Origin of the sequence: Aeromonas eucrenophila, assembly GCF_000819865.1 — a bacterium.
GTDB lineage: Bacteria > Pseudomonadota > Gammaproteobacteria > Enterobacterales > Aeromonadaceae > Aeromonas > Aeromonas eucrenophila.
The window spans coordinates 56,900-114,570 of the sequence record NZ_CDDF01000019.1; the positions used below are offsets into that span (position 1 = coordinate 56,900).

General features: G+C 62.4%; 48 protein-coding genes and 1 riboswitch (2 of these 49 running past the window's edge). Of the genes, 28 read left to right on the plus strand and 20 right to left on the minus strand.

Translation table 11 applies throughout. The features are described 5' to 3' along the window. The 8 genes from BN1124_RS19830 to BN1124_RS19865 all read left to right on the plus strand — a co-directional run. Window positions 1–752 carry the 3' end of an N-acetylmuramoyl-L-alanine amidase gene (locus tag BN1124_RS19830; protein WP_042644805.1) on the plus strand. 784 nt of this gene lie to the left of the window's left edge, so only the last 752 of its 1,536 coding nucleotides appear in the window; its start codon lies off the left edge, out of view; the stop codon is at window positions 750–752. Between the two features lie 16 nt (window positions 753–768). Next, a complete protein-coding gene (mutL, locus tag BN1124_RS19835; protein ID WP_042644807.1) occupies window positions 769–2,664 on the plus strand; it encodes a DNA mismatch repair endonuclease MutL in 1,896 nt (631 codons plus the stop codon). 31 nt (window positions 2,665–2,695) lie between these two features. After that, on the plus strand, window positions 2,696–3,646 hold the full coding sequence (miaA, locus tag BN1124_RS19840) for a tRNA (adenosine(37)-N6)-dimethylallyltransferase MiaA (RefSeq protein ID WP_082041673.1): 951 nt from the start codon (window positions 2,696–2,698) through the stop codon (window positions 3,644–3,646). Between the two features lie 72 nt (window positions 3,647–3,718). Further along, a complete protein-coding gene (gene hfq, locus BN1124_RS19845; protein ID WP_033128769.1) occupies window positions 3,719–3,982 on the plus strand; it encodes an RNA chaperone Hfq in 264 nt (87 codons plus the stop codon). Between the two features lie 63 nt (window positions 3,983–4,045). Beyond that, window positions 4,046–5,332 carry a ribosome rescue GTPase HflX gene (gene hflX / locus BN1124_RS19850; RefSeq protein WP_042644813.1) on the plus strand — a complete coding sequence of 429 codons (1,287 nt, stop codon included), beginning with the start codon at window positions 4,046–4,048 and terminating at the stop codon, window positions 5,330–5,332. A 92-nt stretch (window positions 5,333–5,424) separates the two neighbouring features. Then, window positions 5,425–6,576 carry an FtsH protease activity modulator HflK gene (gene hflK, locus BN1124_RS19855; RefSeq protein WP_042644815.1) on the plus strand — a complete coding sequence of 384 codons (1,152 nt, stop codon included), beginning with the start codon at window positions 5,425–5,427 and terminating at the stop codon, window positions 6,574–6,576. A gap of 3 nt (window positions 6,577–6,579) precedes the next feature. Next, window positions 6,580–7,464 (plus strand): protease modulator HflC, encoded by an 885-nt coding sequence (gene hflC / locus BN1124_RS19860; protein WP_042644817.1) that lies wholly within the window; start codon window positions 6,580–6,582, stop codon window positions 7,462–7,464. Between the two features lie 105 nt (window positions 7,465–7,569). Beyond that, on the plus strand, window positions 7,570–7,758 hold the full coding sequence (locus tag BN1124_RS19865; protein ID WP_042644819.1) for a DUF2065 domain-containing protein: 189 nt from the start codon (window positions 7,570–7,572) through the stop codon (window positions 7,756–7,758). An 89-nt stretch (window positions 7,759–7,847) separates the two neighbouring features. On the opposite strand, the gene ispB is transcribed toward BN1124_RS19865, so the two are convergent. Further along, window positions 7,848–8,819 carry an octaprenyl diphosphate synthase gene (gene ispB, locus BN1124_RS19870; RefSeq protein ID WP_042644821.1) on the minus strand — a complete coding sequence of 324 codons (972 nt, stop codon included), beginning with the start codon at window positions 8,817–8,819 and terminating at the stop codon, window positions 7,848–7,850. Between the two features lie 242 nt (window positions 8,820–9,061). Here ispB and rplU point away from each other — a divergent pair, with 242 nt between their 5' ends. The 3 genes from rplU to cgtA all read left to right on the plus strand — a co-directional run bounded on the left by rplU (window position 9,062) and on the right by cgtA (window position 11,045). Next, entirely contained in the window at window positions 9,062–9,373 is a 312-nt protein-coding gene (gene rplU, locus BN1124_RS21060) for a 50S ribosomal protein L21 (protein WP_033130528.1), read from the plus strand. Between the two features lie 19 nt (window positions 9,374–9,392). Continuing rightward, entirely contained in the window at window positions 9,393–9,650 is a 258-nt protein-coding gene (gene rpmA, locus BN1124_RS19880; RefSeq protein ID WP_005911261.1) for a 50S ribosomal protein L27, read from the plus strand. 189 nt (window positions 9,651–9,839) lie between these two features. Next, on the plus strand, window positions 9,840–11,045 hold the full coding sequence (gene cgtA / locus BN1124_RS19885) for an Obg family GTPase CgtA (protein ID WP_042644824.1): 1,206 nt from the start codon (window positions 9,840–9,842) through the stop codon (window positions 11,043–11,045). 241 nt (window positions 11,046–11,286) lie between these two features. Here cgtA and BN1124_RS19890 read toward each other — a convergent pair whose 3' ends face one another. Then, complete coding sequence (locus BN1124_RS19890) at window positions 11,287–14,196, minus strand: HD domain-containing phosphohydrolase (protein WP_042644825.1); 2,910 nt, start codon at window positions 14,194–14,196, stop codon at window positions 11,287–11,289. A 260-nt stretch (window positions 14,197–14,456) separates the two neighbouring features. On the opposite strand from BN1124_RS19890, the gene BN1124_RS19895 reads away from it, so the two are divergent. Beyond that, window positions 14,457–15,446 carry a luciferase-like monooxygenase gene (locus BN1124_RS19895; RefSeq protein ID WP_042644828.1) on the plus strand — a complete coding sequence of 330 codons (990 nt, stop codon included), beginning with the start codon at window positions 14,457–14,459 and terminating at the stop codon, window positions 15,444–15,446. Between the two features lie 129 nt (window positions 15,447–15,575). Then, entirely contained in the window at window positions 15,576–16,061 is a 486-nt protein-coding gene (locus BN1124_RS19900) for a 2TM domain-containing protein (protein ID WP_042644829.1), read from the plus strand. Between the two features lie 143 nt (window positions 16,062–16,204). Here BN1124_RS19900 and BN1124_RS19905 read toward each other — a convergent pair whose 3' ends face one another. Genes BN1124_RS19905 through lptD form a run of 6 tightly spaced genes read right to left on the minus strand, consistent with a single transcriptional unit; the run spans window position 16,205 to window position 22,961 of the window. After that, window positions 16,205–17,026, minus strand: a complete 822-nt coding sequence (locus BN1124_RS19905) for a symmetrical bis(5'-nucleosyl)-tetraphosphatase (protein WP_042644831.1) — start codon at window positions 17,024–17,026, stop codon at window positions 16,205–16,207. A 6-nt stretch (window positions 17,027–17,032) separates the two neighbouring features. After that, window positions 17,033–17,395, minus strand: coding sequence for a Co2+/Mg2+ efflux protein ApaG (gene apaG, locus BN1124_RS19910; protein ID WP_042644833.1), 363 nt, complete (start codon window positions 17,393–17,395; stop codon window positions 17,033–17,035). Window positions 17,396–17,399: 4 nt separating this feature from the next. Then, window positions 17,400–18,227, minus strand: a complete 828-nt coding sequence (gene rsmA, locus BN1124_RS19915) for a 16S rRNA (adenine(1518)-N(6)/adenine(1519)-N(6))-dimethyltransferase RsmA (RefSeq protein WP_042644835.1) — start codon at window positions 18,225–18,227, stop codon at window positions 17,400–17,402. Then, a complete protein-coding gene (pdxA, locus tag BN1124_RS19920) occupies window positions 18,217–19,212 on the minus strand; it encodes a 4-hydroxythreonine-4-phosphate dehydrogenase PdxA (protein WP_042645005.1) in 996 nt (331 codons plus the stop codon). Before pdxA ends, rsmA begins: the two co-directional genes overlap by 11 nt. A gap of 14 nt (window positions 19,213–19,226) precedes the next feature. Further along, entirely contained in the window at window positions 19,227–20,519 is a 1,293-nt protein-coding gene (gene surA / locus BN1124_RS19925; RefSeq protein WP_042644837.1) for a peptidylprolyl isomerase SurA, read from the minus strand. Between the two features lie 30 nt (window positions 20,520–20,549). Beyond that, window positions 20,550–22,961: an LPS assembly protein LptD gene (gene lptD / locus BN1124_RS19930; RefSeq protein WP_042644839.1), complete on the minus strand. Its 2,412-nt coding sequence runs from the start codon at window positions 22,959–22,961 to the stop codon at window positions 20,550–20,552. A 174-nt stretch (window positions 22,962–23,135) separates the two neighbouring features. Here lptD and BN1124_RS19935 point away from each other — a divergent pair, with 174 nt between their 5' ends. From BN1124_RS19935 to djlA, 3 genes are read left to right on the plus strand one after another with little or no spacing between them, the layout of a single operon-like run. Beyond that, window positions 23,136–24,149, plus strand: a complete 1,014-nt coding sequence (locus tag BN1124_RS19935; protein ID WP_042644841.1) for an aminoglycoside phosphotransferase family protein — start codon at window positions 23,136–23,138, stop codon at window positions 24,147–24,149. Beyond that, on the plus strand, window positions 24,146–24,868 hold the full coding sequence (gene murU, locus BN1124_RS19940) for an N-acetylmuramate alpha-1-phosphate uridylyltransferase MurU (RefSeq protein WP_042644843.1): 723 nt from the start codon (window positions 24,146–24,148) through the stop codon (window positions 24,866–24,868). Before BN1124_RS19935 ends, murU begins: the two co-directional genes overlap by 4 nt. A 19-nt stretch (window positions 24,869–24,887) precedes the next feature. Continuing rightward, window positions 24,888–25,703: a co-chaperone DjlA gene (djlA, locus tag BN1124_RS19945; protein ID WP_042644845.1), complete on the plus strand. Its 816-nt coding sequence runs from the start codon at window positions 24,888–24,890 to the stop codon at window positions 25,701–25,703. A 76-nt stretch (window positions 25,704–25,779) separates the two neighbouring features. On the opposite strand, the gene BN1124_RS19950 is transcribed toward djlA, so the two are convergent. The 4 genes from BN1124_RS19950 to BN1124_RS19965 all read right to left on the minus strand — a co-directional run bounded on the left by BN1124_RS19950 (window position 25,780) and on the right by BN1124_RS19965 (window position 30,640). Next, a complete protein-coding gene (locus BN1124_RS19950) occupies window positions 25,780–27,123 on the minus strand; it encodes an NCS2 family permease (protein WP_042644847.1) in 1,344 nt (447 codons plus the stop codon). Window positions 27,124–27,380: 257 nt separating this feature from the next. After that, a complete protein-coding gene (locus tag BN1124_RS19955) occupies window positions 27,381–27,716 on the minus strand; it encodes a hypothetical protein (protein WP_042644849.1) in 336 nt (111 codons plus the stop codon). A gap of 97 nt (window positions 27,717–27,813) precedes the next feature. Further along, window positions 27,814–29,481 (minus strand): energy-dependent translational throttle protein EttA, encoded by a 1,668-nt coding sequence (gene ettA, locus BN1124_RS19960; RefSeq protein ID WP_042644851.1) that lies wholly within the window; start codon window positions 29,479–29,481, stop codon window positions 27,814–27,816. 313 nt (window positions 29,482–29,794) lie between these two features. After that, on the minus strand, window positions 29,795–30,640 hold the full coding sequence (locus tag BN1124_RS19965; protein ID WP_042644853.1) for a lytic transglycosylase domain-containing protein: 846 nt from the start codon (window positions 30,638–30,640) through the stop codon (window positions 29,795–29,797). A 353-nt stretch (window positions 30,641–30,993) separates the two neighbouring features. Between BN1124_RS19965 and BN1124_RS19970 the strand changes: the two genes are divergently transcribed. From BN1124_RS19970 to BN1124_RS19980, 3 genes are all read left to right on the plus strand, one after another. Then, window positions 30,994–31,734 carry a glycosyltransferase family 2 protein gene (locus tag BN1124_RS19970; RefSeq protein WP_042644855.1) on the plus strand — a complete coding sequence of 247 codons (741 nt, stop codon included), beginning with the start codon at window positions 30,994–30,996 and terminating at the stop codon, window positions 31,732–31,734. Window positions 31,735–31,920: 186 nt separating this feature from the next. Further along, window positions 31,921–32,283: a lipid-A-disaccharide synthase N-terminal domain-containing protein gene (locus BN1124_RS19975; protein WP_042644858.1), complete on the plus strand. Its 363-nt coding sequence runs from the start codon at window positions 31,921–31,923 to the stop codon at window positions 32,281–32,283. Next, window positions 32,273–33,973, plus strand: a complete 1,701-nt coding sequence (locus BN1124_RS19980) for an ArnT family glycosyltransferase (RefSeq protein WP_042644860.1) — start codon at window positions 32,273–32,275, stop codon at window positions 33,971–33,973. The genes BN1124_RS19975 and BN1124_RS19980 overlap by 11 nt, the downstream gene beginning before the upstream one ends. A 70-nt stretch (window positions 33,974–34,043) precedes the next feature. Here the strand turns inward: BN1124_RS19980 and BN1124_RS19985 are convergent, their stop codons facing one another. Then, window positions 34,044–35,042, minus strand: a complete 999-nt coding sequence (locus BN1124_RS19985; RefSeq protein WP_042644862.1) for an NAD-dependent epimerase — start codon at window positions 35,040–35,042, stop codon at window positions 34,044–34,046. Then, window positions 35,039–36,382, minus strand: coding sequence for a UDP-glucose dehydrogenase family protein (locus BN1124_RS19990; protein WP_042644864.1), 1,344 nt, complete (start codon window positions 36,380–36,382; stop codon window positions 35,039–35,041). The genes BN1124_RS19985 and BN1124_RS19990 overlap by 4 nt, the downstream gene beginning before the upstream one ends. 296 nt (window positions 36,383–36,678) lie before the next feature. Between BN1124_RS19990 and BN1124_RS19995 the strand changes: the two genes are divergently transcribed. Beyond that, window positions 36,679–37,287 carry a YitT family protein gene (locus BN1124_RS19995; protein WP_042644866.1) on the plus strand — a complete coding sequence of 203 codons (609 nt, stop codon included), beginning with the start codon at window positions 36,679–36,681 and terminating at the stop codon, window positions 37,285–37,287. A gap of 77 nt (window positions 37,288–37,364) precedes the next feature. Here the strand turns inward: BN1124_RS19995 and BN1124_RS20000 are convergent, their stop codons facing one another. From BN1124_RS20000 to BN1124_RS20010, 3 genes are read right to left on the minus strand one after another with little or no spacing between them, the layout of a single operon-like run. After that, window positions 37,365–38,159: a heme ABC transporter ATP-binding protein gene (locus BN1124_RS20000; protein ID WP_042644868.1), complete on the minus strand. Its 795-nt coding sequence runs from the start codon at window positions 38,157–38,159 to the stop codon at window positions 37,365–37,367. A 14-nt stretch (window positions 38,160–38,173) separates the two neighbouring features. Next, window positions 38,174–39,205, minus strand: coding sequence for a FecCD family ABC transporter permease (locus BN1124_RS20005; RefSeq protein ID WP_042644870.1), 1,032 nt, complete (start codon window positions 39,203–39,205; stop codon window positions 38,174–38,176). Further along, the gene (locus BN1124_RS20010; RefSeq protein ID WP_042644872.1) at window positions 39,202–40,041 is read right to left on the minus strand and encodes a heme/hemin ABC transporter substrate-binding protein; all 840 of its coding nucleotides are present in this window, start codon (window positions 40,039–40,041) and stop codon (window positions 39,202–39,204) included. Before BN1124_RS20010 ends, BN1124_RS20005 begins: the two co-directional genes overlap by 4 nt. A gap of 170 nt (window positions 40,042–40,211) precedes the next feature. Here BN1124_RS20010 and hutX point away from each other — a divergent pair, with 170 nt between their 5' ends. Further along, the gene (gene hutX, locus BN1124_RS20015; protein WP_042644874.1) at window positions 40,212–40,724 is read left to right on the plus strand and encodes a heme utilization cystosolic carrier protein HutX; all 513 of its coding nucleotides are present in this window, start codon (window positions 40,212–40,214) and stop codon (window positions 40,722–40,724) included. Then, window positions 40,721–41,278: a heme utilization protein HutZ gene (hutZ, locus tag BN1124_RS20020; protein WP_033130597.1), complete on the plus strand. Its 558-nt coding sequence runs from the start codon at window positions 40,721–40,723 to the stop codon at window positions 41,276–41,278. Before hutX ends, hutZ begins: the two co-directional genes overlap by 4 nt. Window positions 41,279–41,349: 71 nt before the next feature. Here hutZ and BN1124_RS20025 read toward each other — a convergent pair whose 3' ends face one another. From BN1124_RS20025 to BN1124_RS20035, 3 genes are read right to left on the minus strand one after another with little or no spacing between them, the layout of a single operon-like run. Next, entirely contained in the window at window positions 41,350–41,742 is a 393-nt protein-coding gene (locus BN1124_RS20025; RefSeq protein ID WP_042644876.1) for a hypothetical protein, read from the minus strand. Between the two features lie 39 nt (window positions 41,743–41,781). After that, complete coding sequence (locus tag BN1124_RS20030) at window positions 41,782–42,333, minus strand: cysteine hydrolase family protein (protein ID WP_042644878.1); 552 nt, start codon at window positions 42,331–42,333, stop codon at window positions 41,782–41,784. A gap of 20 nt (window positions 42,334–42,353) precedes the next feature. After that, the gene (locus tag BN1124_RS20035; RefSeq protein ID WP_042644879.1) at window positions 42,354–43,331 is read right to left on the minus strand and encodes a ChaN family lipoprotein; all 978 of its coding nucleotides are present in this window, start codon (window positions 43,329–43,331) and stop codon (window positions 42,354–42,356) included. Window positions 43,332–43,532: 201 nt separating this feature from the next. Here BN1124_RS20035 and BN1124_RS20040 point away from each other — a divergent pair, with 201 nt between their 5' ends. The 6 genes from BN1124_RS20040 to BN1124_RS20065 all read left to right on the plus strand — a co-directional run. Next, window positions 43,533–45,626 (plus strand): TonB-dependent hemoglobin/transferrin/lactoferrin family receptor, encoded by a 2,094-nt coding sequence (locus tag BN1124_RS20040; protein ID WP_042644881.1) that lies wholly within the window; start codon window positions 43,533–43,535, stop codon window positions 45,624–45,626. 260 nt (window positions 45,627–45,886) lie between these two features. After that, window positions 45,887–47,029, plus strand: coding sequence for a 3-phenylpropionate MFS transporter (locus BN1124_RS20045; RefSeq protein ID WP_042644883.1), 1,143 nt, complete (start codon window positions 45,887–45,889; stop codon window positions 47,027–47,029). 78 nt (window positions 47,030–47,107) lie between these two features. Further along, window positions 47,108–50,599 carry a hybrid sensor histidine kinase/response regulator gene (locus tag BN1124_RS20050; RefSeq protein ID WP_042644885.1) on the plus strand — a complete coding sequence of 1,164 codons (3,492 nt, stop codon included), beginning with the start codon at window positions 47,108–47,110 and terminating at the stop codon, window positions 50,597–50,599. Between the two features lie 213 nt (window positions 50,600–50,812). Then, window positions 50,813–50,899, plus strand: a riboswitch (cyclic di-GMP riboswitch). A gap of 111 nt (window positions 50,900–51,010) precedes the next feature. Further along, window positions 51,011–53,611, plus strand: a complete 2,601-nt coding sequence (locus BN1124_RS20055; protein ID WP_042644887.1) for a glycosyl hydrolase family 18 protein — start codon at window positions 51,011–51,013, stop codon at window positions 53,609–53,611. 122 nt (window positions 53,612–53,733) lie between these two features. Then, window positions 53,734–55,497 (plus strand): hypothetical protein, encoded by a 1,764-nt coding sequence (locus BN1124_RS20060; protein ID WP_042644889.1) that lies wholly within the window; start codon window positions 53,734–53,736, stop codon window positions 55,495–55,497. A gap of 158 nt (window positions 55,498–55,655) precedes the next feature. After that, window positions 55,656–57,671 carry the 5' portion of a M66 family metalloprotease gene (locus BN1124_RS20065; protein WP_042644891.1) on the plus strand. 354 nt of this gene lie beyond the right edge of the window, so 2,016 of the gene's 2,370 nt are visible here — the first part of the coding sequence; the start codon lies at window positions 55,656–55,658; its stop codon lies beyond the right edge, outside the window.

Genomic DNA, 57,671 nt, shown 5'->3' on the forward strand with positions numbered 1-57,671 from the left:
TGCTCGGCGGGGTGGGCAAGGTATTGGCCGAATCCGATCCCAATCCCTATCTGGCGCAGACCTTCCTCGACCTTTCCATGGACAAGTCCCGAGCCGAGGGCTATGACGTCAGCCGCCAGATCCTGCGCTCCATGGGCAAGGTTGCCCGGCTGCACAAGAAGGCGCCGGAACACGCCAGCCTGGCGGTGCTCAAGGCGCCGGACATCCCCTCAGTGCTGGTGGAGACGGGGTTCATCTCCAACCATGCGGAAGAGAAGCTTTTGGCTACCGCCAGCTATCAGGATCAGCTGGCCCGCGCCATCTTCGAGGGGATCCGCAACTACTATCGCAGCCACCCGACCAAGGGCCCCATGATGACCGGCAAGGGTCAGCAGGTGGCCAGAACCAGTCAACCGGCGGCGAAGAAGGCGGTGGTCGCGGCCGCCCCCCAGCAGCAGGTGACCAATCGCATGCCGGCCACCGAGCCGACCCGCAGCAGTGACGGTGGAGCCCCGGTCAGCAGCGTGAACGGCGGCTCCGGCGCTGGGGTGATCAAGCCCTATTCTGTGGCGGCCAAGGAGCCGAGCGTGCCGGTCAGTAGCGTGCAGGCCAACGACAAGTCGAAGATGATCCGGCACGTGGTCACCCGTGGCCAGAGCCTCTCCCGCCTCGCCGAGAAGCACGGGGTGAGCCAGGCGCGGCTGGTGGAGATCAACAAACTGAAATCGCGGGACATCCAGATAGGGCAGGTGCTCTACATCCCGCAACAATAACAATCAGGAGTAACTGATGCCGATCCGTATATTGCCTCCTATCCTGGCGAACCAGATCGCCGCCGGCGAGGTAGTTGAGCGGCCCTCCTCCGTGGTGAAGGAGCTGGTGGAGAACAGCCTGGATGCGGGGGCGGATCGGATCGAGGTCGACATCGACAAGGGGGGCGCCAAGCTCATCCGCATCCGTGACAACGGCAGCGGCGTCGCCAAAGACGAGCTGGTGCTGGCACTGTCGCGCCATGCCACCTCCAAGGTGGCGACCCTGGACGATCTGGAAGGGATCAACAGCCTGGGCTTCAGGGGGGAGGCGCTCGCCTCCATCAGCTCCGTCTCCCGCCTCACCTTTACCTCCCGCACGGCGGAGCAAACCGAGGCCTGGCAGGCCGAGGCGCAGGGACGCGAGATGAGCGTCACCGTCAAGCCGGCGGCCCACCCGGTGGGCACGACAGTGGAGGTGGTGGATCTCTTCTTCAACACCCCGGCCCGGCGCAAGTTCATGCGCAGCGAGAAGACAGAGTTCGCCCACATCGACGAACTGATACGCCGCATCGCGCTCTCCCGCTTCGATATCACCCTGATCCTGCGCCACAACGGCAAGGTGGTGCGCCAGTACAAGGCTGCCAACACGGTGGCGGAGCAGGAGCGCCGCCTCGCCGCCGTCTGCGGTACTCCCTTCATGCACCACGCCCTGGCGGTGGAGAGCGAGCACAGCGACGTGCGGCTCTGGGGTTGGCTGGCAGCCCCCGCCGGTGCCAGGCCGCAGAACGATCTGCAATACACCTACGTCAACGGCCGCATGATGCGCGACAAGCTCATCAATCACGCCATTCGCCAGGCCTATGACGAGTTGCTGCCCGCTGACCGCTTCGCCGCCTATGTGCTCTACATCGAGCTGGATCCCCGTCAGGTAGACGTGAACGTGCATCCGGCCAAGCACGAGGTGCGCTTTCATCAGGCCCGCCTGATCCACGACTTCATCTTCCAGGCCCTGTTCAGTGCACTGCATCGCGAGAGCAGGGTAGCGGATGATATGGAAGAACCACTGGCTGGTAGTCAGATTGAACTGTCATCCGCGTCAAAAATAGAATATCCCGGTCAGGCGCCGCGTCCGGAGTGGTATGGCGCCGAGCACAGCTATCGCTCCCCGGCCCAGGTCAGGGAGAGCGGTGAGGCGCGGGAGGGCGGCACGACTCGTGGCGGCCATTATCAGCCCCCCGAGCCCCCGAGCCGGGAGGCGATGCGCGGCATGGGCGCCTTGCTGACCACCCTGCCCATCGCCGAGGCCGGATCCGCGGCCCCCGCCGCGCCGGTTGGCGCCGTCACGGCCACCCAGCCGCCGCAGGCCTATCGTGCCCTGACCCTGGTGGAGCAGTCCTACCTGCTGCTGGAGCGGCATGGCCAGCTGGCGCTGCTCTCCCTGGTGCGGGCCGAGCGCCTGCTGCTGCGCCACTGGCTGCTGGAGGCCTGGGGCCAAGGGTTGGCGGCTCAGCCACTGCTGCTGCCGGTCTCCTTCAAACTGCCCAAGCCCCTGGTCGCGCTGGTAGAAGAACAGGAACGTTTGCTTAAACGCATGGGGCTGGAGTTGAAAAGCGGTGGGCGCGACACCATGATCTTGACTCGGGTGCCCGCCTTGCTGCGTCAGACCGATCTGGTTCGACTCTTACCCGAATTGCTGCAGTTAATCGAGAGCGGATCTGACAGTGATGCTAACCAGCTGGCTGAAGTAGTATGCCAATGGCTGGTGGAGCAGGGCATAAGCACCGAAAAAGTATATGATTTTTCAACGGCCAGTCGTTTGCTGACGGAACTTGTGAGCAATTTCAGTGACCAACTGGCAGATATTCGCATGGTGCGCCCCCTGTCGTTGGCGGCCGTGCTGGAAGCATTTACGCAGGGCGGTCAGGCGCAATGAATCCCCTCCGGGTCGATTCCTTGCCTTCTATATGCCGTGCGAGAGGAAAGTGAACGTGGCTGAGTTGCCGAATGCAATTTTTCTGATGGGGCCGACGGCCTCCGGCAAGACGGATCTCGCCATCGCCCTGTGTCAGGCCCTGCCTTGCGACATCATCAGCGTGGACTCCGCGCTCATCTATCGCGGCATGGACATCGGCACCGCCAAACCGAGTGCCGCCGAGCTGGCGCAGGCGCCGCACCGACTGATCGACATTCTGGATCCCGCCATGAGCTATTCGGCGGCGGATTTCTGCCGCGATGCCCTGCGCGAGATGGACGAGATAGTGGCCCGTGGCCGCATCCCGCTGCTGGTGGGGGGCACCATGCTCTACTTCAAGGCGCTGCTGGAGGGGCTCTCTCCCCTGCCACCGGCGGATCCGGTCATTCGCGCCGGGCTGGAAGAAGAGGCAGCCCGCCTCGGTTGGCAGGCCCTGCACGATGAGCTGGTGCGCCTCGATCCCGTGGCCGGTGCGCGCATTCACCCCAACGACCCGCAGCGTCTGTGTCGGGCGCTGGAGGTCTATCGTATCAGCGGCAAGACGCTCACCGAGCTGACCCAGGTGCAGGGGGAAGGCTTGCCGTATCGGGTACACCAGTTTGCTATCGCACCGAGTGATCGCGCCGTGTTGCATCAACGCATCGAACAACGCTTCGATCTGATGCTGCAAAACGGCTTCGAGCAAGAGGTGCGAGCCTTGTTTGAACGGGGGGATCTCCACCCCGACCTGCCTGCAATTCGCTGCGTTGGCTACCGCCAAATGTGGGACTATCTGGCAGGGGAAGTGGGATATGATGAGATGCGTTATCGTGGCATCGTTGCCACCCGTCAGCTGGCCAAGCGCCAGATGACCTGGTTACGTGGCTGGTCCGATCTGACCTGGTTGGAATCTGGTGAGTCTGGCAATCTGGCAAGGGTGGTTGCCCGTGCTGGTGCGGCTTGACACTCCCTGTATAATCAGGTTGTTATAGCGATATCCGGTGTTTAAAAACAACAAACTATAAGGAAAAGAAAGATGGCTAAGGGGCAATCTCTCCAAGACCCGTTTTTGAATGCGCTGCGCCGTGAGCGTATTCCCGTTTCTATCTATTTGGTCAACGGCATCAAACTGCAGGGTCAGATCGAATCGTTTGACCAGTTTGTCATCTTGCTGAAGAACACCGTGAGCCAGATGGTTTACAAGCACGCCATTTCTACCGTGGTGCCGGCCCGTGCCGTCAATCATCACCAGCCTGCCCCGGGCGCGGCCGGTGAAGAGCAGGGTGAAGCCGAGGCGTGATATGTCGCGGCGAGCCGGCTCGCCAACCCGGATTCATCATGAGATCTGTTAAGGAGCAAGCGCTTGTTTGACCGTTACGAAGCTGGTGAACAGGCCGTTCTGGTACATGTCAACTTCAGCGATGAGGGTGAGCGGGAGGATCTGGAAGAGCTCAAGATGCTGGTGAGCTCGGCCGGGGTCAATGCGCTGGGGGTGATCACCACCAGTCGCAGTGCGCCCAGCGCCAAGTTTTTTGTCGGTAGCGGCAAGGCGGAGGAGATCGCGTCCCAGGTTCAGATGCTGAATGCGGACGTGGTCATCTTCAACCATGCCCTGACCCCCGCCCAGGAGCGTAACCTGGAGCGTCTGTTCCAGTGCCGGGTGGTGGACAGAACCGGCCTCATCCTCGATATCTTCGCTCAGCGTGCCCGTACTCACGAAGGCAAGTTGCAGGTCGAACTGGCCCAATTGCGCCATCTTTCTACTCGCCTGGTGCGAGGCTGGACCCACCTTGAGCGTCAGAAGGGCGGTATCGGTCTGCGCGGCCCGGGTGAGACTCAACTTGAGACCGACCGACGCCTGTTGCGGGAACGCATCAAGGCGATTCTGCGTCGACTCGACAAGGTGGCAAAGCAGCGGGAGCAAGGTCGTCGCGCCCGCAACCGCAACGAGGTGCCGACCGTTTCGCTGGTGGGCTATACCAACGCCGGAAAGTCCACTTTGTTCAACCAACTTACAGATGCCAGCGTGTATGCTGCCGACCAATTGTTCGCAACTTTGGATCCCACCCTGCGTAAATTGGTGATCCAGGATGTGGGTGATGTGATCCTGGCGGATACAGTTGGATTTATTCGGCACTTGCCCCATGATCTGGTCGCGGCCTTCAAGGCGACGCTGCAGGAGACCCGCGAGGCGGACTTGCTGCTGCACGTCGTGGACTGTGCCGATGAGCAGATGCAGGAGAATGTCGAGTCGGTACAGACAGTGCTGGCCGAGATCGAGGCGGATGACCGTCCTCAGCTGATGATCTGTAACAAGATAGACAAGCTGACCGATCGTCCGGCTGGCCTGGAGCGGGATGACGAGGGTCGCCCACTGCGGGTCTGGCTGTCGGCCCAGACCGGTGAGGGGAGCGAATACCTGTTCGCAGCCCTGACCGAATTGCTGGCTGGATCCATGGTCCATCACACCCTGCAACTGCCGCCCTCGGCCGCGAGATTGCGCAGTGCGCTCTATCGGCTGAAAGGCATCGAGCAGGAAGGTTTCAGTGAGGAGGGGGATTTTGTCCTGGAGGTGCGCTTGCAAGTGGCCGACTGGAACCGCCTCATGAAGCAAGAAGGTGAGAGTTTACAACGCTTTATCAGGCATTGACTGGTCGATGAAGATGAAGGCTTAGCGGCTTCATCAACGAGCGATAACCCGATAGAGATGATATCCATCCGCATGTATTAATGGAGACGCTGATGGCTTGGAATGAGCCTGGTAACAACGGCAAAGACCGTGACCCTTGGGGGAATAACGGCAAGAATCAGGGACCCCCTGATTTGGATGAAATGCTGCGTAAAGTGAGCCGCCGGTTCGGTGGTCTGTTCGGCGGTGGCAAATCCGGTGGTGGTGATGTGGGCAAGTTTGGCCTCTCCATCGCGCTGGTGGTGGCCGTGGTGGTGTGGGTCGTCAGCGGCTTCTACACCATTCGTGAAGCCGAACGCGGCGTGGTACTGCGCTTTGGGGAGTATTCCCACAACGTGGATCCTGGCCTGCGCTGGAAGCCGACCTTCATCGATCGGGTGATCCCGGTTGACGTCGAGTCCGTGCGCTCCCTGCCGGCCTCCGGCTTCATGTTGACCCAGGACGAGAACGTGGTCCGGGTCGAGATGGACGTGCAGTATCGCGTGGTCGATCCCGAGCAGTACCTGTTCAGCGTCACCAATGCGGATGAGAGTCTGAGCCAGGCCACCGACAGCGCCCTGCGCTACGTGGTGGGTCACACCCGGATGGATGATGTGCTGACCACGGGTCGTGAGAAGGTCCGTCAGGAAACCTGGCAGGTGATCGATGGCATCATCGAGCCCTACCAGATGGGTCTGCAGATCGTCGACGTCAACTTCCTGCCGGCGCGTCCGCCGGAAGAAGTGAAAGACGCCTTCGATGACGCCATCTCCGCTCAGGAAGATGAACAGCGTTTCATTCGTGAAGCGGAAGCCTATGCCCGTGAAGTTGAGCCAAAGGCCCGCGGCTCGGTCAAGCGTCTGGAACAGGAAGCCGAAGGCTACAAGTCCCAGATCGTGCTGAAGGCCAAGGGTGAAGTCGCTCGCTTCAACGAGCTGCTGCCCCAGTATCAGGCCGCGCCCGAGCTGACCCGTGAGCGTATCTACCTGGAAACCATGGAAGAGCTGTATCAGCAAGCTAACAAGGTGCTGGTCGACATGCCTGCTGGCAACAACAGCATGATCTACCTGCCACTGGACAAGCTGTCTGGCAAGGCGAATGCGGTGCAACCGGCACGTCCGGCGGGCACACCTGCGGTGGAGCCGGCCCAGCCGTCCAACGAAGGGGCTAATTCCACTCCGACGCCGCTGCGTGGCGGTGACCGTTTCAGCACAGGGAGAAACTAATAGATGAAAAAAATAGCTATTGGTGTCATCGCTGTGGCCGCCATGGTCTGCTTCTCCTCCGTCTTCATCGTCGATGAAGGTCAGAAGGGCATAGTCGTGCAATTCGGCAAGGTGAAGCGGGTTGACTCCGGTGAACCCCGCCTCTACGAGCCGGGCCTGCACTTCAAGGTGCCGGTGATCGATCAGGTTCGCAAGATGGATGCCCGCATCCAGACCCTGGAAGGTCAGGCTGATCGCTTCGTCACCTCGGAGAAGAAAGACCTCATCATCGACTCCTACGTGAAGTGGAAGATCGAGGACTTCTCCAAGTACTACCTGGCAACGGGTGGTGGCAACAAGATCCAGGCCGAAGACCTGCTCAAGCGCAAGATAAACAACGGCCTGCGTTCCGAGATCGGTAACCGCACCATCAAGGACATCGTCTCCGGTGAGCGCAGTACCGTGATGGAAGATGCGCTGATGAAGATGGCGCGCTCCTCCGAGCTCGGCATCAAGGTGGTGGATGTGCGGATCAAGCAGATCAACCTGCCGGTGGAAGTTTCCAGCTCCATCTATCAGCGGATGCGTGCCGAGCGGACCGCCGTGGCCCGTGAGCACCGCTCCCAGGGTCGTGAGCAGGCCGAAATCCTGCGTGCCGACATCGACCGCAAGGTCACCGTCATGATCGCCGACGCCGAGAGTAATGCGCGTCAGCTGCGTGGTGAAGGGGATGCCGAAGCCGCCAAGATCTATGCCGACAGCTACAAGAAGGACCCCGAGTTCTTCAGCTTCGTGCGTAGCATGGAGGCCTACCGCAAGAGCTTCGCCGGTGGCAACGACCTCATGGTCCTGAAGCCGGACAGCGAGTTCTTCCGTTACCTCAAGTCTCCTCACGGCGACAAGCAGTAACAAGCCAAACGGTAAGAGCGAAGGGCCTGAATATTCAGGCCCTTCTTGCATTAGAACATAGGGCCACCTGCCGAGGCGGGTGGCTTTTTCATGGGAGGAGACAGGATGCTGACATCCATCTTGATGGGATTGGGGCTGTTGCTGTTGTTTGAAGGCTTGGGACCCTTGCTGGCGCCAAAGGCCTGGCAGCAGATGCTGCGGCTGATGAGCGATCAGCCCCCTGAATCGTTGCGTCGCATCGGTGGCTGCCTAGTAGTGGCGGGAGCCGTGATCCTCTGGGCGCTGGCTCACTGAGTCGCGTGGGTTGCCGAGCGACGGTGCGTTCAGCGCAGATCAAAAAAGAGGCCCGTGGGCCTCTTTTTCATGGATAGCAGACTGCCCAGTCAGGCGCTGCGTTGTACCGCCATCTCGGCCAGGGTGGCCAGTGCCTGCTTGTGCTCGGAGTCGGGCAAGATGGCGAGGGCGGCAATCGCCTTGTCGGCCTCTTCCCGGGCGCGCTGGCGGGAGTACTCGAGGGCACCGGTGCTGTCCAGAATGCTCAGGATACGGTCGAGGTGGTCCATGCCGTTGCGATGCTCGATGGCATCACGGATGAGTTGACGCTCTTCCGGGGAGCCCACCGCCATGGCACGCAGCAGCGGCAGAGTAGGTTTGCCTTCGGCCAGATCGTCACCGACGTTCTTGCCCATCTCATCGCTCTGGGAGCAGTAGTCCATGACGTCATCGATGATCTGGAAGGCGGTGCCCAGATACTTGCCGTAATCCGTCATGGCCTGCTCGATGGATGCGGGCTGATGGGTCAGCACGGCGGCGAGACGGGTGGCGGCTTCGAACAGCTTGGCGGTCTTGCAGTAGATGACCGTCATGTAGCTCTCTTCCGTGGTATCCGGATCGTTGCAGTTCATCAGCTGCAACACTTCCCCCTCGGCGATGGTGTTGGTGGCATCCGACAGGATTTCCATCACCTTGAGGTTGGAGAGCTCGCTCATCATCTGGAAGGAGCGGCTGTAGAGGTAGTCACCGACCAAGACGCTTGCGGCATTGCCAAACAGCGCATTGGCGGTCTCCCGGCCACGGCGCAGGTCGGATTCGTCGACCACATCGTCGTGCAGCAGGGTGGAGGTGTGAATGAATTCGATGATGGCGGCCAGTTTCAGGTGATCTTCACCTTCATAACCCAGTGCGCGGGCGGCCATGACTGTCAGCATGGGGCGCATCCGTTTTCCGCCTGCACTGACAATGTAGAAACCCAGTTGGTTGATCAGGCTGACATCGGACTGGAGTCTCGCCAGGATCAGTTCATTGACCGCCGTCATGTCGGCGGCACAGAGCGCACGGATAGTCTGTTGGTCCATAAGTCTCGTAACGTGACGGCAGCAATTACTGCGTTTTTAGCAATGGCGGGGATTCTACACGATTTCACAATGGGTTACAGTTAAGCGTTTATTCACGGCGGCGGATATGCGCACAAAGTAAACTTTTTGCTAATTTGGCCTTGCCTGAGCAGATCGATTTGCGTAGAATGCCGGCCCATTGTTATAGGTTTTTGCGCGTGTCTGGCCTTGAGCAAAAGACACGCCTTTACGGAGTTAATCAAATGTACGCGGTATTCCAAAGCGGCGGAAAACAACACCGTGTGGCCGAAGGTCAAATCGTTCGTCTGGAAAAGCTGAACGTTGAGACTGGCGCTACTATCGACTTCAACGAAGTTCTGATGGTTGCTGCAGGCGACACTTTTAAAGTAGGTGCTCCTTTCGTTGAAGGTGGCAAGGTTATTGCTGAAGTTGTGGCTCACGGCCGTGGCGAGAAAGTGACTATCGTCAAGTTCCGTCGTCGTAAGCACCATCGCAAGCAAGCTGGCCACCGTCAGTGGTTCACTGAAGTCAAAATCACTGGCATCAGCGCTTAATTCGAGAGGAATCTGAAAAATGGCACATAAGAAAGCTGGCGGTTCATCCCGCAACGGTCGCGACTCAGAAGCCAAACGCCTCGGCGTCAAGCGCTTCGGCGGCGAAACTGTACTGGCAGGCAGCATCATCGTTCGTCAGCGTGGCACCAAGTTCCACCCTGGCACCAACGTTGGCTTGGGTACCGACCACACTCTGTTCGCTACCGCGACCGGTAAAGTGTTGTTCGAAGTTAAAGGTCCGCAGAATCGTAAGTACGTCAGCATCGTTGCTGAGTAATTACGGACCGCAAGGATCCGAAGCCCCGCCAACCTGGCGGGGCTTTTGTTTTTCTGATGAGTTTGACGAAAAAACGGCACGCGGATGAGCCGGCGTAGACGGGCCCATCGGCCAGATGCGTCTCGCCCGCAGGGGTCTGTACCACTATAATTGCGTATCGGTTTTTCGAATTAAGGGTGACGGTTACCTATGAAGTTTGTTGATGAAGTCCAGATTCGAGTCGATGCCGGTGACGGTGGTAACGGTTGTGTGAGCTTCCGTCGGGAATTGTATATTCCCAACGGTGGCCCGGACGGTGGTGACGGTGGCGACGGCGGTGATGTGTACCTGCTCGCCGACGAGAACCTGAATACCCTGATCGACTACCGTTTCGAGCGTTTTCACGCAGCCGAGCGTGGTGAGAATGGCAGAAGTGCCAACTGTACCGGTCGCCGCGGCAAGGATCGCGTCCTGCGTGTGCCCGTCGGTACTCGTGCCAGCGATGAAGATACCGGCGAATTGCTGGGGGATCTGACCGCTCACGGTCAGAAGCTGCTGGTCGCCAAAGGTGGCTTCCATGGCCTCGGCAACACCCGTTTCAAGAGTTCGGTCAACCGTACCCCCTATCAGAAGAGCAATGGCACCCCGGGTGAAGTGCGTACCCTGAAGCTGGAGCTGCTGCTGCTGGCGGACGTCGGCATGCTGGGTCTGCCCAATGCGGGCAAGTCCACCTTCATTCGCGCCGTGTCTGCTGCCCGCCCGAAAGTGGCCGACTATCCCTTCACCACCCTGGTCCCGAACCTCGGTGTGGTGCGTGGTGAGAACTCCCGCTCCTTCGTCATCGCCGATATTCCGGGCCTGATCGAAGGCGCCGCCGAAGGGGCTGGCCTCGGCATCCGCTTCCTGAAGCACCTCGAGCGTTGCCGCGTGCTGCTCCACCTGGTGGACATCTGCCCGGTCGATGGCTCTGATCCCGCCGAGAATGCGGTGACCATAGTCCGGGAGCTGGAGAAGTACAGCCCCGAGCTGGCCGGCAAGACGCGCTGGTTGGTGTTCAACAAGATGGATCTGATCCTGGAAGAAGAAGCCCAGGAAGTGATGGACAGAGTCAAGGCCGCGCTGGCCTACGAAGGTCCCGTCTATCAGATCACCGCCATCAGCAAGGAAGGCACCAAGAAGGTCTGCTACGACATTCTGGATCTGCTGGACACCATGCCCCGTCAGCTGGAAGCCGATGCCAAGGCCGCCATCGAGAAGGTGGAGTTCAAGTGGGATGATTACCACAAGAACCAGCTGGCCCAGGCGGAAGCCGAGGCGCTGGCGGCGTCCAGAGCCTTCGATGAGGCACTGGACGATGACGACGACTTCGATGACGACGATGATGACGGCGTCGAGGTCATCTACGTCCGCGACTAATAGTCCTGCCTGAGTGGTGCGGCTTTCGAGCCCACCCCTGCAAAAAACCGGAGCCTGGCAACAGGCTCCGGTTTTTTTATGGGGGAAAGGAGATTAAAACTACCTAAGCCTCTCGTGGTGGGTGGTTTCACCATCTGATTCTTTGGTGGTGGCGGTACATCCTTCTCAACAAGCAATGCGCAGCCATTCATATGCTAATGATGGCTGGCCAGCGAATGCAGGACAGTCAATCGGGACGCTGCTATCCCACCTCAGAAGCTATTTTGCCGCCGCGTAGTGTCCCTTCATCCACCTCGTCCAGCTGCTCCGGCGCCAGGAAACGCAGGGCATAATCCCGCCAGACACCGCTGGTGACGAACAGGTCAAACAGCGCCGGATCTATGTGCTGCTCCTGCACCATGTGCTCCATGATGGCCAGGGACTGGGAGACCGTCTTGCCCGACTTGTAGGGGCGATCGCTCGCGGTCAGCGCCTCAAAGATGTCGGCGATGGCCATGATGCGGGCGGGGATGCTCATCTGGGCGCCCAGCAGCTGGCGCGGATAGCCCTTGCCATCCATCCGCTCGTGGTGACCGCCGGCGATCTCCGGCACCTTGCGCAGGTGGCGGGGGAAGGGGAGCCGTTCCAGCATGCGAATGGTCTGGATGATGTGATCGTTGATCTTGTAGCGCTCCTCCTCGGTGAGGGTGCCGCGGCCGATGGCGAGGTTGTAGCACTCGCCCCTGTTGTAGAGGTGAACGGGGACCTTGACCTTGAATCCCCAGGGATTGTGGTCGGTCAGGCTGTCGTGGCCGGGGCGGGGTACCAGGTGTTGCGGCTTGTCGGCCAGCAGCGGCTCGAGGCAAGGCAGCTCGGGGGCAGGCTCATCCTGATGCCGTCTGAGCTCATCCCGGCTGATCCCCAGCCGGTCGTCCAGGGTGCGCAGCCAGGTACGGTTGGCAATGAGGTTGAGTTGCTCCAGCTTCTCCGGCGCCATCCACTCACCACCGAGGTTGCACTCGGCGACGAAGGCAAACTCCCGATCCAGGGTGGACCAGAGGGGGGCCACGGCCTCCCGGCTCGCCACCCGCTCCTGCTCCGGCAAGCGGGCCGCCAGCACCTCTATGTAGGCATCGCGCTTGAGTACCTCGAAGCGGGTGCGGATCTCGTGGATCCGGTCGTAGATGGTCTCCAGCTTGGTGGCCTTGTCGACCACGAACTCCGGCGTGGTGACTTTGCCGCAGTCGTGCAGCCAGCTTGCGATGTGGATAGCCTCCCACTCCTCTTCGCTCAAGCTGAAGTCGCTGAAGGGTCCCTGCTGCTGGGCGCAGGCGGCCTCCGTCAGCATGCGGGTCAGCTCGGGCACGCGTTGGCAGTGGCCGCCCGTGTAGGGGCTCTTGGCATCGATGGCTCCCGCGATCAGCTCGATGAAGGCCTCAAGTAGCTGCTTTTGCTCCTCCAGCAGGCGCTGATTCTCGATGGCGGAGGCAGACATGCCGGCCAGCGCCTCGATCAGGCTGGTGCGTGAGGCCAGCTCGGACGCCGAGCAATGGGGCAGGATCAGCAGCAGGCAGCCGATCCGCTCCTGGCGGTGATTGTGCAGCGGTTCCACCAGCAGCTGGCGGGGGCCGGGGAAGGGGCCCCAGCCGGTCAGGTATTGCTGCCAGTCGTCGGCATCTAGGCTCAGGCTGAGCCGCTCGGTATGGTAGAGGCCGCCGAGCAGTTCATCCTGCCAGCGCAGTTGTTCGGCAGACAGAGACTGCTGTTGCCAGATGGCTTGTATCGCCGTCATCTGCTCGCCCTGCGCCAGGTAGAGGCAGCCCCCTTCCGCCTGCACCGCCGCTATTGTCTCGTGCAGGATGCGGTTGAGCAGGGAATCGAAGCGGTGCTCGGCCGCCAGTGCCCGGCCCATGCTCATGAAGTTGCCGAGGGTCAGGCGCATGCCCGACATGGTGCGGGCCAGATCGTCAATCTCCCGGATCGCCGAGTCGGGTCCCCGGCTCTCGCTGAAGTCGAAATGCTGGATCCGCTCCGCCTCCTGGGTCAGTGCCAGCAAGGGTGCCGCGGTGCGTCTCGCCACCAGCCAGATGACGGGCAACAACAGCAACAACCCGGCCAGGGCCCAGACAAGGTTGCGCAGGGCCTCGTGGCGAGCCTGTGCGGTGAGCGCCTCTGTCGGTACCAGCAGGGCGACATGGAAGGGGGAGCCTTCGCCAAGGGCGGAGAGATTGATCAGCCAGTCGCTGCGATCCGCCGCGCTCAGGGTCAGGCTCTGCTCGCTCGGGCCGTGCAGCAGGGTGGGCTGGGTGGCGATCTGCTGCTGCAACTGGGTCAGGATGGGATCATTGAGTGCCGACAGCATGGGCAGTCGACTCAGCTGATCGAAGCTTGGCAGCAGCTTGGGATCCGTGGCCAGCAGGGTGCCGAACTCATCGAACAACACCAGTTGGCAATGGCTGGGCAGGGGCAGCTCGCCGATGAGGGCGGAGAGGCCCTCCACGCTGGTGTCCAGTCCGATCACCGCGCGCCTATCGTCGCTCTCCACCGCCAGCGTCATGCCAGGCTCCTTGGTGGTGAAGAAGAGGTAGGGGTGGGTCACGACGATGCCGGTGCGCCAGCGCGCCTCCTTGTACCAGTCGCGGCTGCGGGGATCGAAGCGATAGTCAGGCATGAGTCGGCGCTCGAGCAGATGCAGCCGCTTGTCGAAATAGAGGTACTCCCCCTGGCCCTGACTCAGGCTCTGCACCAGCAGATAACTGGCGGGAGGGGCCGGCTCCAGCCGCTCCTTGGCCCGTTTGGTCAACTTGCGGACCAGAAAGAAGTCACCGTTATCGTAACCGGCATAGACGGCACCATAGCTGGTGCTGTTGGCCAGCACTTCCGCCAGCTGGGGCAGATAGGTGAGGCGCGCCTCCAGATCCGTCATCTCCGCCAGCTGGCCGCTGCGCAGCAGGCTCAGGGACATGCGGGCCGGGCGCTCGTTCAGCTTGAGTGCCAGCGCCAGCTGTTCCCGATACTGCAGGAAGCTCTGTCGCTCGTGCTCCAAGCCCTGCTGCATGCCCTGCTGATACTGGAGCAGGATGAGGGCGCCCCCCAGCAGGGTGAACAACAGAATGAACAGGGTAGCGATGTGTACGTAGAAGGGCCTGCGACCCAGTCTTGCCGTTGTCATGAATGCATCCTTGCCGACGAACGATAACCCAATGATCCCTCATCAGTGTGCTCGCAGGATGACAAAAAACACAGCCATCCGGCGGGAATATCAGAGAAAAAGCAGACCCTTTCGAGGATCTTCACGATGTGAGCGGGAGGGGGCAGGGTTCGTTTCTTCGGGAGCGGGCGACGGGACCATGGGTGGGCAGCGTGATTCATTCAGATATCTCGTGCTACAGTGCCCGCTGATGAGTTACCCGTGAATCAATGGAGTGTCCCATGTCCGCCATCCCCTATTCCGTCCTCGATCTTGTACCCGTACCCGAAGGCTCGGTGCCCGCCGAATCATTTCGCCACTCGCTGGATCTGGCCCGTCACGCCGAGCGCTGGGGCTATCACCGCTACTGGCTGGCGGAGCATCACAACATGCCGGGCATCGCCAGCGCCGCCACCTCGGTGCTGATCGGCCATCTGGCCGGCGGTACCAGCACACTGCGGCTGGGGGCCGGCGGCATCATGTTGCCGAATCACTCGCCGCTGGTGATCGCCGAGCAGTTTGGCACCCTGGCCTCCCTCTACCCGGACAGGATCGATCTGGGACTGGGGCGTGCCCCCGGCACGGATCAGCGCACCATGCAGGCGCTGCGCCGTCAGCGCAGCGGCGAGGTGGACGACTTCCCGGCGGATGTGCGCGAGCTGATGCGCTACTTTGGCGACCAACCGGGGGCCGTGCAGGCGGTGCCGGGTCAGGGGCTGGAGGTGCCCGTCTGGCTGCTGGGGTCCAGTCTCTACAGCGCCCAGCTGGCCGCCGCCATGGGGCTGCCGTTCGGCTTTGCCTCCCACTTCGCCCCCGGCCTGCTGCTGCAGGCGCTGGAACTTTATCGCAGCCAGTACCAGCCTTCCGCCCGCTGGCCCAAGCCCTATGCCGTAGTGTGCATCAACGTGATAGCGGCCGACACCGAGCGCGAGGCCCGCTTCCTGTTCACCACACTGCAGCAGCAGTTCCTGCGGCTCTATCGCGGCGATGCGGGCAAGTTGCCGCTGCCGGTGCAGGAGTTGGGGGAGGAGTGGTCGCCGCGGGAGCTGATGGCGATGGAGCAGACCCTGGCGCGCTCCCTGGTGGGTGACCGAGACAGGGTCCGCCACGGCTTGCAGGCATTGCTGGCGGAAACCGGCGCCGATGAGCTGATGTTCAACGGCCCCATCGTCTCCCACGAGGCCAGGCTGCGCTCGTTCGAGATCGCCGCCGAGCTGATGCAGAGCCTCTAAATCATGGGGCGAATGAGAGTCAAGATGTTGATTTAACACGACAGTCAGGTTGATGTCAGGCCTTTGTCGTGTCGCCGAGCGTGTTTCCGGCCCTATGCTGGCCCTGTTCAAAATCACAAGGAGCCGATGATGATAGTCAGGAAATTGAGATTGCAGCGGGGTTGGTCACAGGAGCAGTTGGCGACCCTGTCCGGTCTGAGTGTGCGCACCATACAGCGGATCGAGCAGGGGCAACAACCCGGACTGGAATCCCTCAAGGCCCTGGCCTCAGTCTTTGAGCTCGATGTGACTCAACTGCAGGAGAGCGAGATGAAAGGCAATGAGTTCGACAGTCAGGGAAGCGTGCACGTGGCGCGGGATGAGCGGGAGGCGATGAAGTTTGTCGAGGGGCTCAAGGGCTTCTATGGCCACCTCACCAGCTATGTGCTGGTGATGACGGGTCTGTTTGTCATCAACTACCTGAGCAACCCGGATTACATCTGGGCCTGGTGGCCCATGCTGGGTTGGGGATTGGGCCTGATGTCCCATGCCATCAATCTGTTCCAGCCGTTCAAGCTGTTCGGGCCCGAATGGGAGCGACGTCAGGTCGAGAAACGGCTGGGACGCAAACTCTAGTCCCGCGATGATCACCATAAAAACGGGCCCGGCAGTGATGCCGGGCCCGTTTTATTGTCCGCCTCTCGCCTCACTTGGTGCAGGCAGGGCTAGGGCATGCCTCTTCGGTGAGGTTGCTTGCGATACGGCGCTGCCGCGACGGCTTATTTGGCGTAAGCGGGGCAGGGGGTCGCAATCATGGCGTCGTCTTCATACCGCCACATGGTGAGGCTGTTGCCCCAGACGCAGCCGGTATCCAGTCCCTTGATGTCGTCCTTGCCGGTGGCACCCATCAGCGCAGCCCAGTGGCCGAACACCAGTATGGGGTCATCCACATGGTGCTCGCGTTGCTCGAACCAAGGGCGCAGGCCGGGGGTGGACTCCGTGGGGCCTTTCTTGCACTTGAATTCGAGCCGGCCATCGAAGTAGCAGAACCGCATGCGGGTGAAGCTGTTGATGATGTAGCGGTAGCGCTCTATCCCCAACAAGTTGTCGTCCCAGCTGTCCGGCTGGTCGCCATACATGTTGTGCAGCAGCCACTGGTACTGATCGCCGCGCAGCAGGCTCTCCACCTCGCGCGCGCAACTGCGGGCGGTGTGGGCATCCCAGGCGGGGGAGAGGCCGGCGTGGATCATCATGATGGGCAGGTCCGGGTGCTCTGCCAGCAGCGGGCGGTGACGCAGCCACTCCAGCAGCTCGTCCCGATCCGGGGCCTCCATCAGGGCCTGCAGCTTGTCTTTCTTCTTGAGCGGTGCCACGCCGTGGGCCACCGCCAGCAGGTGCAGATCGTGGTTGCCGAGCACACTGACGGCCTGCTGTCCCAGGGATTTGACGAAACGCAGGGTATTGAGAGAGTCCGGCCCGCGGGCGACGAGATCGCCACACAGCCAGAGCGTGTCGTTATCGAAGTCGAACTCGGCGAGATCCAGCAGGCGGCGCAAGTCGTCGTAGCAGCCCTGGATATCACCGACGAAACAGTTCGCCATGAAACCTCAGTTGATAATGTTGGGTACGGCCAGCGTGAAGGGCGCTATGGGGGCTTCAAATTGCTGCCCCGACTCATCTTGCAGGATGTAGCTGCCTTCCATCACGCCTAACGGAGTGGCGAGGGGAACGCCACTCTGGTAGCTAAAGGTCTCGCCGGGGGCGATCAAGGGTTGTTCGCCGACCACCCCGGGACCTTCCACTTCCTGCATCTTGCCATTGGCGTCGGTGATGAGCCAGCGTCGATGCAGCAGTTGCACCGTCCCCGGCCCCAGATTCTCTATCTCGATGAGATAGATAAAATGGTAAGGATCCTCGGTGCCTGCCACATAGCTGGGATGGGGGCGGATCAGTATCCGGGGATGTGCCATGGGATCAGGCCTGCTGCTGATCGGCCAGCCAGTTGGCGATCTGGACGAACTGCTCGAGGGAGAGGTTCTCCGGACGCAGGCTGCCATCGATGCCGAGCTCGGTCAGCTGAGCCTCGGTGATGAAGTTGGCGAAGCTGTTGCGAATGGTCTTGCGACGTTGACCGAAGCCCTCGGTACAGACGCGGCTCAGGCAGCGCATGTCTTTGGCGACGATTGTCGGGTTCTTGTGCGGCATCAGGCGTACCACGGCAGAATCGACCTTGGGCGCCGGTTTGAAGGCGCCAGGGCCCACTTCCAGCACCGGGATCACCTGGCAGTAGTACTGCACCATGACGCTCAGGCGACCATAGGCCTTGCTGCCGGGGCCGGCGCACATCCGCAATACCACTTCCTTTTGCAGCATGAAGTGCATGTCCTCTACCCGGTCGGCGAACTCGCACAGGTGGAAGATGAGTGGGGTGGAGATGTTGTAGGGCAGGTTGCCAAAGATGCGCAACGGCCCCTTGCCTTCCCCCATCAGGGTGCCGAAGTCGAAGCGCATGGCATCGGCCTCGATCACGGTCAGCTTGTCCTTGAGGGTGGGGTGCTCACGCAGGCGCGCGGCCAGATCCCGGTCCAGCTCGACGACTGTCATCTTGTCCATCTGGGAGGCGACCGGTTCGGTCAGCGCGGCCAGACCCGGACCTATCTCCACCAGATTCTGACCCGGTTGCGGGTTGATGGCGGCGACTATCTGGTCGATCACATAACGGTCGTGCAAGAAGTTTTGACCGAAACGCTTACGGGCCGTGTGGCCCATGTGCACTTTATTGTTCTGCACCTTACTGCTCATAGCTTTTTTTCTCTACCATCTGGATGGCGTGGTTAATCGCGGTGGTGAGGCTGCCCGAGTCCGCCAGGCCCTTGCCTGCCAGATCCAGCGCTGTGCCGTGATCCACCGAAGTGCGGATGAATGGGAGTCCGAGGGTGATATTGACCGAGTTGCCAAAGCCCTTGTACTTGAGCACGGGCAGCCCCTGGTCGTGGTACATGGCGAGTACCGCATCCGCATCCTTGAGGTATTTGTCCTGGAACAGGGTGTCGGCCGGCAGCGGGCCGACCAGATCGATGCCTTCCTCGCGCAAGCCAGCGAGGGCTGGCTCGATCACCTCGATCTCTTCCCGGCCGAGATGTCCCCCTTCCCCGGCGTGGGGATTGAGGCCACAGACGTAAATCCGGGGCTTGGCAATGCCGAACTTGGCCTTGAGATCCGCATCCAGGATGCGGATCACCTTGCCGAGGCGATCTTCGGTGATGGCCATGGCCACGTAGGCGAGGGGAATATGGGTGGTCGCCAGTGCCACTCGCAGCCCTTCCGTCGCCAGCAGCATCACCACGTCGGCGGTGCCGGACTGCTGGGCGAAGAACTCGGTGTGGCCGCTGAACGAGACGCCGGCCTGATTGATGATCCCTTTGTGTACCGGCCCGGTCACCACGGCGGCAAACTCGCCGTTCATGTTGCCGTCGCAGGCACGTTGCAGGGTCGCCAGCACGTAGGCGCCGTTCGCCTCATCGAGCTCACCCGGCATCACTGGTGCGCCGAGTTGGATGGGGCAGAGCGTGAGCGTCCCCGCCCGCTGGGGGCGGGCAGGGGCGCTTGCGTCATAGGGTTCCAGCCCGATGGACAGCCCCAACAGGGCGGCTCGCTCGCGCAGCAGGGCGGGATCGGCGATCACCACCAGCTGATGGGGCCAGCCCTGCTGGGCTATCTGCAGCACCAGATCCGGGCCTATGCCCGCCGGTTCACCCGGCGTGATGGCGAGACGCTGGCAGCTCATCAGCTTCTCTTCCATCAGTTCGGTTCGATCTGGATATAGGCCTCATCGCGCAGCTCATCCAGCCAGGCTTGGGACTCTTCGGTGAAGCGGCGGTTGAAGATCAGCTGATAGGCGCGCTGCTCCTGTGCCTTGCCGGTGGCATCCTGGCTGCGACGGTCTTCCAGCTGCACTATGTGCCAGCCGTGGCTGGTGCGGAACGGCTCGCTGATCTGGCCCGGTTGCAGACGGTTGACCATGTCGCGGAACTCCGGCACATAGACGCCGGGATCGGACCAGCCCAGTTCGCCACCCTGCACCGCAGAGCCCGGATCTTCGGAGTATTTCTCCGCCATGCTGGCGAAGCTGGCCTTGCCACTCTTGATGTCGTGCAAGATACCGTCCAGGGTTCCCTTGGCCTTCTCCTCACTCAGGATGATGGAGGGCTTGATCAGGATGTGACGGGCCTTGACCTCGGTCTGCATGACTTGCTGCTGACCCTTGGTGTCGAAGATCTTGATGATGTGCAGACCGGCGCCGGAGCGCAGCGGGCCGACGATGTCACCCTTGCTGGCGCCTTGCACCGCCTCCGCCATCAGAGTGGGCATCTCCTGCGGGCTCATCCAGCCCCAGTCACCCCCTTCCAGGGCCTTGGGGCCATTACTCTCGGCGATGGCCAGCTTGCGGAAATCGGCACCGCCCTTCAGGGCGGCCAGGATGCGTTCGATCTTGGCCTTGGCGGCATTGAGCTGCTCGGCGTTCGGGTTATCCGGCAGGGCAACCTGAATGTGACCGACGTGGTATTCGGTCTGCTGCTGACCCTGCTTGCTCAGCGCCTCGACCACCTGTTTTACCTCCTGCTCGGAGATGTTGATGCGGCGGCGAACCTGGCTGCGACGCACCTCGTTCATCAGGATCTCGCGGCGAACCTCTTCCCGGTACTGGGCGTAGGTCAGGCCTTCACGCTCCAGCTGGGCGCGCAACTGCTCCAGAGTCATCTTGTTGTCGGCTGCGATGCTCTGGATGGCTTGTTCCAGCTGGGTGTCGCTGATCTTCAGGCCCTGGCGATCCGCCAGTTGCAACTGCAGGCTCTCTTGGATCAGGCGATCCAGCGCCTGCTTGCGCAGGGTGGCGTCATCGGGCAGGGATTGGCCGCTCTCCTGAGCGGAGGCCTTCACCTTCTGCACCAGGGCATCCTGCTGGCTGACCAGCACCACGTCCTTGTTGACCACGGCCAGCACCTTGTCCATCAGCTCGGGGGCGGCGAAGGCACCCTGGCTCATGACTCCAAACAGGCCTGCGGTCAGCAGGGAAATCAACGTCTTCTTCATATCCATCTCTCAATGCGTGTGCCAAACCGGTTATTGGTCTAGCAGATTAAACGGACGAATGTAAGGCAGGGCTTCGGTATCCAGGGAAGTCCCCTTTGGGCCCGTTCCCACGCTACCCAATCCTTTCATTTCAAATTGAATCCCCAGACTACGCTCTGCACTGGGCTGATAATTGACGTTATCCGGGTCGTTGACCCACTCCATGTTGAAGTTGATGCTCCAGCAGCAAGAGTCGTACTTCAGGCCCACCTTGCGGTCAACCTTGACCCCTTGATCCAGCTCGTAATAATAACCGCCATAGAGGTGCCACTGATCGTTGAGCGGGGTGGTCAACAACATGCCGATCTGGTTGAGATCGCTTGTCTCTTTGCCCTTGCTCTCCAGGTCGTAGTTGGCATCCCGGATGAAGCGGTAGTTCAACTGGCTGATCAGCTTCTCGTGGCGGTATTCCAGGGCGCTGTTGGCTGAACTGATGAGGTTCTGCTCCATGTCGTATTGTGCGCCCACATGGGCAAACCACTGCTCGTTGATCTTGGCATCCCCTTCGAACGAGAGCGGGGAGCGGGTGTTGTTGCTCAGCTCGTCGTTGGGGTAGAGGGTGACCCTGGGGGCGACGAAGTCGAATGCTTGGGCAACGGCCAGCCGAATTCGTTCATCCCCGGCCGGGTCATAGACACGGCTGGTGAGGCCGAGGGTCAGGCGGTTGGAGTCACTGATGCGGTCGAGGCCGGCATAACGCTGATCGCTGAACAGGCTGTAGTAATCCTGGCGCATGGTGGTGGAGTCATAGATCCCTATATTGTCCTGATCCTTGTAGGGCACATAGAGGTACTGGAACTCCGGCTCCAGGGTCTGGTTGGCCTCCTCGCCGAACCACTGTTGTTGTCGATCGAAGGTGAGACCGCCCTTGAGACGAAACGACGGCAACACCCGGATGACATGGTCATCGAGCTCGGTCAAGCCCCGGTCACGGTAGTAGGCGGTGAGCTTGCCATCATCCGGCACGTCCTGATTGTACTGGGTGTACATCAGCTTGTACTGACTATCGAGGTAGTAAGCCGCCGAGGTCACGAGCGGCACCGTCAGGGTCGGGGCGCTGTACAGGCGGGTACCTGTGTAGACCTCGCCTATGGTGGATTCATCGTTGTCGTAGCCGAACTTGGTCAGCTCGGTGTTCCAGGCCAGATCGTACCAGCTGCCCTGCTGATAGTAGTTGTGGTCGATACGCGGCAGCATGGAGTGGGGCTGCTGGGCGCCGGCCAGCAAAATCTGGTAGGTACGCACCTCTGTCTTGAGGTTCCAGTTCTGCTGGAAGTAGCCGGCGGTCAGGGATTGCTGCAACTGGTTGTCGACCTGGGTACCCACCTTGGGGTCGAAGTCGTTGAAGTAGTTGTAGTCCTTGTCCCGTACCTTGGTGTAGTCCACCGATACCCGCAGCGCGTTGTCCATGAACAGGGAGGTGTGGCGGGCATTGATCAGGTAGCGGTGACCATCGGCCAGGTTATCATTGAGGCTGGCCGTCTCGTCGTACTGCTTGTCATCCGCCAGGTTCTCGAAGTAAAAGCTGCCGGTATGGGCCGGATCCGGCATATAGCGGAACTCGACCTGGTTCATCAGGCCGCGTCTGTCCATGAAGCGCGGGGTGATGGTGGCGTCGTAGTTCGGGGCTATGTTCCAGTAAAATGGCTGGGTGATCTCCATGCCATTGTCGGAACTCTGCTTGTAATAGGGATAGAGCAGGCCGGTCTTGCGCTCATCCTTGATCGGGAAGTTGATATAGGGGGTGTAGAACACCGGGTAATCGTAGAGCCAGAGGGTGGCGTTATAAGCCTCACCGAACACCTCGGTCTGATCGATGTCGATGCTGCCTGCCTTCAGGGTCCAGGCCTCCTGGCCCGGTGGGCAGGTGGTGTACTGAGCCCCTTCCAGGGTGATGTTCTGGTTGTTGTTGGTCATGGTCACCTTCTCGGCGAAGCCGCGCACCGGTGAACCGTGAACCTGATACTTGCCCTCTTCCAGCTCGGAATCCTTGGTATCCAGGTTGGATTTGAGAGTCTTGTCGCTGGTGACGGTGATCTGGCCGTCGTTGTAATAGATGTTGCCGATGGCGATGACATCCCGGCTCTGCTGATCGACCTGAGCGTAGTCGGAGTCGAATTTGCGCACCCCCTGACGAACCTTGACGTCACCCTCATAGACGGCGGTCTCACCCTGCTTGGCCTCGAGGCGATCCGCATCGACCTCGACGGGCAGCGCATTGGCGTCCTCATCCGCTTTGGGTTTTTCTACTTTGGGAACATAGTCATAGCAGAGACTATCCAGGATCCCGGTAGCCGGTGGCGCGTTGAATGGCGCAGCCTGGACCGTGAAAGGACTCAAGGCTGGGACAAGGCTGATGGTCAGGGCGATGGGAGCAGAGGCTCCCAGTGTCCATTTTGTCATGTGAAAGGCTCGCGCAATCCGTGGTAAAAACGGTTGATTCAGGGCATGCATTTTATGTCAGGATCCATCGAGTTGACATTGCATGTCATTGCTTTATGTTAGCCGGCAATGATAAAGCATTATTGCGGCCAGGGCTAACAGCCAAGTGCTGCTTTCCAATTTGGTCCCTGACTCATGCACGATCGCGATTCCCTGTTACAGCAATGGGCGCGCCGGATCTCCGGTGATGCCAACCTTCAATTGACCCTGATCTCCGGTGACGCCAGTTTTCGCCGCTACTTCCGTGGTGCCGGTCTGGTGTGGGTGGATGCTAATCCGAAAACCGAAAAAAATCATGAATTTGTTCGTAATGCCGCGGCGCTGAACGCCATGGGGCTGCTGGCCCCCGAGGTCAGGGCCGTGGACTATGAACAGGGCCTGCTGGCGGTGACGGATCTCGGTGATACCCAGCTGATAAGCTGTCTGGGCTTGCACAACGTGCTGGCCTGGTATGGCAAGGCCATCGCCTTGTTGCCGAGGCTGGGGGCGGTTGCGCTGACGCTCGAGCCGTTCGATGCTGCCTTTATGGCCCGTGAAGACGCCATTTTCCCCGAGTGGTTGCTGGGTCGTCACCTGCAGCTTGCCCTGAACGAGGCCGAGCAACGGATGCTGGACGACACCTTCGCCTGTCTTACTACCAACAACCTGACCCAGCCCCAGGGCGTGATGCACCGGGACTTCCACAGCCGCAACCTGATGGTGTGTGGTGGCGATACGCCCGACAGCAGCGAGCTTGCCATTATCGATTTCCAGGACATGGTCATAGGCCCTTTGAGCTATGACCTGGTTTCGTTGCTCAAGGATTGCTATGTACGCTGGCCTGATGCGGTGATAGAGCAGGGCGTGCGCCACGGCTTCGAGACGCTCGGTCAAGCCGGCCTGCTCGGTGAGCTCGATTACGCCAGCTTCCGCCGTCATGTCGATCTCACCGGCATGCAGCGCCACCTGAAGGCGGCGGGACTCTTCACCCGCCTCTACCACAGAGATGGCAAGTCAGGTTACCTCAAGGATATTCCCCGTACTCTGGGCTATGTGGTGGACGTATGCGAGTTGCATGGGGCCGACCATCCGGTGCTGGCCCGCTTCGGTGACTGGTTGCAGCAGGTGGTGTTGCCTGGGCTGACAAGGGTGGCGGAGTCGCGGTCATGAAGGTGATGATCCTGGCGGCCGGGCGCGGCGAGCGGATGCGACCGCTCACCGATCTGTTGCCCAAGCCGCTGCTCGCAGTAGGGGGCAAGCCGCTCATAGTGCACCATATCGAGAAGCTCAAGCACGCCGGAGTGACGGATCTCGTCATCAACCACGCCTGGCTCGGCCACAAGCTGGTGGAGGCCCTCGGTGACGGCAGCCGGTTCGGCGTCAGCATTCAGTGGTCGGCGGAGGAGAGTGCCCTTGAGACCGCCGGTGGCATAGTGCAGGCGCTGCCATTGCTGGGGGATGCGCCTTTCCTGGTGATCAACGGCGATACCTGGATTGACATGGACTATGGCGTCTTGACTGGTGCCTTGATGCAGCAGCCACTGGGGGACGATCTGGCTCGCCTCTGGCTGGTGCCCAACCCGCCCCAGCACCCGCAGGGGGATTTTGCCCTGCAGGCCGGACGGGTGCTGGATCTGCCAGCCGAGGCCCCCGGCGGTGAGACCGAACACCCTGGCCCCGCCGTCTTTACCTTTAGCGGTGTCGGCATCTATCATCCCGCCGCCTTTGCCAACTTGTCGCCCGGCGCGCGCAAGCTGGCCCCCCTGCTGCGCGACTGGATGGCCCAAGACAGGGTCGCTGGCGCCTTGCTGGCCGGTGAATGGCGGGACATAGGGACGGTAGAGCGGTTGCGCGAGCTGGACGATCAGTTGCAAGGACGTACTCATTAATTTCACGAGGTCTTGAACCATGCGTATTTGGGGTAAGGTGCTTGGCGCCTTCTTCGGTTTTCTGCTCGGCAACATCTTCGGTGCCCTGCTCGGCCTCTGGATAGGCCACCGTTTCGATCGTGGCATGGGCATGTCCTTCCGCCGTGCGCCCACCCAGCAGCAACAGGCTGTCTTCTTCCACGCCACCTTCGCCGTCATGGGCCACATCGCCAAGGCGAGCGGTCAGGTCACCGAGCAGGAGATCCGGGTCGCCTCCAACCTGATGGACAGGATGCGCCTCTCCGGCGAGCAGCGAGTGCGGGCGCAGGAGTCATTCCGCCAAGGCAAGGAGAGCGGCTTCCCGCTGCGGGAGACCCTGGCCGAGTTTCGTCAGGCGAGTCAGGGTCAGCGCGATATCTTGCGCTTCTTCCTGGAAGTCCAGCTGCAGGCCGCCTTCGCCGATGGTCGGGTGGAGGCCGATGAGCGAGCCATCTTGCAGACTATTGCCGACGAACTCGGTGTCAGCCGCATCGAGCTGGCTCGGATCCTGGCCATGGCCGAGGCGCAGATGAATTTCTTCCATCGCCAGCAGCAGGGCGGTGGACAGGGCCAGCAGTACCGGCAGGAGGCACCCTCGGCGGATCGCCTCAAGGATGCCTACCAGTTGCTCGGGGTGAGCGAGAGCGACAGCGATCAGGACATCAAGCGCGCCTATCGCAAGGAGATGAGCAAGCATCACCCGGACAAGCTGGCCGCCAAGGGGTTGCCGCCCGAGATGATGGAGATGGCCAAGGAGAAGACCCAGGAGATCCAGCAGGCCTGGGAGTGGATCCGCGAGGCGCGCGGCATCCGTTAACCCATCTCTGGTGAGCGAAAGTCAGCCATAAAAAATGCCCGTCGATGACGGGCATTTTTGTCTCTGGCAACCGGGCTTAGTGGCTGTCGACCCAGACGAACTTGAGCACGAACAGCAGGGCGACCACCAGCACGCAGGGGTTGATCTCGCGCCAGCGGCCGGTGCCCGCCTTCATCACGCAGTAGGAGATAAAGCCCACGGCGATCCCCTCGGTGATGGAGAAGCTGAACGGCATCATGACGGCAGTCATGAAGGCCGGCACCGCTTCGGTCAAGTCTTCCCACTTCACGCGGGTCAGCTCGGAGCACATCAGCACGCCCACATAGATGAGGGCTCCCGCAGCAGCATAGGCGGGCACCATGGCGGCGATGGGGGAGAAGAAGATGGCCAGCAGGAACAAGACGCCGGCGACGATGGCGGTCAGGCCGGTGCGGCCACCCACGGCCACGCCGGAGCTGCTCTCGATGTAAGCGGTGACCGAGGAGGTGCCCATGAAGGCGCCGCCGACGGAGCTCACGCTGTCGACCACCAGCGCTTGTTTCATGCGCGGGAAGCGACCCTGATCATCGGCCAGCTTGGCGCGGTTGGTGACCCCGATCAGGGTACCTGAGGAGTCGAACAGGTTGACCAGCATGAAGGAGAAGATGATCCCGGCCAGGCTGATATCCAGAGAACCCATCAAATCCAGCTGACCGAACACCGGCGTGATGCTCGGCGGCATGGAGATGAAGCCCTTGAAGGTCACATCCCCGAACAACCAGCCCAGGGTGGTGGTCACCACGATGGCGATCAGCACGGCGGAGTGCACGCCGCGGGCGGAGAAGATGCAGATCAGGAAGAAGCCGAGCAGCCCCAGCAGGCAGGGCAGGGAGGTGAGGTTGCCCACCGTCACCATGGTGGCCGGGCTCGCGACCACTATGCCGGCGTTGTGCAGGCCGAGCAGGGCGATGAGCAGGCCGATACCGGCGGTGATGCCGACCCGCAGGGTGAGCGGTATGTTGGCGATCAGCCAGTAGCGCACTCGTAGCAGGGTGAGGATCAGCAGCCCCAGGGCGCCCCAGAAAATGGTGCCCATGCCGACCTGCCAGGAGTAGCCCATGCCAGCCACCACCACGAAGGCGAAGAAGGCGTTCAGGCCCATGGCGGGGGCCAGGGCGATGGGCAGGTTCGCGAGCAGGCCCATGAGTATGCTGCCGATACCGGCGATGAGGCAGGTGGTGACGAACACGGCCTGGGTGTCCATGCCCGCAGCGGAGAGGATCTGCGGGTTGACGAAGACGATGTAGACCATGGTCAGGAAGGTGGTGATCCCGGCGATGACTTCGGTGCGGGCCGTGGTGCCGTGGCCTTTCAGGGCAAACAGACGCTCGAGCAATCCTTGCCCGGCCGCCTGGCTGGTGGCTTGATGTGGTTGATTCATGTTGGATTCCAATGGTGACGTGAAATAAGCAGCAGGCGCGGTCAGACCCATCCATAGGGGCTCCGACCTTGTCTGTGGCGACCTAATCGCCAGACTCGTCCTGATACCGTGACAGCGCGCACATTTTTACACAGGCGGCGGCGTTTACAAACCCCGGATCTGCGAAGCGGATCAATGAATAGAGCAAAAATTCAAACGTTTGCCATCGGGGTGGGAAAAACGAGTCTCGATGGGGGCTTTTTATCAGTGAGGTGACCTCAGAGGGTTTTGAAGTAACGCTCCACCAGCTGGGCCAGCACGGCATCGCTGCGCTCCTGCAATGGGGCGAGCGTCAGCCCCATGCGTTGCAATAGCAGGCCGGCCTGCTCCTCGCTCAGTTTGCGCCCCTCGATAAGAAACTCCTGCTCCGGCAACAGCTTGTCATGGCGCGGGATCAGCACCCAGTTCACCCGATCCGGCTCGATGGTGGCAAAGATCCGGCTGGCGGCGGCGCAGAAGGTCTCGATGTGGCGCTTGCCATCCGGCCCGAGGCAGCCGGGTTCGATCCGGATCTGGATGGTGAGTTTCTTCGCACTGCCTGTGGTGTGGACCATGATGGATATCGGTTGGGAAGGACCGGGAGATTGTATGCCAAAAGGCAATAAAAAGGGGAGCCTGTGCTCCCCTTGTCCGTACATGCAGTGACTCGCCTTACTTGGCGATGCGCTTGTACTTGGCGCGGTGAGGCTGGACTGCCTCGGCGCCGTAGGTCTTCTTCTTCCACTCTTCGTATTCGGTGAAGTTGCCTTCGAAGAAGGCAATATTGCCCTCGTCCTGGTAGTCCAGGATGTGGGTGGCGATACGGTCGAGGAACCAGCGATCGTGGGAGATGACCATGGCGCAACCCGGGAACTCCAGCAGGGCGTTCTCGAGGGCGCGCAGGGTTTCGATGTCCAGATCGTTGGTCGGTTCATCCAGCAGCAGCACGTTGCCGCCGGTCTGCAGCAGCTTGGCCAGATGCAGACGGCCACGCTCACCCCCGGACAACTCGCCGACGCGTTTTTGCTGATCGGCGCCCTTGAAGTTGAAGCGGCCTATGTAGGCGCGGCTAGGGAACTCGTAGGTGCCGATGCGCAGGATGTCCTGCCCGTCAGCGACCTCTTCGAACACCGTCTTCTTGTCGTTCATGCTGTCGCGGAACTGATCCACCGAGGCCAGCACCACGGTATCACCGAGGGTGATGGTGCCGGAATCCGGCTGCTCCTGACCGGACATCATGCGGAACAGGGTGGATTTACCGGCCCCGTTCGGCCCTATTATGCCGACGATGGCCCCCTTCGGAATGGCGAAGGAGAGATCGTCGATAAGCACGCGATCACCGTAGGATTTGCGCAGGTTGGCCACTTCCAGCACCTTGTCGCCGAGGCGGGGTCCGGGCGGAATGAACAGCTCGTTGGTCTCGTTGCGCTTCTGGTAGTCGTTGGTGTTGAGCTCCTCAAAGCGCGCCATACGAGCCTTGGATTTGGCCTGACGGCCTTTCGGGTTCTGGCGAACCCACTCCAGTTCCTTCTCGATGGATTTGCGACGGGCGGCTTCGGAGCTGGCTTCCTGCGCCAGACGGGCATCTTTCTGCTCCAGCCAGGAGGAGTAGTTGCCTTCCCATGGGATGCCCTCGCCACGGTCCAGCTCCAGGATCCAGCCCGCCACGTTGTCGAGGAAGTAGCGGTCGTGGGTGATGGCCACCACGGTGCCCTCGTAGTCGTGCAGGAAACGCTCGAGCCAGGCCACGGATTCCGCATCCAGGTGGTTGGTCGGTTCGTCCAGCAGTAACATGTCCGGTTTTTCCAGCAGCAGGCGGCACAGGGCCACGCGGCGGCGCTCACCACCGGAGAGGTGCTTGATCTGGGCATCCCAGGCCGGCAGACGCAGGGCATCGGCCGCGCGCTCCAGCTGGTTTTCCATGTTGTGGCCGCCCTGGGCGGCGATAATGGCTTCCAGCTCACCCTGTTCGCGGGCCAGCTTGTCGAAGTCGGCATCCGGCTCGGCGTAGAGGGCATAAACCTCGTCCAGCCGTGCCATGGCGCGCTTGACGTCGCCGACCGCCTCTTCGACCGCTTCACGCACTGTCTGCTCCGGATCCAGCTTCGGCTCCTGGGGCAGGTAGCCGATCTTGATGCCGGGTTGCGGGCGGGCTTCCCCTTCGATGTCGGTGTCGATCCCGGCCATGATGCGCAGCAGGGTGGACTTGCCGGCTCCGTTCAGGCCCAATACGCCGATCTTGGCGCCCGGGAAGAAGGAGAGGGAGATGTTCTTGAGAATATGACGCTTGGGCGGCACTACCTTGCCGACCCGGTTCATGGTGTAAATAAATTGAGCCATTGGCTAATTCTCTTCCTTTTCAGCAGCTTAATGTCTTGGCATTAACAGACTGAGGTCGTGGTGGGCCTGGTCGGCAGAGGCCAACCCGGTTCCAAAAAACCCGTCGATTGTAAACCAATGGGCAGAGGGCGGCAAAGTGGACAACAGATTGGTTATTGCGGGCCGACGCGCCTCTGAGCAGGGCGCGGGATAGTGAAAGTCAGACGGCAACGTCATCGGGGGAGAAAGCTTAATTTTTCCTTAAGCCTGATCCGATAGGATTCGGTCTGACCCCTGGATGGCGGGTTCGGCAATCCGGCACCGGTGAATATGATCACCGTGGCCGTCGCACCGCCTTGGGCTGGTCGTGCCCCGAGTAGTAGAGCACCCGCTGCACGTACTCCTGGGTCTCCTGATAGGGCGGCACGCCACCGTAGCGGACCACGGCCTGTTCACCGGCGTTGTAGGCGGCACTGATCCTGACCCAGTCTGGACCGAACTGCTTCTCCAGCCACTTCAGGTAGATCATGGCGCCCCGGATGTTCTGCTCGGGATCGAACGGGCGGGTCACCCCGAAGCGGGCCTGGGTCTCGGGGATGAGCTGCATGACCCCCTGCGCCTGTTTGGGCGAGACGGCGAAACTGTTGAGGTTCGACTCGGCGATGGCAATGGCCAGCGCCAACTGCGGATTGACCTTGTGGCGGTGAGCCGCCTGGCGGATCAGGCCGGCCAGCTTCTGTTTGGTGAGGGACTGGCGGGCCAGGTAGCTATCCTGATCGAAGGGGACGCCGGGGCGTATCCAGGGCGCTCCGCCGGAGCCGCCACCGACGCCGCAGGTGCCGAGGGGCGCATTGCCCACCCGTGCGTTGTAGTAGCGGGCGGCCTGCTGGTTGCCAAGGCGCATGGCCATGGCGAGATAGGCGTTGGCATGGCTGGCACTGCGGATCCCTTGTGGCCCGCGAGCCAACAGGCGACCGATGCGAAAATAGGCTTCCGGGTTGCCAAGGCTGGCCGCGTTGCAGTAATGGGCGATGGCTTGTCGCGGGTTGCTGCGCTCGATGGCGGCGCCCTGACGCAAGGCGCTCATGGCCTTGGGCGCCTGGCGAAATGACTCGGCATGGGACGGTGTGGTGGCGAGCAGTATCAGGAGTCCCCAGCCCCAAGTGCAGAGTCGCTGCATGATGGATACCTCATATTTGTATCCGCAAGATATAGGTCCTCTATGGGGCGCTTGCCAGCCGGGCGATGGAACATGTGGTTATGTGTTCGACCATCAGAGATGAAAACGGTATGGAACTTTTAGTGCGCAGGAATTAACCAATCCATTTGGCGCCATGAGACATGAGGGTGAGACCTGCGGTACGAGGTTTTCAATCACCCTGTTAATGATGCGTTTGTTACTACCGAAGTGATAAACTGCGGATATCCAATTTTTTTAACACCTTGTATTTGCATGAGGTTCGAACGGCCGTCAGCCGCCACTCAGGGTGCAAGTGACAGTGTGTTACCTCTTTTTATAGTCGGGAAGCTCATATGGGTTATTCAGTCGATGTATCAGTCGTGGTGCCCGCCAAGGATGAACGGGACAATCTGGCTCCCCTTATCGGCGAGATCGATGCCGCGTTGGTGGGGAAGTACGACTACGAGTTGATTTACGTGGATGATGGCAGCGAGGATGACAGCTTTGCCGTCCTCGGCGAGCTGAAGTCTCGCTTCGCCAGCCTGAGGGTGGTGCGTCACGTGCGGGCCGTCGGCCAGAGCATGGCGGTGCTGAGCGGGGTACGCCACGGCCGTGGTGACTGGCTGGTGGTACTGGATGGCGATGGTCAGAACGATCCGGCCGACATTCCCGCCATGCTGGAGGAGGCCAAGCGTCGCTTTGCGCAGGATCCCACTCAGGTAGGGCTCATCGGTCATAGGGTCAATCGCCGTGATGACTGGGTGAAGCGGCTCTCTTCGAAGCTGGCCAACGGTTTTCGCGATATGTTGCTGCGTGACGGCATCCCGGATACCGGCTGTGGTCTCAAGGTGGTTCGCCGTGACTGGTATCTGCGCCTGCCTTCGTTCAACCACATGCACCGCTACATTCCGGCGCTGATCCAGGCGCAGGGTGGCCGCATGTCGCCCTGGCCGGTCAACCACAGACCCAGGCAGGCAGGCATCTCCAAATATGGCGTCTGGAACCGGCTCTGGGTCGGGCTGGTGGACGTGGTCGGCGTCTGGTGGTTGCAGCGCCGCTCCAAGGTGGTCGAGGTCAGGGAGACATTGGAGTGATCGACGCTTTGCTTTCGATGCCGCTGACCTGGCATGACAGTGCTTTGCCTGTGACAGGTTTGAATCAGGAGTGGCCGATATGATCGATGCCTTGATCTCGATGCCATTCGATTGGCTGGAGAATGGTACTGGCTTGCATGTGACCGGCTTGATGTTCGGTGAAAAACCCGCACAGGAGTGGTTGCCATGATCGATGCCCTGCTTTCGATGCCGCTCGATTGGCTGGACTGGACTGGTTTGCATGTGACCGGCTGGAAGATCATCGGCTACACGGGGGCGCTGATGTTCGGCGGCCGCTGGCTGGTGCAGTTCGTCGCTTCCAAGCGCGCCGGCAAGCCGGTGATCCCTCGCATGTTCTGGTACATGAGCGTGCTCGGCAGCCTGATGACCCTGAGTTACTTCGTCTTCTCTCCCAAGCAGGACTCCGTCGGCGTGCTGCAAAACCTTTTCCCCACCTTCACCGCACTCTACAGCCTCTATCTGGATATTCAGCACAGGGGCTGGAAGCGGGACAAGCTGACCCATAACGAGGCTCGCCATGGTGAATGACCGCGCGTTACTCAATCAGACTTCCTTAGGCTGGCTATTGCTGATCGCACTGGTGGTGCTGGGGGCCGGCCTCGGCCTGCGAGATCCCTGGCCCGCCGATGAGCCACGCTTCGCCTTGATCGCCAAGGAGATGGTGGAGAGCGGCCAATGGCTGTTCCCCATGCGTGGCGGTGAGATCTACCCGGACAAGCCGCCGATGTTCATGTGGGGCATCGCCATCGGCTATCTGCTGACGGGCTCCATCAAGGTAGCGTTTTTGCTGCCCTCCCTGCTGTCGGGTCTACTGACCATCACCCTGGTATGGGATCTGGGCCGCCGCCTGTGGAGCCCGTCCGTCGGCTTCCTGGCCGGATTGCTGCTGCTGTTCACAGTCCAGTTCACCCTGCAGGCCAAGACGGCGCAGATAGATGCGCTGGTCACCTGCTTCATCACCCTCGGAGTCTATGGCTTCATCCGTTTCCTGCTCTGTGACGGCGGCTGGCGCTGGTACTGGCTCGGCTGGTTCGCCGCCGGGCTTGGCATCATCACCAAGGGGGTGGGGCTGCTGGCCCTGCTGATCCTGATCCCGGCAATCTGGACCCACTGGGAGAAGATCCGCACGGCCTCCCGCGCCGATTGGCTCAAGGGGTTGGCGGGGCCACTGTTTATGCTGTTGGCCATCGGCCTGTGGCTGGTGCCCATGCTGAGCGCCGTGGCCCAGAGCGGGGATCCCATCTTGCAGGCGTATCGGGACAACATACTGCTGCGGCAGACGGTGACCCGCTATGCCAACGCCTGGCACCACGTCAAACCCTTCTGGTATTACCTCAGCTCGGTGATACCGCCGTTCTGGCTGCCACTTTCCCTGCTGCTGCCCTGGCTGGTGGTGGAATGGCACAAGGGGATCCGGGCGCGGGACCAGCGGATCATACTGCTGCTCGGTTATCTGGTGCTGGTGATCGTCTTCTTCTCGGCCTCGCCTGGCAAGCGCGGTGTCTATGTCACGCCAGGCACACCGGCGCTGGCCCTGCTGGCGGCCCCCTTTATCGGTGCGCTGCTGACGCGGGTCTGGCCCGCGCGTCTGCTGGGCGGGCTCGGTTGGCTGCTGGGGATCCTCTGTGTGGGAGGCGCCGGGGCGCTGATGTTCAGCGCCAAGCTGGCGAGCAAGGTCGGCGACATTGGCCCTGCGCCCTGGCTGCCCCTGCTGGCTATGGGAGCGGCACTGTTGCTCATCAATGCCCTGCTGCGCCGTGCACCGCTCAGTGCCATCCTCTGCTCGCTGGCGGTGGGTTGGCTCATCTATTCCAGCTGGATCTGCGTGAAGCTCAACGACATGCGTACCCCCCAGGGGGTGATGGCGTTGGCGGCAGAGCGGGTGCCTGCGGGGGATGAGCTGTTGCTTGCCGGCTTCAAGGAGCAGCATCTGCTGTTCAGCCAGCAACCGCTCTGGCACTACTCCTATCAGATGCCCGATGGGGAGCAAGCCCGTGAGGCGGCGGCCTGGGTCGCCGGCGCACCCAAGCGCTGGGTGCTGGGCTCTGCCGACATCATGACGGTGTGTTTCGATCCGGCGCGGATGGAGAACCTCGGCAATCGCCATCGCACCGACTGGTTGCTGGCCGACGGCGCGGCGCTGAAACCCGAGTGCCAGGGGCTGGTCGCCGGGGTCGAGCCGTTCCACTACTCACCGGGTCCTCAGGCCGGACAATGAGGTCCTGACGACAACGAGAAAAGGGGCTGCCAGTGGCAGCCCCTTTTCATTGTCAGCGCGGTCGGTGAGGTCAGATTTGGTAGTACGACTTGTACCAGTCGACGAAGCTCTCCACCCCTTCCTTCAAGGCGACCCGGGGGAGATAGCCGGTGGCTTCGAACAAGGATTCTGTGTCGGCCCAGGTGGCGAGCACGTCGCCGGGCTGCATCGGCAGCAGGTTGCGAACCGCTGGTTTACCGAGCGCCGTTTCGATGGCTTCCACGAAGTCCAGCAGTCGCACCGGGCTGCCGTTGCCGATGTTGTAGAGGCGATAAGGCGCCGGGCTGGCGTCGGTCTGCCCCTGCCAGTTGGCATCGCCGACCGGTGGCCGATCCGCGATGCGCACTATGCCCTCCACTATGTCGTCGATATGGGTGAAGTCCCGACTGAGCTGGCCCTGATTGTAGATATCGATGGGCTCCCCCTTGAGGATAGCGCGCACGAACTTGAACAGCGCCATGTCGGGGCGACCCCAGGGGCCGTAGACGGTGAAGAAGCGCAGGCCCGTGGTCGGCAGGTTGTAGAGGTGGGAGTAGGAGTGGGCCATCAGCTCGTTGGCCTTCTTGCTCGCGGCGTAGAGGGAGACTGGGTGATCCACTCCGTCCGAGGTCTTGAACGGCATCTGCTCGTTCAGGCCGTATACCGAGCTTGAAGAGGCGTAGACCAGGTGCTGCACCCCATGATGGCGACATCCCTCCAGTACAGTGAGGGTGCCGGTGAGGTTGCTGTCGGCGTAGGCGAAGGGGTTGTCGAGGGAATAGCGTACCCCGGCCTGGGCGCCGAGGTGGATCACCCGCTCGAACTTCTCCCGAGCGAACAGTTCCGCCATGGCGGCGCGATCGGCGAGATCGAGGCGTTCGAAGCGAAAGCCGGGCAGGGGGCTGAGCCGTGCGAGGCGCGCCTCCTTCAGGCTCACCTCGTAGTAGTCATTCAGGTTGTCGATGCCGACCACCTGATGACCCTCGGCGCAGAGCCGCAGCGCTAGGTGAAAGCCGATGAAGCCGGCGGCGCCGGTGACCAGGTATTTCATTGGGGACGCTCCAGGCTGTCGCCGCGGCCGATGGCGTAATAGGTGAAGCCGCGCTGGCGCAGACGGGCCGGATCATAGAGGTTACGGCCATCGATGATGACGGGCTGGGTCAGGGTGCGCTGGATCAGCTCGAAGTCGGGGGCGCGGAACTGCTGCCACTCGGTGCAGATGAGCAGGGCGTCGGCACCCTTGAGGGCCGCCTCCTGGGTACCGCACAGGCTCAGGTCGTCCCGCAGGCCGTAGAGGTGCTGGGCCTCGCTCATGGCCTGGGGATCGAACGCCTGCACCTTGCCACCGGCGGCCCAGATGGCCTCCATCAGCACCCGGCTCGGCGCCTCGCGCATGTCGTCGGTGTTGGGTTTGAAGGCGAGCCCCCAGAGCGCGAAGGTGCGTCCGCGCAGATCGGCGCCGAAGTGCTGGTGCAGCCGCTCGATGAGTTTGTGCTTCTGGCGATCGTTGACCCGCTCCACCGAGCGCAGCAGCGGCGCCTCGCAGCCAATCTCGCTGGCGGTGTGGATAAGTGCCTTGACGTCTTTCGGGAAGCAGGAGCCGCCATAACCGCAGCCGGGGTAGATGAAGTGGTAGCCGATGCGCGGATCGGCGCCTATGCCTTTGCGCACCGCCTCGATGTCGGCCCCCAGCTTCTCCGCCAGATTGGCCATCTCGTTCATGAAGGAGATCTTGGTGGCCAGCATGGCGTTGGCGGCGTACTTGGTCAGCTCGGCGCTGTGCACATCCATCTGGATGATGCGATCGTGATTGCGGTTGAAAGGGGCGTACAGCTCCTCCAGCAAGGCGATGGCGTGGGCAGAGTCGGTACCGATGATGATGCGATCCGGCCGCAGGCAGTCGGCCACGGCGGCCCCTTCCTTGAGAAACTCCGGATTGGAGACCACCTCGAGCGGGAAGTTGACGCCGCGCTCGCCGAGGATGGTGGCGATATGCTGACGCACCCGGCTGGCGGTGCCGACAGGCACTGTGCTCTTGTTGACCACCACCTTGCTGCCCTGCATCAGGCTGCCTATGGTGCCCGCCACCGCCAGCACGTGCTTGAGATCGGCGGAGCCATCTTCATCCGGCGGGGTGCCGACCGCGATGAAGATAAGCTCGGCAAAGCTGACCCCCTCGCTCACGTCCGTGGTGAAGTGCAGGCGACCGCCCTGATGGTTGGCTACCACCATGGGGGCGAGACCGGGTTCGAAGATGGGAATGATGCCCTCCTTCAGGCGCTCGACCTTGGCGGCATCCACATCAACACAGGTCACCTGGTGGCCCATCTCGGCCAACACGGCGGCCTGGACCAACCCCACGTAACCTATTCCGAATACGGTGACTCTCATCTGCTGTTGCTCCTTGGTGCTGGCAGTGGCAAGGCATCCATTCTAGAACGATTTGCGCGTGGGAGCAGCGGGATCCTGCGACTCGTTCAGGCTAAGAGCAGGCTGGTACTGATGGCTATTTTGGTGCAAGGCGTGTAACGCCGGGCTGACGCGCACCGTTTCGGGGCATTTGGCCGCACTCTTGTGATCTGGCTCACTGAAACCGGACACTGTGCTCATAACGAAGCCCCGATACACGGGGCTCGCATGCCCGGACAGGGCAGACACTCTTTTCACTTCGCTATGGACATCATGTTATGGACAACACCCCCCGTCTGGCACATCCGATCTATGAGGATGTGCTCGCCCTGCTGACCGCGTCAGGCTTCGTATCACTCGGCATCTTCCTGTTTCATCAGGTCGGGCTGCTCACCGGCGGCACCGCCGGGCTGGCGTTGCTGTTGCAGCAGGTGACTGGCCTGAGCTTTGGCCTGCTGTTCTTCTGCATGAACCTGCCGTTCTATGCCCTGGCCTGGCTCAGGATGGGGCCGCGTTTTACCCTCAATACCTTCGCCTCGGTCGCGGTCGTCTCCTTCATGACGGACCACCTCAATGCAGTGCTGCAGATCGGCAAGATAGAGCCGCTGTACGCGGCCCTCATCGGCGGTACCCTGATCGGCATGGGGCTGCTCATCATGTTCCGCCACAAATCGAGCCTGGGTGGCTTCAATATCCTGGCGCTGTTCATTCAGGACAAGTTCGGCATCCGGGCGGGCAAGCTGCAAATGGGGCTTGATTGCGCCATCGTCATCGCCTCCTTCTTCGTGGTATCGCCCTGGCTACTGGGGCTCTCGGTGGTGGCGGCCATCATCTGTAACCTGGTGTTGACACTCAACCACAAGCCGGGCCGCTATCAGATAGCCTGACAGACCCCCGCCAGTTGAAACAAACAGAGCGCCCTCGGGTGCTCTGTTGTTATCTGCGTTCGCTCAGGACTTCGCTGTCACACCACCATGGGCAGGCCGGTGTCGGGGTGATGCAGCACCTGGGCAGGGTAGTCGTAGAGCCGCGCGATGAGCTCCGGGGTCAGCACCTCGGCCGGGGTACCGTCCGCCATCAAGCGCCCTTGCTCCAGCATCACCAGTCGATCGGCATAGCGCGCCGCCAGATTCAGATCGTGCAGCACCACCAGCACGGCGGTGTTGCGACCGGCGAGGGCGCGGGCCATGGTGAGCAACTGATGCTGATACTTGAGATCGAGCGCCGAGGTGGGTTCGTCGAGCAACAGCAGGCGGGGTGCCTGCGGCTCTTCCGGCGCTTGCCAGATCTGGGCCAGCACCCGGGCGAATTGTACCCGCTGGCGCTCCCCTCCCGACAGGCCGGGGTAGAGGCGCCCGATCAGGTGCTCGACCCCGGCATGGATCATGGCGGCCTTGACGATCTCGTCGCGGCGGCTGCCGGGCTCGGTGTGGGGCAGCCGGCCCATGGCTACCACCTCCTCGCACAGGAAGGGGAAGTTCAGGGACGAGCTCTGGGGCAGCACGCCGACGCTGTGGGCCAGCGCGTTGCCGGCCCAGGCCTGCCGCTCGCGACCAAACAACGCTATCTCGCCGTCATATTCCAGCTCGCCGGTCAGGCACTTGAGCAGCGAGCTCTTGCCCGCCCCGTTCGGGCCGAGCAGGGCGGTCAGGGTGCCCGAGTGCAGGGAGAGGTTGAGCCTGTCCAGGATGAGGCGATCGCCCCTTGTCAGGCTGAGGTGCCGGCAGTCAAGCAGGGCGGGTGAGGATGATCCAGGCAAGAGCAGCTCTCCTGTTAAAGCGTCCGGCGGCTCTTGACCAGCAGCCAGATGAAGAAGGGGGCACCGAGCAGGGCGGTGATGATGCCAACCGGCAGCTCGGCCGGCGCCAGCAGGGTGCGGGCCAGCATGTCGGCACCGAGCAACAGGGCGGCGCCCAGCAGGGCCGAGAGGGGCAGCAGCCTGACATGGTTGGGGCCAGCCAGCAGCCGCACCAGATGGGGAACCACCAGGCCGACGAAGCCGATCATGCCCGCCACCGCCACCGCGACGCCGACACCGGCGGCGGTGAGCAGGATCAGCCGCCGCTTGAGGGATTGCACGTTCACCCCCAGATGACGGGCCTCGCCCTCGCCCAGCAGCAGCGCATTGAGGGGATTGGCGTCGCGCACGAACAAGAGCAGCAGCGCGGCCAGGGTTGCCAGCGCCAGCGCCACGTCGGCCGGCTTGCCGGCGGCCAGGGATCCCATCTGCCACAGGCTGAGGTTGCGCAGCATCTGATCGTCGGCCAGATAGGTGAGCAGCCCGATCACGGCGCCGGACAGGGCCGTGATGGCGACCCCGGCCAGCAGCATGACGGTGACGGAAGTCCCCCCCTCACGGGTGCCCAGCAAATATACAAGCGTGGTGGTGAGCGCCCCGCCGAGGAAGGCGAGCAGGGGCAGCAGGCCGACGCCGAGCAGGCTCTGCCACTGCTGACCCAGGGGGGCCAGCAGCACTATGGCCAGGGCCGCGCCGAGGGCCGCGCCACCGGATACTCCTATGATGCCGGGATCGGCGAGGGGGTTGCGAAACAGCCCCTGCATCACGGCGCCGCAGAGGCCGAGTATGCCCCCCACGGCGATGCACAGCAGGGTGCGGGGCAGTCTGATCTCCTGCACGATCAGCAGCTTGTGCGCTTCGATCCCGCTCTCCTTGCCGGCGAACAGCGCCTGCAGACTCTCGCCAAAGGAGAGCGTCATGGGGCCGGTCGCCAGCGACCCGACCAGCAGCAGCGCCAGGGTGGTGCCGGTGAGCGCGAAAAGCCAAGGCAGCGGCAGACGCATCATGAACCCTGCTGGATCCACTGGGCGATCTGGTTCGCCTGTTGCAGCGATCTCAGGCTCAGGCCCCCTTGCAGGGCGTGACCGTCGATGGCATGGATGGCTTTGTTCTTGCCGGCCGGGGTGGCAGCCAGGGCGGGCACCTGGGCCAGCACGCTGTCGATGTTCTGGAATTGCTGCCAGTCACGACCGCTCACCAGCACCAGATCCGGCTGCATCTCGATCAGGGATTCGGTGGAGACGGGTTTGTAGTCGTGCAACTGGGCCACCGGGTTGATGCCGCCGGCCAGGGTCACCAGGGCGCTGGCGGTGGTATTGCCGCCGGCGATGCTGGTGGGCTGACCCTTGTGCAGCAGCAGGAAGGCGACCTTGAGCGGTTTGTTCTGGCTGGCCTGGGCCGCCAGCTGATCGCTCTGGCTGGCGATCTCGGCTTTCAGCTTGACGCCGGCGGCGGGATCCCCCAGCAATGCGGCCAGGGTATCGATGCGCTCGTTGAGGTTCGCCAGCGTCGGGGCCGTGGCCAGCACATCGACCTTGACCCCGGCGCGGCGCAGTTGCTCCAGGGTAGAGGGAGGGCCCATCTCGTCGCTGCCGACCACCCGGGTCGGTGCCAGACTCAGGATCCCCTCGGAGGCCAGGGCGCGGTGATAGCCGACCCTGGGCAGCGCCTTGGGTTCGGGGCTGCTCACATCGGTGGCGATGAGGCTGGATTCCCCCCCAAGGGCCAGGATCAGCTCGGTGGTGGCAGGGCCGACGCTGACGATGCGCTCTTGCGCGGTGGCAGAGAGGGAAAGGGATACGCAGCCGAGCAGGCTGAGTGCGAGGGCAAAACGACGGCCCATGCGAACCTCCGAAGGGTGAATGAGAGTGGGATTGCCGCCGAGAATATCAAGCTCGTGAAAAAAATGCACTGATAATGAAAGCGATTATCAATTGCGTTGGGGCCGCCGCTTTATTACAGTATCCGCCGCGATACAGAGCACAATAGCCAGATTATCCCAAGGGAGAACCGATGAGCATTGCACAACGCATTCATGAGCTGCTGGAGCAAGATCCCAGCGCCCATCCCTCCAGCATCGCCAGCCAACTGGCGGTCAGCGAGTGGGAGGTGGTGCGCCACCTGCCCGCCGAGCTGGTGACCCTGGTGCCGGGCGAGCAGGCGGAAGCCCTGCTGGCCGACTTGGCCAGCTGGGGCCCGGTGACCACCATAGTCGAATCCGATGGCTCCATCTTCGAGGTGAAAGCTCCCTTCCCCAAGGGCAAGACCGCACGCGGTTACTACAACCTGATGGGCCGTGACGGCGAGATGCATGGTCACCTCAAGCTCGACAACGTGGTTGGCATCGCCCTGGTCAGCAAGCTGTTCATGGGCAAGGAGGGGCACTCCTTCCAGTTCTTTGGCCACAGCGGTCGCTGCATTTTCAAGGTCTATCTGGGGCGTGACGAACAGCGTCAGCTGCTGCAGGATCAGGTGGAACGCTTCATGGCCCTGCGCCACCAGCATAAAGAGGAAGTGAAAGCATGAGTGAACGTCAGGAACGTCTGCAGAACCGTCTGCAACCGGAGATCCGTGAGTTTCGTGACGGTTGCCGTACCCTGCAGCTCGCGACTGTGGATGGCGAAGGCAACCCCAATGCCAGCTACGCCCCCTTCGTGCTGCAGGAAGATGGCTACTATGTGCTGATCTCCGAGATAGCCCGCCATGCCCGCAACCTGCAACAGGTGCCCAAGGTCTCCCTGATGCTGATCGAAGACGAGAATGGCGCCCGCGAGCTGTTTGCCCGCAAGCGTCTCACCTTCGATGCGGTCGCCGAAGTGGTGGCGCGGGATGACGAGCGTTGGGGCAAGGCTATCGGGGCCCTGGAAGGGCGCTTCGGCGACATCGTCAAGGGATTGTCCAACCTCAAGGACTTCGTGCTGTTCCGCCTCAAGCCGGAGCAGGGTCTGTTCGTCAAGGGCTTCGGCCAGGCGTTCCGTGTCTCCGGTGACGAGTTGGTGGACTTCGTCCATTTGGTGGAAGGGCACAAGCGTGTCGACAACGGCGCCGAGCTGACCAGCGAGACAGACGCGCCGGTCTGATGGTGCGGCCATGAAATAGAAAACGGGCAGCCTGGGCTGCCCGTTTTTATATGGGGTGATCCTGCGGAGTGTCAGTCTTGCCAGGAGGCCAGGTTGGGGAAGGTGCTGCGATCGGCCTGGGTGGCGGTCTCGTTGCACTCTCCCCGCACCTTCCAGGAGGTCTGGCTGAGGACTATGTAGCCGGAGCGGCAATACTTGCGGCTGGCCAGCGCCTGGGTCAGCTGTTCGTCCTGCAGTGCTTCCCGACGCTCCAGCAGAGCCTTGCTGTTGTCATTGGCATCCTGCAACCGGCTCGGCAACATCTCGAGCGGGGCGGCTTCGAAGGTGAAGCGCTTGCTCCCCTCTTCGTTGATGTGGGTGCGAAACAGGGGGGCCGGGCCATCCGGTGCCGATCCCGCCAGATTGGAGCAGGCGGTGAGCGGCGGTAACAACAGCATGCAGACGACGGCAGGCAATAGACGCAAGGAAGACTCCATCAGATCAGGTCGACAGGGGCGGGCAGCTTAACACGCCGATACCGGTTGCGTGACGCCGAGCAACTGATCGGTGGTGAGCAGGGTCACGCTTCTGCCCTTTGACAGGCTGAGGTGCTGCCACATCCAGTGATGGTGCTCGATGATCTGCTCCGCATTGAGGTGAGGTCTGTCCGCCGTGGTATGGGCATCGGTCAGCACCGTCACGTCGAATCCCTTGCTGGCGGCGCTGCGCAGCGTGGTGTCGACGCAAAAATCGGTGGCGCAGCCACTGATGAGCAGCCTGTCCACCGCCTGCTCCGCCAGCAGGAAGCCGAGTTCGGTGTCGAGGAAGCTGTCACAGGCGGTCTTGCGTACCCGGCTCTCCCCCGGGGCCGGGGTCAGGTCGGCATGCAGTTGCCAACCCGGGCTGTGGGGTTCGAGCTCAGAGCCCGGCTCGTCGTGCTGCACATAGATGACTCGCCCCTGGCTGGCGCGCACGCCGTCTGCCAGTCGATTGATATTGGCGATGACCTGCGCATCCTGATGGCGGGGTGAGTCGAACAACCCCTGTTGCATGTCAATGACCAGTAACACATCCATATGAGATCCTCAGGCGATTGTCAGGGCTGCAACCACTGGCTGCAGTCACGGCTGCGGGATTGATGCAGCGCACCCATATCTTGCTTCATTTCATCGGCATTTAGCCAGCGCTCCGGCAGGGGGGCGATCCGGACCCGCACCTCGGGGGTACGGCCGGCTGGCGCCTTGTCATCCGCCTGCGAGGGCGTTTCTGGCACGATCAGCGCGACCTTGAGTGCCGGGTTGCGGCTGGCGATGCGGCTCGCGATCCCAAGTCCCCCCTCCACGTGGAAGTTGCCAGCGATGTGCATGATGCGCTGGCCGGGGTGTTTGCCTAAGTAGTCGACCATGCTCTCGGCCATGGTGTCATCCCAGCTGGTCTGGGCGGCGAAGCGGCGGGCATTGCCGTCGGCATCGCCGTGATGCATGGACGCCATGAACTTCTGGCGGTAGCCATCGTCACTCAGGGTGAGCGTCCTGGCGAGCTGGCTGCGGCGATTGGCGGGCAGCTTGTCGAGCCACTGCGGCCCTTCCTGGCCGACACAGCTCACCAGCGGCTTGGGGGCGTTGGCGGCGATGATGGCCAGGTGCTGCGCCTTGGCAAATTCCACCAGGGGGCGATAGTCGCTCGGGTAATTGGGCCAGGCGTTGCCATCCCGAATGAGCGCTGCCTCGCCGATGCGGCCGGCGAGATAGGCATCCAGGGTCGGTTGATCGGCGCGGCTGAACTGTTCCATGGAGAGTACCTGGGCCCGGCCATCGGCCCGGGCGCGCTCGGTCAGTCCCGCCAGTAGGCGAGCCTGCAGCAGGTGCACGGCCGGATGGGTGTGCAGCTCGCCGACCAGCACTATGTCGGCGTCCGCCACCTTGTCCAATGCCTGTGCCAGGGTGAGTTGCTTATCGCCCTGTCCTTCGCCGAGCTGGTAGTGATAGAGGGTCCGGGGCGCCTCTGTCTGCGGTGGGGTGGCGCAGGCGGCCAGCAGCAGGGGCAGGGCGAGCAGGGGCAGTCGTCGAGTCATGGTATCTCACTAGCAATGGCAGAGAATGGAAACGGGGTCGCGCCATACCATGGCAGCATGGCGAGCAGGAAAAAAGAGGGGCTAGTGTAAAACTGAATCACGACAAAAGAAAATGAGAATGATTCACTTTATTATTGATCTTTGTTGCGAGCTGGGTAATATGCCTTCCGCTTGATAATAATTCTCAATAAGGATTTTGCAGTGGCGCACAACAACACCCCCTCACTGATTGCTCTCGCCGTGACGGCGGCCCTGGCTTCCCCTGTTTTCGCAGCAGACAAGAAAGCCGATGAAGTCATGGTCGTCAGCGGCTCCCGGATGGAGCAGAAACTGGAAGATGTCTCAGGCCCCATCTCCGTCATCACCTCCGAACAGATCGAAGAGCAGGTCGTCAGCAACGTCGCCGACCTGTTCCGCTACGAGCCGGGTGTTTCCGTGCTGGGCGGGGCGGGCGATGCCCAGACCTTCGTCATTCGTGGCATGGGCGAGAACCGGGTCAAGATAGTGCAAGACGGGGTGCGCCAGAACGACGCCTACAAGAACGGTGGGGTAGGCCAGACCTATTTCGATACCGACATGATCAAGCAGGTTGAAGTGGCCAAGGGGCCGGCCTCCGCTGCCTACGGCTCCGATGCCCTGGGTGGGGTCATCGCCATCACCACCAAGGACGCCAGCGATTTCCTCAAGGGTCGGGACAGCTATCTGGACGCGACCACCGGCTATGCCTCCAGCAGCCACCAGAACATGGCAGGCATCACCGGCGCCCTGCGTACCGGCGATGTGGAGAGCCTGCTGCGCTACACCTGGCGCGATGGCGGTGTGACCCAGAACTACGACAGCGACAAGAACGAATTCGACATCGTCAGCCAGGCCGTGTTGCTCAAGAGCCAGTGGAATGTCAGCGACGATCAGTTCCTGAAGCTGACCGTCGACTACTTCACCGAGGGCCAGGATCCGGATGCCGTCGACCTGACCAAGGCGGGCTCCGTCTTCAAGCAGCCGATCACCGACAAGGACACCGACAACCTCTCCCTGATGCTGGATCATGGCCTCGCCCTGAACCAGGTCTGGGCCGATCGGGTCGACAGCAAGCTCTATTACGCTCGCACCAAGCAGACCCTGGATCAGTACGCCTCCTCCAAGTACCCGGTCAGCCCGAACAACCCCTATGTGACCAAGAATTCCCTGGACAGCAACGGCTTCGATCAGGAGAGCCTGGGTGCCCAGGTGAAATTCAGCAAGGCCCTCGCCAGCCAGCGTCTGGCCTGGGGTGTCGAGTATGAGCACACCGACAACGAGCGGACCCGTTTCAAGGCACCGACCAAGCCCGGTGACTTCGTCGGCTACAACGAGCTGAGCTTCCCGTCCACCACCAGCGAGCGCGCTGCACTCTGGGCCTTCGACGAGATCAAGTTTGGCGAGCGCTGGGTGCTGACCCCGGGTGCCCGTTACGAATACTACAAGATGACCCCGGACGAAGATCCCGCCTACACCGGCGAGAAACTCAAGAAGTTCTCCGAAGGGGAGTTCTCGCCCAAGCTGGGGCTGGTGTTCAAGGCGCACGAGGCGGCCAACCTGTTCGCCCAGTACAGCCACGGCTTCAAGGCGCCCATGTATGACAACGCCTTCTCTACTCTGAACCATCAGGCGTACGGTTATCGCATCGAGCCGAACCCGGACCTGAAACCCGAGAGCAGCGACGGTATCGATCTCGGTGTGCGCGGCAGCACCGGTGGCTTCAGCTACGAAGTGGCGACCTTCTACAACAAGTTCGAGGACTTCATCGAGCTGGCCCAGATCGGCATGGAAGGCCGCACCGCGCTGTATCAGTACCAGAACCTGGACAAGGCGACCACCAAGGGCGTCGAGGCTAAGGCCGATTACTGGCTCAATGATCTGGTCAACATCTGGGGCAACCTGGCCTACATCGACGGCAAGGATGGGGATGGCAACTACATCAACAGCCTGAGCCCGCTCAACGGTAGCCTTGGCCTGCGTCTGGAACAGCCGAACTGGAACCTCAACACCGCCCTGCGCTTCGCCGATGACATGGACAAGGTGGGCAAAGATGCCCGCGGCAACGACAACATCAAGAGCGCCGGCTGGGGTGTGGTGGACATCTACGCCCAGTTCAAGCCGATGCAGGATCTGCAGCTCAACGTCGGTGTCTTCAACCTGTTTGACAAGGAATACGTCAACTACGAGAGCATCACCGGCCTGAGCGCCACCAGCGATACCAGCAACCAGACCGAGCCGGGCCGCAACCTGAGCGCCCGCGTCAAGTACGTGTTCTGATACGAAACCTGACCGTGATGACGAAGGGGCCCTTGGGCCCCTTTCTCGTTTGGCCTATTTAGTGCCGACCGAGAAGCCAATCAGTATCGGGTAGATGGAGGCATTGCGGCCATCAGCAGAGGCGCCCTCACCCAAGGAGGCAGAGTCGGGCAAGGGTTTAACACTGTTGATATTTATGACGTTTATTCTCTCCTGCACGAGGGGATCGGCGCGCCAAAATCGGTTATCATTTGTCCCCCTTGCGCCGTTGCCGAGTCCTTATGCCCGCCTTCTCCTGGTTAGCCCTGTTCTTTGGTGCCTTCTACTTCGTCTATGGCGCCTACCTGCCGTTCTGGTCGCTCTGGCTGGAGGGAATAGGCGTGAGCGCCGAGCAGATCGGCCTGCTGCTCGGCGCGGGCATGGCGATCCGCTTCGCCGGCAACCTGGTGGTGATGGGGCAGCTCAAGGGGGCGGGGCACCTGCTGCCGGTCACCCGGCTGCTCTGTGTGCTGAGCCTGTTGGCCTTCCTCGGTTTCTATGCCAGCCACCAGCTCTGGTGGCTGGTGGTGCTGACCCTGGTGGCCAACTTCATCTACCCGACCCTGATGCCCATGGGGGAGGCGCTGGCTACCCGCATGGTGGTGCAGGCCCACCTCGATTACGGCAAAGTGCGGCTGTGCGGCTCCTTCGCCTTTATCGTCGCTTCCACTCTGGTCGGCGCCCTGGTGGGCAATTTTGGCAGCGACTGGGTGCTGCACACCATGGTGGCTGGCCTGCTGCTGATGTTGGTGTTGAGCGCGCTGCCGCTGCGGCCCGCGCCCCAAGAGTTGCAAGGTGAGCGGGCCAAGGCTTCGCTGAAGGAGACCCTGAAATCTGCATCGGTGCGCCGTTTTCTGCTGATCACCGCCCTGTTGCAGGGCAGTCACGCCGCCTACTACGGCTTCAGCGCCATCTACTGGAAGGCCGAAGGCTACAGCGGCACCATCATCGGCTATCTATGGGCGCTGGGGGTGGTGGCGGAGATCTGCATGTTTGCTGCCGACAAGCGCTTCCTCCAGCGGTTCGGGGCCCAGACCCTGTTCCTGGTCGGCGCCATCGGCTGCGTGGTGCGCTGGAGCCTGCTCGGTGCCTCCAGCGAGCTGTGGGTGCTGGTGCTTGGCCAGTTGCTGCATGCGGTCACCTTCTGCGTCAGCCACCTGGGGGCCATCCGCTTCATGACTCGCCAACTACCCCCCGAGCAGCTCATCCCCACCCAGGCGCTCTACGCAGCTCTGGGTCTCGGCATCACGGTGGCGGCGCTGATGGCCCTGTGCGGCCTGCTGTTTGAGCCGCTTGGCGGCGGTATCTTCTTCATCATGATCCTGGTGGTGCTGCCGGTCTTCTTCCTGCGTCTGCGCACGGCGACCACAGGGGCACGGGCCTGAGCGAGAACGATGACACGGCCGTGCCCGGGCTTTAGACTGGCGCGGCGCTCAACATATCTGGACAGGGGAATTAGCTAGATGCACCAAGGATGGCTGCTGATCGGATTGTCGCTCGCCTATCTGGGCTTGCTGTTCCTCATCGCCTACGTGGCGGACAAGAACAAGCGCCGCCGCCCCAAGGGGCAGCCCCTGCTCTACAGCCTGTCGCTGGCGGTCTACTGCACCTCCTGGACCTTCTTCGGCACCGTCGGCCAGGCTAGCGAATCCCCCTGGTCCCCCGTGCCCATCTACCTCGGCCCCATGCTGGTGTTCCTGTTCGGGTGGCGGCTGCTGGCCCGGCTCATCCTGGTGGCCAAGCGCGAGCACATCACCTCCATCGCCGACTTCATCGCCGCCCGCTATGGCAAGTCCCAGCGCCTCGCCATGGTGATCAGCCTGATCGCCATCATGGGGATACTTCCCTACCTGGTGTTGCAGCTCAAGGCGATCGTCACTGGGCTGGATCTGCTGATGGCCAACGCCGTGCCGGTCGGTGCCATCAGCACGTCGGCGGGCAACAGCGCCGGGCTGGCCCTCGGCGTTGCCCTGCTGCTGGCGCTGTTCAGCATCTTGTTCGGTACCCGCAACCTGGATGCCACCGAGCACCACCGCGGCATGGTGGTGGCCATCGCCTTCGAATCCGTGGTCAAGCTGCTCGCCTTCATGGCGGTGGGGGGCTTCGCGCTCTGGCTTATCATCACCAAGCCGAGCCCTGTCCGCAGCCAGGTGACCAGCGATTTCCTCGATGCCGTGGTAGCTGTCACCCCGGGCAGCCTGCTGGAGCTCGCCATCTATACCCTGGTCGCCATGTGCGCCGTCATCTGCCTGCCGCGCCAGTTCCACGTGACTGTGGTGGAGAACAACCAGGGGCAGGATCTGCACTGGGCACGCTGGTTGTTCCCGCTCTATCTGTTCCTGATGGGGCTCTTCATCTGGCCCCTGGCCCTGGCGGGCAAGCAGTGGGTCGGCGCCGGCATGGGCTCGGATACCTATGTGATCAGCCTGCCCATGTCGCTCGGCTACGACGGCATGGCGATGCTGGCGTTCCTCGGCGGCACCTCGGCGGCCACCGGCATGGTGATCGTCTGCACCATCGCCCTGGCCATCATGGTCAGCAACGATCTGGTGCTGCCAGTATTGCTGCGCCGCTTCTGGCAACAGGGGCGGGACGAGCGGCTGATGCGGCTGCTGCTGCAGGTGCGCCGTGGCGCCATCCTGCTGATCCTGCTGGCGGCCTGGGCGCTCTATCTCTGGCTCGGGGATCTCACCAGCCTGTCGCGCATCGGCTACCTGTCGTTCGGGGCCGTGGCCCAGTTCGCCCCGGCGCTGCTGCTCGGTCTCTATTGGCGACATGGCAACCGCAAGGGGGTCTACCTCGGCCTCGCCCTCGGGGTCAGCCTCTGGTTCCTCACCCTGCTGGCCGAAAGCGGTCTGCTGGCGGGCTCACCGCTGGAGGCGCTGCTGGCGCCGCCGGATTGGCCCGCGTTCCGGAATCTGAGCCTGGGGGCCTGGTGCATCTTCCTGAGCCTGTTACTGAACCTGATGGGCTATGTGGCGGGATCGCTGTTGTCGCGGGCGGCGGTGAGCGAGCGGCTACAGGCGGCGAACTTCGTCGGCAAGCCGAGCCGGGATCTGGCGGCGCTCTATCAGGCTCGGGTCTCGGTCAAGGAGCTGGAGATGCTGGCGGCCCGCTTCGTCGGCTCGAGCCGGGTCAAGCGCGCCTTCGGCCGTTTCGCCGGTGAGCGCGGCGGCACCCTGGCCCCCCAGATGCAGGCATCGGCGGAGCTGATTGCCCACACAGAGCGGCTGCTGGCCGGGGTGTTCGGCGCCTCGTCCGCTCGGCTGGTGCTGGCCTCGGCTCTGCAGGGGCGCAACATGCAGCTCGAGGAGATCGCCACCATAGTGGACGAGGCCTCGGACGTGTTCCGCTTCAACCGGGGACTGCTGCAGGGGGCCATCGAACACATGGGGCAGGGGATCTCGGTGGTGGACAGGGAGCTCAAGCTGGTGGCCTGGAACCGGCGCTACATAGAGCTGTTCCACTACCCGCCCGGCCTCATCCAGGTGGGGCGCTCCATCGAGGATATCATCCGCTACAACGCCGAGCAGGGGCTGTGCGGCCCGGGCGAGCTGGAGGCCCATGTGGCCCGGCGAGTCGCCTTCATGCAGCGCGGCAGCCCCCACGTCTCGGCGCGGGAGCGACCGGATGGGCGGGTGATCGAGATGCAGGGCAACCCCATGCCGGCGGGGGGCTTCGTCATGACCTTCACCGACATCACCCCCTTCCGGGCGGCGGAGAGGGTGTTGCGAGAGGCCAACGAGCACCTGGAGGCGCGGGTGGCCGAGCGCACCCACGAGCTGTCCGAGCTCAACCGTCAGCTGCTGCTGGTGAACCAGCAGGTGGAGCGGGCCAACCACTCCAAGAGCCGCTTCCTGGCGGCGGTGAGTCACGATCTGACCCAGCCGCTGAACGCGGCCAAGCTGTTTACCTCCTCCCTGCTGGAGATGCTGCCGGGGGAGCAGGGAGCGGAGCAGAGGGCGGAGCAGGTTCGCATCGCCCGCCACATCGACGATGCCCTGGGGGCGACCGAGGATCTCATCACCGACTTGCTCGACATCTCCCGGCTCGAAGCCGGCAAGTTCAAGGCCAAGAAGCTCGATTTCGCCCTGCGGGATGTGCTCGACAACCTCAAGGCGGAGTTCGGGGTGCTGGCCCAGGCGGGAGAGATCCAGTTCTCGGTGGTGGAGAGCAAGCTCGCGGTCTACAGCGACGTGCGCCTGCTTAGGCGGGTGCTGCAGAATTTCCTCACCAATGCGTTTCGCTACAACCCGGGGGGCCGGGTGCTGCTCGGTTGCCGCCGGCTGGGGGACAAGGTGCGCATCGAGGTGTGGGACAACGGCCCCGGCATCCCCCTCGACAAGCAGGAGAGCATCTTCGATGAGTTTTCCCGCCTCGATCACTCCCGCACCGCCAGGGAGCAGGGGCTGGGGCTGGGGCTCGCCATCGCCCGCGGCATCTCCCTGGTGCTGGGCCATCAGCTCTCATTGCGCAGTTGGCCACAGGCGGGATCGGTGTTTTCCATCACCCTGAACCTGGCGACTCGGCCCGTGATGCCGACCCAGATAGCGGCGCCGGCGGTGCGGGACAGCCAGCTGGAGGGGATCAGGATCCTCTGCATCGACAACGAGGAGGACATTCTCACCGCCATGCACTCCCTGCTAAGGCGCTGGGGCTGCGAGGTGATGTGCGCCCAGAGCCTGGAGCAGGCACAGGTGCTCATTGGGGACGGCTTCCTGCCACAACTGGTGCTGTCGGATTATCACCTGGATGACGGCAAGACCGGGCTGCAGGCGCTGCACATGATTCGGCTGGCTCACGGCAATGGCATCGGCGGCATCATCATCAGCGCGGATCGCAAGAGCGAGCTGCAGGCGCAGATCCGCGAGCACGGCTTCGGTTACGTCAGCAAACCGGTCAAACCCCTCAAGCTGCGGGCGCTGATGAACAGCTTGTTGATGCCAATACAGTGACAAACATCACAGAATTAATCTTTGACAGGCCGCGTCGGTCGGGGGCTGAAACAGGGGCCAAACCGACCCATCCCACATCTTGGCAACAGAATGCCCACATGATCGCGACTTATTGCGAAAAGTGAGTCCCAGCTACTGTCATTTTTACTAGGTAGCGTCCCCTCTGGCTCCCCCTTATAGTCACAAAGCGATTATTTTTGTCGCAAATCAAGTTGTGCAAAAAGGCAAACCGGACGAAAGTCCGGGACGCAAAGCCACCGGTCTAAGGGTCTGAGTACCTAGGATAGCGGGGCCACCACAGGTTGTATCGTCCATGGGCCAAGCCATGGTTGCGATGTCGTCTGCGTTACCTGTCAGGTTGCGTTGCCTTTTTCGTTGTTAATTCCAATAACGAAATAAGGAAGTTCAAATATGCTCAGTCCAAAACATTCCCTGCTGGCGCTCATGGTCGGGGGGCTCTGTGCTACCTCTGCCTTCGCCGCCGCCCCAGGCAAACCCACCATAGGTTCAGGCCCCACCAAGTTCGCCATCGTCGAAGTCAATCAATCCGCCACCGCTTACAACCAGCTGGTGACAGTGCATGCGGACGGCGCCGCCGTCACCGTGACCTGGAACCTCTGGACCGGCGACGTGGGCCAGACCGCCAAGGTATTGCTCGATGGCAAGGAGGTGTGGTCCGGTCCGGCTTCCGCCGCGGGCACTGCCAACTTCAAGGTCACCAAGGGTGGCCGCTACCAGATGCAGGTGGCCCTGTGCAACGCCGACGGCTGTACCCTCTCCGACAAGAAGGAGATCGTGGTAGCCGACACCGATGGCAGCCACCTGGCACCGCTCACCGCGCCGCTGCAAGAGAACAACAAGCCCTACGCCAACAAGTCCGGCAAGGTGGTGGGGGCTTACTACGTGGAGTGGGGCGTCTATGGTCGCAAGTTCACCGTGGACAAGATCCCGGCCCAGAACCTGACCCACATCCTCTACGGCTTCACCCCCATCTGCGGGGGCAATGGCATCAACGACAGTCTCAAAGAGATCGCAGGCAGCTTCGAGGCGCTGCAGAAATCTTGCGCCGGTCGCGCGGATTTCAAGGTTTCCATTCACGATCCCTGGGCGGCCGTCCAGATGTCACAGGGCAACCTCAGCGCCTGGGATGAACCCTACAAGGGCAACTTCGGCAACCTGATGGCGCTCAAGAAGGCTAACCCCAACCTGAAAATTCTGCCCTCAGTGGGTGGCTGGACGCTGTCCGACCCCTTCTACTTCTTCGGTGACAAGACCAAGCGCGACACCTTCGTCGCCTCGGTGAAAGAGTACCTGCAGACCTGGAAGTTCTTCGATGGCGTGGACATCGACTGGGAGTACCCGGGTGGACAGGGTGCCAACCCCAACCTGGGTAACCCGGCGACAGATGGCCAGACTTATACCCTGCTGATGAAGGAGCTGCGCGCCATGCTCGACGAGCTGGAAGCCCAGACCGGTCGCCAGTATGAGCTCACCTCCGCGGTCGGCGCCGGTGGCGACAAGATCGAGGACGTGGACTACCAGAGCGCCCAGCAGTACATGGATCACATCTTCCTGATGAGTTACGACTTCAAGGGGGCCTTCGATCTGCAGAACCTGGGTCATCAGACCAACCTCTATGCCGCGAGCTGGGATCCGAACACCAAGTACACCACCGACAAGGCGGTGCAGGCCATGCTGGCCAAGGGTGTACCGGCCAACAAGCTGGTGGTGGGCGCCGCCATGTACGGTCGCGGCTGGACCGGGGTGAAAGGCTATCAGGCCGGCAACCCCTTCACCGGCACCGCCACAGGCCCGGTCACCGGTACCTGGGAAAATGGGGTGGTGGATTATCGCGACATCGTCAACAACCGCATGGGCGCTGGCTGGGAGCAGGGTTATGACGAGGTGGCCGAGGCCCCCTATGTCTTCAAGGCCAGCAGTGGGGATCTCATCAGCTTCGACAACGAGCGCTCGGTCAAGGCCAAGGGGCAGTACGTGCTGGCGAACCAGCTCGGTGGCCTGTTTGCCTGGGAGATCGACTCCGACAACGGTGACATCCTCAACGCCATGCACGAGGGGCTCGGTCATGGAGAAGGCACCACACCGCCGGCCAACAAGCCGCCGGTGGCCAATGCGGGCAGCGATCTGAGCGTCACAGGCCCGGCCGAGGTGATCCTCAATGGTGCTGCTTCCCACGACCCGGAGAGCGGCGCGCTGACTTACAGCTGGAAGCAGGTCTCGGGCCCGCAGACCGCCGTGCTCGACGCTACTCAGGCGAAGGCGCGGGTGGTGCTCGATGCCGTCAGCACCGACATCAACCTGGTGTTCGAGCTGACCGTCACCGATGACCACAACCTCACGGCCAAGGATCAGGTGGTGGTGACCAACAAGGCGCCGCAGCCGAACCTGCCCCCCGTGGTGACGGTACCGGCTACCGCCAGCGTGGAGTCGGGCAAGCAGGTGACCATCAAGGCCACCGCCTCCGATCCGAACGGTGATGCCCTGACCTATCAGTGGAGCCTGCCTGCGGGCCTCACCGCCACCGGTCAGAACAGTGCGACCCTGGTGGTCACTGGCCCAAGCGTGACCAGCGATACTCCCTATGATCTGACCCTGGTGGTCACCGATGGGGCGCTGGACGCCAGTGCGGCGACTCGCCTGACCGTCAAACCGGTCAGCACGGGTGGCGGCTGTGGGGCAACCGATCCGGATGCGGCCAACCAGCCGGCCTGGAATGCCAGCACCGTCTACAACTCTCCTGACAAGGTGAGCCACAACCAGCTGGTATGGCAGGCCAAGTACTGGACCCAGGGCAACGAGCCGAGCCAGACCGCCGATCAGTGGAAGCTGGTCAGCCCGGTACAGCTTGGCTGGAATGCCGGTGTGGCTTACAACGCCCAGGACACCACCACTCACAACGGTCGCAAGTGGAAGGCCCAGTACTGGACCAAGGGCGACGAGCCTGGCAAGGCATCGGTCTGGGTCGATCAGGGGGCAGCCAGCTGTAACTGATTGCCATCAAGGATGGGGCCAAGGCCCCATCTTTTTTCCCCACTCTCCAACGGCAGGAGCCTCTGCGCCCTGCCATCACAACAAGAATGCTTCAGCATCCACGCGCTATAAGGACAGATCCCATGACACATCACAATCACCGCCTGCGGGCGACTGCGCCCCTGCTCGGCTGTGCGCTGCTGGCCCCGCTGGCGATGGCCCAGCAGAGCAGCACGACCGGCGAGTTTCGCAAAGACAACAGCGCTGCCCAGATCTACAGCCAGGAGGGCATGGTCAACAACTTTGCCCAGAAGCTGCCGCTGGGGGCGACCTTCGCCCCTCTGCTGACCGCCTGGGACGCGGAGGATGGTGACCTCACGGCCAGCATCAGCCAGAAGAGCGGCGTCAATACCCAGGTGCCCGGCAACTATGTGGCCCAGTACCAGGTCAGAGATGCCGGCTTGCCACATGAGGACGGTTTTGTTGGTTGGGGTGGCAGCACCACCACCTACTCGCTGCCGGTGGCCGTCTATGATCCGGCGCGGGATCACCCCACCAATATGGTTGCCCTGGGGGCGCTCTGGGATGAGGGCCCCGTCATCAACAGCACCCTCTTCATGGCGGTGGGCAGCGAGCTGAGCCACCCCCTCTGGATCCCCGGCTTCACCCTGCCGCTGCTGGGAGATCGGCTCTCCATTCGCAGCTTCCAGGTGAAGGAGGGGCACTGGGGTGGCAACAACCGCCAGTTCGCGCTCCGGCTGACGGATCCCGACAGCGGCGAGGTGCTCTATGACGGCCCCCTGACCTTCAGCGGTGGCACTACCTTCACCCCCAGTGCCCCCATCTCCGTACTGGCGGATCGGGATTACACCTTCACCCTGCGCTACTTGGCCGGGGCGGACAACCAGGGCTTCAAGAGCAACGAGGCTGGCGAGTTCTGGCTCGGCGCCGAGGGGGTACAGGAGCAGGCGCTCTACCCCTATGCCCAGGTGCTGCCGGATGCCGCCAACCAGCTCGCCTTTGACCCGGGCCTGAGCCGCCCGCTCAAGGAGAAACTGCTCAGCAGCGCGGGGGGCAAGGAGGTGCTCCATGTCCGCAAGCTGCCGGGGGCCGAGGCCCAGTCGCTGAGCTACGCCATCGCGGATCCGGCGCTGGCGACTGTCCAGATCCAGCCGGGAGAAGGGGAAGATCGCCTGGTGCTGAGCGGGCTGCAGGAGGGGGAGACCAACCTGGAGATCCTGGCCAACGGCGAGCGGGTCGATCTGGTGCGCCTCGTCATCACGGCACCCAAGGCGGTGACGCTCTCCTACAGCTACATCGCCTACCCTGGCGAGACCAAGACTCACCTGTGGGATGACGGCGCCCTGATCCAGCGCGACATCACCCGCCGCTATGCCCCCTACAACATCCGGCTCAGCTGGGTCGACAACGGCGTGCTGGTGCACGAATGGGACAAGGATGGCGACGGTGGATCCTACGAGGAGGATCGCTCGGAGCGGGAGGCGCCGTTCGATGAAGGCTGGATCCCGAACAAGGGGCAGGTCTTCTCCAACCTCTATGTGATCCGCAGCTACAAGGATCCGGCGCGAGCCTGTGGTGGCTCCGGGGCGGGTTCGTCCATGGGCATGGGGCCAGATGATGCTCCCCCTCGTGCCGGCTATCGCGCCGCCTGCCCGGGCAACGCCACCGAGCTGGGTCAGTCCCTGACCCTGGCCCATGAGCTGGGCCACAACCTGGGGCTGTGGCACACCGGCAGCACCGAGTTGTATCGCAACAGCAACATCATGACCGCAGGTCGCCAGGAGGGGATCTTCTTCGCGTCCCAGTGGCGGGTGATCCACCAGACCCTGAGCAGCCGCATCGCCGCCGGGGATCCCGGGGTGAGCGAGGACAAGGCGCAGCGCTAGCACCCATAGGCAGCATGGGCGGTGACAGGTTCGGGATGAACCTCACCGCCCCGGCACAGAGATTCACATAAGGGTGGGGGCGGCACCGAGGAGCCGTCACCCGCCCCATCAGGCTACCCATAACAGGGCATGTGGACATGCCCAACAGGATGAAAACCATGACAATGAAAACCACGCACATCGCCAGCCTGATCATGGGCATATTGGCGAGCGGCCCTCTGCTGGCCGCCGTCCAGGCCCCCCCTTCCCTGGTGTTCGACGACCAAGTCCCCATCAACGATCTGCAAGGCTCTCTCGCGGCCGAGGTGCAGTTTGCCCAGAGCCAAATCCTGCCGGCACAGCCGCGGGAGGGAGACAACCAGCCCTGGCTGGTGGCAGAGCGCAAGAGCCTGCTGCTGGTCAGGCCCCTGCAGGCCGACACCGCTGCGCCTATGACGGTGACGGTGCAGGATGGCGCCGGGCAGATGCTCGGGACCCTGGCGCTCAATCCACCCGGACAGCAACCGAAAACGGCCTATTACCTCGACGGCTCACCTGAGGAGGGGGTCGACTTCACCCCGGGGCCGGGCACCAGTGGCGTCATCAACAGCAGCAGCGAGCTGGCAAAGCTGAGCGACCCCGCCGGCACCTTCCTGCTCGGCAAGTTGCAACCCCATGCCCTGCTGAGCATCCAGACCGCGGACGGACGCTGGGTGCGCGATATCCATCTGCCGGGCGGGGCCGCCCTGGAAGGCAAGATGGTGCGCACTGTTTCCAATGCCGGTTACAACTCGACCGTCTATTACAGCGGCCGCCAGGTGACGCTCTCCCGCGGCCAGACCCTGCAGTTCAAGTTCGTGAACGGCCAGTGGATCCGGGACGGGGAGCTTGAGAACAACGGCATCCGCTATGCGGCCGATGCCTGGAGCGCCGTGCTGCCGGCCGACTGGATCCGCCCGGGCATCAGCCTGCAGCTCAGCCAGGGTGCGCTCAGCGGCGAGCTGACGGATGTGCAGATAGGTGCCCCGAGCGAGCTGCTGATCCACACCATCGACATCGGCATGCTCACCTCCCCCCGCAACCAGTTCGCCTTCGCACAGGATCCCGAGGCGCACCGCGAGTATTTCCAGACGGTGCCCACCAGTCGGCTCATCGTCAGCCAGTACGCGCCCCTCTCCCTGGCCGAGGTGATGCTGCCGGATGGCACCCTGCTCACGGATTTTGATCCCAGCCAGGGGGGCTGGCACGAGGGCACCATGCGTCAGCGCATCGGCAAGGAACTGGTCTCCCTCGGCATCGACAACGCCAACTACGGCATCAACAGCACCGCCGGCGAGGGGGAGGGCAGCCACCCCTATGTGGTGGCCCAGCTGGCGGCCCACAACAGCCGCGGCAAGTACGCCAACGGGGTGCAGGTGCACGGTGGCTCAGGCGGCGGCGGCATCGTCACCCTCGACAGCTCCCTTGGCAACGAATTCAGCCACGAGGTGGGCCACAACTACGGCCTCGGTCACTACGTGGGGGGCTTCGCCGGCTCGGTGCATCGCAGCGCCGAGGCGGCCAATTCGAGCTGGGGTTGGGATGGGGACAAGAACCGCTTCATCCCGAACTTTGGTGCCAGCCGCAACGGCCAGAGCAGTTGCCTCGACGGCCAGTGCCAGGCGCCTTTCGATGGCCGCCCGTTCGGGTTCGACGCCATGGCGGGGGGCGCCCCCTTCTCCGGCTTCAACCGCTTCACCCTCTACACCCCCAACTCGGCCGCCATCATCCAGCGCTTCCTCGAGAGCAAGGCGGTGTTCGATGCCCACTCGGTGACCGGGTTCAGCAAGTGGAATGCCGCCACCGCGACCATGGAGCCCTATCAGCACAAGGTCGAGGCCCTGGAGCGGGTCAGTGCCCCCATGAACAGCCTGGGCGAGGCCGCACTGACGGCCCTGCTGGCGCAGTACGATCTGGTCAAGGTGGCCATGTGGGATGGCAACTGGACCCGCAACATCCAGCCGCCCCCCGCCTCGGCCGCCAACGCGGGCCGCATCCTGACCCTGGATCACAATGCCGGCTACAACAGCGTGCTCTTCATCAACGGTCAGCAGATCACCGTCTCCCGTGGCTTCAAGAAGAGCTACACCTCGGACGGCAACCGCTGGCAGGAAGGGGCGCCGGTGGACTCGCGGGCCCCGCGTAAGCCGCAAGGC

Coding starts and splice junctions, on each gene's coding strand:
- mutL (WP_042644807.1), top strand. CDS start 769: ATGCCGATCCGTATATTGCCTCCTATCCTGGCGAACCAGATCGCCGCC.
- miaA (WP_082041673.1), top strand. CDS start 2,696: ATGCCGTGCGAGAGGAAAGTGAACGTGGCTGAGTTGCCGAATGCAATT.
- hfq (WP_033128769.1), top strand. CDS start 3,719: ATGGCTAAGGGGCAATCTCTCCAAGACCCGTTTTTGAATGCGCTGCGC.
- hflK (WP_042644815.1), top strand. CDS start 5,425: ATGGCTTGGAATGAGCCTGGTAACAACGGCAAAGACCGTGACCCTTGG.
- hflC (WP_042644817.1), top strand. CDS start 6,580: ATGAAAAAAATAGCTATTGGTGTCATCGCTGTGGCCGCCATGGTCTGC.
- BN1124_RS19865 (WP_042644819.1), top strand. CDS start 7,570: ATGCTGACATCCATCTTGATGGGATTGGGGCTGTTGCTGTTGTTTGAA.
- ispB (WP_042644821.1), bottom strand. CDS start 8,819: ATGGACCAACAGACTATCCGTGCGCTCTGTGCCGCCGACATGACGGCG.
- rplU (WP_033130528.1), top strand. CDS start 9,062: ATGTACGCGGTATTCCAAAGCGGCGGAAAACAACACCGTGTGGCCGAA.
- rpmA (WP_005911261.1), top strand. CDS start 9,393: ATGGCACATAAGAAAGCTGGCGGTTCATCCCGCAACGGTCGCGACTCA.
- cgtA (WP_042644824.1), top strand. CDS start 9,840: ATGAAGTTTGTTGATGAAGTCCAGATTCGAGTCGATGCCGGTGACGGT.
- BN1124_RS19890 (WP_042644825.1), bottom strand. CDS start 14,196: ATGACAACGGCAAGACTGGGTCGCAGGCCCTTCTACGTACACATCGCT.
- BN1124_RS19895 (WP_042644828.1), top strand. CDS start 14,457: ATGTCCGCCATCCCCTATTCCGTCCTCGATCTTGTACCCGTACCCGAA.
- BN1124_RS19900 (WP_042644829.1), top strand. CDS start 15,576: ATGATAGTCAGGAAATTGAGATTGCAGCGGGGTTGGTCACAGGAGCAG.
- BN1124_RS19905 (WP_042644831.1), bottom strand. CDS start 17,026: ATGGCGAACTGTTTCGTCGGTGATATCCAGGGCTGCTACGACGACTTG.
- apaG (WP_042644833.1), bottom strand. CDS start 17,395: ATGGCACATCCCCGGATACTGATCCGCCCCCATCCCAGCTATGTGGCA.
- rsmA (WP_042644835.1), bottom strand. CDS start 18,227: ATGAGCAGTAAGGTGCAGAACAATAAAGTGCACATGGGCCACACGGCC.
- pdxA (WP_042645005.1), bottom strand. CDS start 19,212: ATGAGCTGCCAGCGTCTCGCCATCACGCCGGGTGAACCGGCGGGCATA.
- surA (WP_042644837.1), bottom strand. CDS start 20,519: ATGAAGAAGACGTTGATTTCCCTGCTGACCGCAGGCCTGTTTGGAGTC.
- lptD (WP_042644839.1), bottom strand. CDS start 22,961: ATGACAAAATGGACACTGGGAGCCTCTGCTCCCATCGCCCTGACCATC.
- BN1124_RS19935 (WP_042644841.1), top strand. CDS start 23,136: ATGCACGATCGCGATTCCCTGTTACAGCAATGGGCGCGCCGGATCTCC.
- murU (WP_042644843.1), top strand. CDS start 24,146: ATGAAGGTGATGATCCTGGCGGCCGGGCGCGGCGAGCGGATGCGACCG.
- djlA (WP_042644845.1), top strand. CDS start 24,888: ATGCGTATTTGGGGTAAGGTGCTTGGCGCCTTCTTCGGTTTTCTGCTC.
- BN1124_RS19950 (WP_042644847.1), bottom strand. CDS start 27,123: ATGAATCAACCACATCAAGCCACCAGCCAGGCGGCCGGGCAAGGATTG.
- BN1124_RS19955 (WP_042644849.1), bottom strand. CDS start 27,716: ATGGTCCACACCACAGGCAGTGCGAAGAAACTCACCATCCAGATCCGG.
- ettA (WP_042644851.1), bottom strand. CDS start 29,481: ATGGCTCAATTTATTTACACCATGAACCGGGTCGGCAAGGTAGTGCCG.
- BN1124_RS19965 (WP_042644853.1), bottom strand. CDS start 30,640: ATGCAGCGACTCTGCACTTGGGGCTGGGGACTCCTGATACTGCTCGCC.
- BN1124_RS19970 (WP_042644855.1), top strand. CDS start 30,994: ATGGGTTATTCAGTCGATGTATCAGTCGTGGTGCCCGCCAAGGATGAA.
- BN1124_RS19975 (WP_042644858.1), top strand. CDS start 31,921: ATGATCGATGCCCTGCTTTCGATGCCGCTCGATTGGCTGGACTGGACT.
- BN1124_RS19980 (WP_042644860.1), top strand. CDS start 32,273: ATGGTGAATGACCGCGCGTTACTCAATCAGACTTCCTTAGGCTGGCTA.
- BN1124_RS19985 (WP_042644862.1), bottom strand. CDS start 35,042: ATGAAATACCTGGTCACCGGCGCCGCCGGCTTCATCGGCTTTCACCTA.
- BN1124_RS19990 (WP_042644864.1), bottom strand. CDS start 36,382: ATGAGAGTCACCGTATTCGGAATAGGTTACGTGGGGTTGGTCCAGGCC.
- BN1124_RS19995 (WP_042644866.1), top strand. CDS start 36,679: ATGGACAACACCCCCCGTCTGGCACATCCGATCTATGAGGATGTGCTC.
- BN1124_RS20005 (WP_042644870.1), bottom strand. CDS start 39,205: ATGATGCGTCTGCCGCTGCCTTGGCTTTTCGCGCTCACCGGCACCACC.
- BN1124_RS20010 (WP_042644872.1), bottom strand. CDS start 40,041: ATGGGCCGTCGTTTTGCCCTCGCACTCAGCCTGCTCGGCTGCGTATCC.
- hutX (WP_042644874.1), top strand. CDS start 40,212: ATGAGCATTGCACAACGCATTCATGAGCTGCTGGAGCAAGATCCCAGC.
- hutZ (WP_033130597.1), top strand. CDS start 40,721: ATGAGTGAACGTCAGGAACGTCTGCAGAACCGTCTGCAACCGGAGATC.
- BN1124_RS20030 (WP_042644878.1), bottom strand. CDS start 42,333: ATGGATGTGTTACTGGTCATTGACATGCAACAGGGGTTGTTCGACTCA.
- BN1124_RS20035 (WP_042644879.1), bottom strand. CDS start 43,331: ATGACTCGACGACTGCCCCTGCTCGCCCTGCCCCTGCTGCTGGCCGCC.
- BN1124_RS20045 (WP_042644883.1), top strand. CDS start 45,887: ATGCCCGCCTTCTCCTGGTTAGCCCTGTTCTTTGGTGCCTTCTACTTC.
- BN1124_RS20050 (WP_042644885.1), top strand. CDS start 47,108: ATGCACCAAGGATGGCTGCTGATCGGATTGTCGCTCGCCTATCTGGGC.
- BN1124_RS20055 (WP_042644887.1), top strand. CDS start 51,011: ATGCTCAGTCCAAAACATTCCCTGCTGGCGCTCATGGTCGGGGGGCTC.
- BN1124_RS20060 (WP_042644889.1), top strand. CDS start 53,734: ATGACACATCACAATCACCGCCTGCGGGCGACTGCGCCCCTGCTCGGC.